General features: G+C 70.8%; 40 protein-coding genes and 2 tRNA genes (2 of these 42 running past the window's edge). 24 read left to right on the top strand and 18 right to left on the bottom strand.

The window, feature by feature from the left end; genetic code table 11:
* A protein-coding gene (locus ABZU75_RS04750) for a BTAD domain-containing putative transcriptional regulator (protein ID WP_355549533.1) crosses the window boundary here: on the top strand, positions 1-1,604 show its 3' end. 1,717 nt of this gene lie to the left of the window's left edge; the window shows 1,604 of its 3,321 coding nt (coding positions 1,718-3,321); its start codon lies off the left edge, out of view; the stop codon is at positions 1,602-1,604.
* Between the two features lie 125 nt (positions 1,605-1,729).
* On the opposite strand, the gene ABZU75_RS04755 is transcribed toward ABZU75_RS04750, so the two are convergent.
* The gene (locus ABZU75_RS04755) at positions 1,730-2,371 is read right to left on the bottom strand and encodes a hemerythrin domain-containing protein (RefSeq protein ID WP_355549535.1); all 642 of its coding nucleotides are present in this window, start codon (positions 2,369-2,371) and stop codon (positions 1,730-1,732) included.
* Positions 2,372-2,694: 323 nt separating this feature from the next.
* Here ABZU75_RS04755 and ABZU75_RS04760 point away from each other — a divergent pair.
* From ABZU75_RS04760 to ABZU75_RS04795, 8 genes are all read left to right on the top strand, one after another.
* A tRNA-Thr gene (locus ABZU75_RS04760) sits at positions 2,695-2,767 on the top strand.
* 201 nt (positions 2,768-2,968) lie between these two features.
* Positions 2,969-3,042, top strand: a tRNA-Met gene (locus ABZU75_RS04765).
* A 79-nt stretch (positions 3,043-3,121) separates the two neighbouring features.
* The gene (rpmG, locus tag ABZU75_RS04770) at positions 3,122-3,286 is read left to right on the top strand and encodes a 50S ribosomal protein L33 (RefSeq protein WP_030921771.1); all 165 of its coding nucleotides are present in this window, start codon (positions 3,122-3,124) and stop codon (positions 3,284-3,286) included.
* Between the two features lie 270 nt (positions 3,287-3,556).
* Complete coding sequence (locus ABZU75_RS04775; protein ID WP_350918025.1) at positions 3,557-4,003, top strand: MaoC family dehydratase N-terminal domain-containing protein; 447 nt, start codon at positions 3,557-3,559, stop codon at positions 4,001-4,003.
* A 1-nt stretch (position 4,004) separates the two neighbouring features.
* Positions 4,005-4,433, top strand: a complete 429-nt coding sequence (locus ABZU75_RS04780; RefSeq protein ID WP_355549539.1) for a MaoC family dehydratase — start codon at positions 4,005-4,007, stop codon at positions 4,431-4,433.
* Between the two features lie 72 nt (positions 4,434-4,505).
* A complete protein-coding gene (locus ABZU75_RS04785; protein ID WP_355549541.1) occupies positions 4,506-5,795 on the top strand; it encodes a hypothetical protein in 1,290 nt (429 codons plus the stop codon).
* Between the two features lie 36 nt (positions 5,796-5,831).
* On the top strand, positions 5,832-6,869 hold the full coding sequence (locus tag ABZU75_RS04790) for a UDP-N-acetylmuramate dehydrogenase (RefSeq protein WP_355549543.1): 1,038 nt from the start codon (positions 5,832-5,834) through the stop codon (positions 6,867-6,869).
* A 331-nt stretch (positions 6,870-7,200) separates the two neighbouring features.
* Entirely contained in the window at positions 7,201-7,770 is a 570-nt protein-coding gene (locus ABZU75_RS04795; protein WP_355549545.1) for a TMEM165/GDT1 family protein, read from the top strand.
* Between the two features lie 31 nt (positions 7,771-7,801).
* Here the strand turns inward: ABZU75_RS04795 and ABZU75_RS04800 are convergent, their stop codons facing one another.
* Positions 7,802-8,038: a glutaredoxin domain-containing protein gene (locus ABZU75_RS04800; protein WP_355549547.1), complete on the bottom strand. Its 237-nt coding sequence runs from the start codon at positions 8,036-8,038 to the stop codon at positions 7,802-7,804.
* 127 nt (positions 8,039-8,165) lie between these two features.
* Between ABZU75_RS04800 and ABZU75_RS04805 the strand changes: the two genes are divergently transcribed.
* The 5 genes from ABZU75_RS04805 to ABZU75_RS04825 are packed head-to-tail and all read left to right on the top strand — an operon-like array spanning position 8,166 to position 15,473.
* Positions 8,166-9,806 (top strand): ABC transporter substrate-binding protein, encoded by a 1,641-nt coding sequence (locus ABZU75_RS04805; RefSeq protein WP_355549549.1) that lies wholly within the window; start codon positions 8,166-8,168, stop codon positions 9,804-9,806.
* Positions 9,803-11,806, top strand: coding sequence for a prolyl oligopeptidase family serine peptidase (locus tag ABZU75_RS04810; RefSeq protein ID WP_355549551.1), 2,004 nt, complete (start codon positions 9,803-9,805; stop codon positions 11,804-11,806). The genes ABZU75_RS04805 and ABZU75_RS04810 overlap by 4 nt, the downstream gene beginning before the upstream one ends.
* On the top strand, positions 11,806-12,768 hold the full coding sequence (locus ABZU75_RS04815; protein ID WP_355549553.1) for an ABC transporter permease: 963 nt from the start codon (positions 11,806-11,808) through the stop codon (positions 12,766-12,768). The genes ABZU75_RS04810 and ABZU75_RS04815 overlap by 1 nt, the downstream gene beginning before the upstream one ends.
* A 55-nt stretch (positions 12,769-12,823) precedes the next feature.
* Positions 12,824-13,663, top strand: a complete 840-nt coding sequence (locus tag ABZU75_RS04820; RefSeq protein WP_355549555.1) for an ABC transporter permease — start codon at positions 12,824-12,826, stop codon at positions 13,661-13,663.
* Between the two features lies 1 nt (position 13,664).
* On the top strand, positions 13,665-15,473 hold the full coding sequence (locus ABZU75_RS04825) for an ABC transporter ATP-binding protein (RefSeq protein WP_355549557.1): 1,809 nt from the start codon (positions 13,665-13,667) through the stop codon (positions 15,471-15,473).
* Between the two features lie 20 nt (positions 15,474-15,493).
* On the opposite strand, the gene ABZU75_RS04830 is transcribed toward ABZU75_RS04825, so the two are convergent.
* The 3 genes from ABZU75_RS04830 to ABZU75_RS04840 form a co-directional block, all read right to left on the bottom strand.
* A complete protein-coding gene (locus ABZU75_RS04830) occupies positions 15,494-16,093 on the bottom strand; it encodes an XRE family transcriptional regulator (RefSeq protein ID WP_355549559.1) in 600 nt (199 codons plus the stop codon).
* A 46-nt stretch (positions 16,094-16,139) separates the two neighbouring features.
* Positions 16,140-18,998 carry an AAA family ATPase gene (locus ABZU75_RS04835; protein WP_355549561.1) on the bottom strand — a complete coding sequence of 953 codons (2,859 nt, stop codon included), beginning with the start codon at positions 18,996-18,998 and terminating at the stop codon, positions 16,140-16,142.
* Positions 18,999-19,120: 122 nt separating this feature from the next.
* Positions 19,121-19,282 (bottom strand): hypothetical protein, encoded by a 162-nt coding sequence (locus ABZU75_RS04840; RefSeq protein WP_355549563.1) that lies wholly within the window; start codon positions 19,280-19,282, stop codon positions 19,121-19,123.
* 488 nt (positions 19,283-19,770) lie between these two features.
* Between ABZU75_RS04840 and deoC the strand changes: the two genes are divergently transcribed.
* From deoC to ABZU75_RS04860, 4 genes are read left to right on the top strand one after another with little or no spacing between them, the layout of a single operon-like run.
* Positions 19,771-20,709, top strand: coding sequence for a deoxyribose-phosphate aldolase (gene deoC, locus ABZU75_RS04845; protein ID WP_355549565.1), 939 nt, complete (start codon positions 19,771-19,773; stop codon positions 20,707-20,709).
* 9 nt (positions 20,710-20,718) lie between these two features.
* Positions 20,719-22,146: an aldehyde dehydrogenase family protein gene (locus ABZU75_RS04850; protein WP_355549567.1), complete on the top strand. Its 1,428-nt coding sequence runs from the start codon at positions 20,719-20,721 to the stop codon at positions 22,144-22,146.
* Entirely contained in the window at positions 22,139-22,336 is a 198-nt protein-coding gene (locus tag ABZU75_RS04855; protein ID WP_355549569.1) for a hypothetical protein, read from the top strand. Before ABZU75_RS04850 ends, ABZU75_RS04855 begins: the two co-directional genes overlap by 8 nt.
* Entirely contained in the window at positions 22,329-23,285 is a 957-nt protein-coding gene (locus ABZU75_RS04860; RefSeq protein ID WP_355549571.1) for an aldehyde dehydrogenase family protein, read from the top strand. Before ABZU75_RS04855 ends, ABZU75_RS04860 begins: the two co-directional genes overlap by 8 nt.
* A gap of 104 nt (positions 23,286-23,389) precedes the next feature.
* Here the strand turns inward: ABZU75_RS04860 and ABZU75_RS04865 are convergent, their stop codons facing one another.
* From ABZU75_RS04865 to ABZU75_RS04885, 5 genes are all read right to left on the bottom strand, one after another.
* Positions 23,390-24,796, bottom strand: coding sequence for an amidase family protein (locus ABZU75_RS04865; RefSeq protein ID WP_355549573.1), 1,407 nt, complete (start codon positions 24,794-24,796; stop codon positions 23,390-23,392).
* A 47-nt stretch (positions 24,797-24,843) separates the two neighbouring features.
* Complete coding sequence (locus tag ABZU75_RS04870) at positions 24,844-25,041, bottom strand: hypothetical protein (protein WP_326635151.1); 198 nt, start codon at positions 25,039-25,041, stop codon at positions 24,844-24,846.
* Positions 25,034-25,885: an SPFH domain-containing protein gene (locus tag ABZU75_RS04875; protein ID WP_355549576.1), complete on the bottom strand. Its 852-nt coding sequence runs from the start codon at positions 25,883-25,885 to the stop codon at positions 25,034-25,036. The genes ABZU75_RS04870 and ABZU75_RS04875 overlap by 8 nt, the downstream gene beginning before the upstream one ends.
* 158 nt (positions 25,886-26,043) lie before the next feature.
* Positions 26,044-28,641 carry an ATP-dependent helicase HrpB gene (hrpB, locus tag ABZU75_RS04880; protein WP_355549578.1) on the bottom strand — a complete coding sequence of 866 codons (2,598 nt, stop codon included), beginning with the start codon at positions 28,639-28,641 and terminating at the stop codon, positions 26,044-26,046.
* Between the two features lie 182 nt (positions 28,642-28,823).
* On the bottom strand, positions 28,824-29,453 hold the full coding sequence (locus ABZU75_RS04885) for a DsbA family protein (RefSeq protein ID WP_355549580.1): 630 nt from the start codon (positions 29,451-29,453) through the stop codon (positions 28,824-28,826).
* A gap of 166 nt (positions 29,454-29,619) precedes the next feature.
* Between ABZU75_RS04885 and ABZU75_RS04890 the strand changes: the two genes are divergently transcribed.
* Both ABZU75_RS04890 and ABZU75_RS04895 read left to right on the top strand, forming a co-directional pair.
* A complete protein-coding gene (locus tag ABZU75_RS04890; protein ID WP_350917961.1) occupies positions 29,620-30,228 on the top strand; it encodes a TetR family transcriptional regulator in 609 nt (202 codons plus the stop codon).
* A gap of 1 nt (position 30,229) precedes the next feature.
* Positions 30,230-31,192, top strand: a complete 963-nt coding sequence (locus ABZU75_RS04895; protein WP_355549583.1) for a hypothetical protein — start codon at positions 30,230-30,232, stop codon at positions 31,190-31,192.
* A gap of 289 nt (positions 31,193-31,481) precedes the next feature.
* Here the strand turns inward: ABZU75_RS04895 and ABZU75_RS04900 are convergent, their stop codons facing one another.
* From ABZU75_RS04900 to ABZU75_RS04930, 7 genes are read right to left on the bottom strand one after another with little or no spacing between them, the layout of a single operon-like run.
* Entirely contained in the window at positions 31,482-31,922 is a 441-nt protein-coding gene (locus tag ABZU75_RS04900; protein WP_355549585.1) for a hypothetical protein, read from the bottom strand.
* Positions 31,923-31,946: 24 nt separating this feature from the next.
* Positions 31,947-33,158 carry an FAD binding domain-containing protein gene (locus ABZU75_RS04905; protein WP_355549587.1) on the bottom strand — a complete coding sequence of 404 codons (1,212 nt, stop codon included), beginning with the start codon at positions 33,156-33,158 and terminating at the stop codon, positions 31,947-31,949.
* The gene (locus ABZU75_RS04910) at positions 33,151-34,182 is read right to left on the bottom strand and encodes an amidohydrolase family protein (protein ID WP_355549589.1); all 1,032 of its coding nucleotides are present in this window, start codon (positions 34,180-34,182) and stop codon (positions 33,151-33,153) included. The genes ABZU75_RS04905 and ABZU75_RS04910 overlap by 8 nt, the downstream gene beginning before the upstream one ends.
* Positions 34,179-34,916, bottom strand: a complete 738-nt coding sequence (locus tag ABZU75_RS04915) for an ABC transporter ATP-binding protein (RefSeq protein WP_355549591.1) — start codon at positions 34,914-34,916, stop codon at positions 34,179-34,181. The genes ABZU75_RS04910 and ABZU75_RS04915 overlap by 4 nt, the downstream gene beginning before the upstream one ends.
* A 29-nt stretch (positions 34,917-34,945) precedes the next feature.
* Positions 34,946-35,773 (bottom strand): ABC transporter permease subunit, encoded by an 828-nt coding sequence (locus tag ABZU75_RS04920; RefSeq protein WP_355549593.1) that lies wholly within the window; start codon positions 35,771-35,773, stop codon positions 34,946-34,948.
* Positions 35,770-36,624, bottom strand: a complete 855-nt coding sequence (locus tag ABZU75_RS04925) for an ABC transporter permease (RefSeq protein ID WP_355549595.1) — start codon at positions 36,622-36,624, stop codon at positions 35,770-35,772. Before ABZU75_RS04925 ends, ABZU75_RS04920 begins: the two co-directional genes overlap by 4 nt.
* Positions 36,621-37,616 carry an ABC transporter substrate-binding protein gene (locus ABZU75_RS04930; RefSeq protein WP_355549597.1) on the bottom strand — a complete coding sequence of 332 codons (996 nt, stop codon included), beginning with the start codon at positions 37,614-37,616 and terminating at the stop codon, positions 36,621-36,623. The genes ABZU75_RS04925 and ABZU75_RS04930 overlap by 4 nt, the downstream gene beginning before the upstream one ends.
* A 207-nt stretch (positions 37,617-37,823) precedes the next feature.
* On the opposite strand from ABZU75_RS04930, the gene ABZU75_RS04935 reads away from it, so the two are divergent.
* Positions 37,824-39,659, top strand: a complete 1,836-nt coding sequence (locus ABZU75_RS04935; protein WP_355549599.1) for a GAF domain-containing protein — start codon at positions 37,824-37,826, stop codon at positions 39,657-39,659.
* 42 nt (positions 39,660-39,701) lie between these two features.
* Here the strand turns inward: ABZU75_RS04935 and ABZU75_RS04940 are convergent, their stop codons facing one another.
* Positions 39,702-40,532 (bottom strand): undecaprenyl-diphosphate phosphatase, encoded by an 831-nt coding sequence (locus tag ABZU75_RS04940; protein WP_355549601.1) that lies wholly within the window; start codon positions 40,530-40,532, stop codon positions 39,702-39,704.
* A gap of 485 nt (positions 40,533-41,017) precedes the next feature.
* On the opposite strand from ABZU75_RS04940, the gene ABZU75_RS04945 reads away from it, so the two are divergent.
* The 3 genes in view from ABZU75_RS04945 to ABZU75_RS04955 are tightly spaced (each overlapping or abutting the next) and all read left to right on the top strand, a layout consistent with a single transcriptional unit that may run on beyond the window.
* Positions 41,018-45,961, top strand: coding sequence for an amino acid adenylation domain-containing protein (locus ABZU75_RS04945; protein ID WP_355549603.1), 4,944 nt, complete (start codon positions 41,018-41,020; stop codon positions 45,959-45,961).
* Positions 45,958-57,504: an amino acid adenylation domain-containing protein gene (locus ABZU75_RS04950; protein WP_355549605.1), complete on the top strand. Its 11,547-nt coding sequence runs from the start codon at positions 45,958-45,960 to the stop codon at positions 57,502-57,504. The genes ABZU75_RS04945 and ABZU75_RS04950 overlap by 4 nt, the downstream gene beginning before the upstream one ends.
* A protein-coding gene (locus tag ABZU75_RS04955; protein ID WP_355549607.1) for an MbtH family NRPS accessory protein crosses the window boundary here: on the top strand, positions 57,501-57,671 show its 5' portion. The gene runs 21 nt beyond the window's last position; only the first 171 of its 192 coding nucleotides appear in the window; its start codon is at positions 57,501-57,503; the stop codon falls past the right edge of the window. The genes ABZU75_RS04950 and ABZU75_RS04955 overlap by 4 nt, the downstream gene beginning before the upstream one ends.

Here is a 57,671-nt window from a genome sequence, read left to right on the forward strand (position 1 = left end):
TGGACGGCTCCGACGAGGACACCGTGCTCGAAGGGCTGGAGGCGGGCGTGCTGACCGGGCTGCTGACCGAGCCCGCGCCGGGCCGGGTGCGCTTCGCGCACGTGCTGGTCAGGGAGACGCTGTTCGAGGACACGCCGAGACTGCGCCGCATGCGCCTGCATGGCAGGGTCGTCGGCGCACTGGAACGGGTCCGGCCGGGAGAGGTCACCGCGCTGGGTCACCACGCGCTCGCCGCGGCCACCGCGGCCTCGGCGGGGCGGGCGGTCTCCTACGCCAGGGCGGCGGCCGAGCAGGCGCGCGGCATGCACTCCTACCGGGAGGCCGGGACGTTCTACCGGGGGGCGCTGGACCTCGCCGAGGACGACGCGCTCCGGCTCGACCTGCTCTGCTCGCTGGTGCAGGTCCAGGCGCACGAGGGCAACGTGCTGGCCGCCAGGGAGAACCGGGAGCGGGCCATCGCCCTCGCGCGGCGGCTGGGCGACGGCCTGAACCGGGCGCTGACCGCCTACGACGCCCCGGTGACCTGGTCGATCCAGCCCAACAGGCAGGTGGACCAGCCGCTCGTCGACGCGCTGGTGCAGGCGCTGGACGGCGCCGACGACGAGAGCCGCTGCCGGCTGCTGACCACGCTCGTCTTCGAGCTGGAAGGGCACGACGACGAGCGCTGTCTGGCCTACAGCGCCGAGGCGGTCGTGATCGCCCGGCGGCTGGGCCGCAGCGACCTCGTCCGCCTGGCCCTGAACGCCCGCTACTTCGTGCTGCTGATCCCGGACCGCCGTGACGAGTTGGAGGTGCTGGGCCGGGAGCTGGTCAGGCTGGGCGACCGCGACGGGCTGCCCGGGTACGCCATGCAGGGGCACCACGCCCTGTCCATGGTCAGCCTGGGCCGCTGCGACCTGGCCGCGGCCAGGCGGCACGCGGACCGCGCCCTGGAGCACTCCACCACCGGCCAGCTCGGACTGGCGCTGAGCGTGCTGTCCATGATCGACACACTGGTCATGCTGGTCAAGGGCGACTTCGAGGGCGCGGAACGGTCCTACCTGGCGATCGGCGAGCGGATGATGGCCGCGGGCGGGGCCGTCGCCCACATCATCGGCGCCATCGGCCGGTTCGTGGTCCGGCTGGCGGGCGGCCTGCCGCAGGACATGGCGGAGCTGCTGACGCTGTACTCCTTCGCTCCCGAGGGGCTGGCGGACATCGTCGTGCGGGCGCTGGTCGCCGAGGGCAGGGTGGACGAGGCACGCGCCTACTGGAGGCCCGACCAGGAGCCCAACCGGGACTACTACTGGCTCCTCTGGCAGGGACTGCGCGGGGAGAGCGCGATCGCGCTGGGCGACCGGGCGGCGGCCGAAGGCTGCTACCGGACGCTGCTGCCCTGGGACGGCGAGCTGGCCGGGATGCACTCCGGGTCGATCACGCTGGGGCCGGTCGCCCTGATCCTGGGCGACCTGGCGGCCTTCCTCGGACACGACGCGAGTACCCACTACAAGCAGGCGGTGCGGGTCGCCGAGCGGGTCGGCTCGCCGCACTGGACGCGCAGGGCGGCGGAGGCACTCGCGGGGAGTGGGGGCCAGACCCCGGCGGGAGGCTCGAACCGAGCGTAGGCGGCCCGCTCGGGGCGGGAGCGGGCACACCGGGTCCGGCGCCGGATCACACACGGATCTGTGACATGATCCGGCTCACGCCGCGTGGGCAGGCGCTCCGGGACGGCATGGGAGTGCGGCCCGGATCAGAGGCCGGCGAGAGGGCCGAAGACGAGCCGCTGACGGCGCCGGTGGCCGCGCCGGAACAGGGAGAGCATCAGCGTCAGCATGGGACCGGCGAGCTTGCGCAGCCGGGCCAGCTCGTCGGGCCTGGCGTACTGCTCGATCCTCGGCAGATCGATCTTGACGTTCCCGCCCTTGCGTACCGCCGTCTCGACCATCTCCCAGTCGGCGACGGACACGTACTTCTTGATGATCGGGAAGAGCAGCCGCTCCTCTTCGGCGATGTGCTCGTCGAGCATGTCGGCCAGCCGGGTGAGGGACTTGGCGAGTGCGGAGGCGTCGCCGGTCGAGGCGAACGCGGCGGCCTGGCTGTTGATCTCGGCCAGCAGCGGGTCGAGGTCGGCGTGGTCGTCACTGAGGTCGCGCAGGTCCAGCTCGACTCCGGCGGACCGTTCGAGGACGGGCCAGAGCACCTCGTCCTCCATCGTGTGGTGATGGTGGATGCCCTGGTTCAGGGTCGTGATGAATTCGGCGATGGCGCGGGCGCGCGCCGGATCGGTCACCTGCCGTCCCTCGGTCAGCTGGGTCATGAGGTCGGCGAGGCGGCGGGTGTCAGCGCGCATGGCGCGGTGGGTGATCTGGAATCCCAGCAGTTCCGGGGTCATCTCGGGGGCTCCTTAGGCGGTGCGGGCGCTTACCCGACCACGATGCGGCAGCCCTCTTATGAGCTACTTGGCGGCTACTTGGTAGTGCGATCGGCCCCGACGCGGCGGACTTGGCGAGGGCGCGCCTCCGCCGCCGCCCGGTGTCCGTCGTGGCGGCCGCCGGGGGCTCCCGGGCGGCGGCCGGATCCGGGGCGCCGGCGGCGGTTTGCGGGGATCCTCTGGGGAGGACGTGTGGTGATCCGGACGGTCCTCGATTGATTTCGCATCCCGCTCCGGAGCCGTGTATGGTTACACCTGTCCGCAAGCGAGAGCGACACGGACAGGCCCCTTTAGCTCAGTCGGCAGAGCGTCTCCATGGTAAGGAGAAGGTCTACGGTTCGATTCCGTAAAGGGGCTCAACAGCCTAAAAGCCCTGACCTCCGGGTTGGGGCTTTCGGCTTGGTCGGCCTTTAGGTCAGCCAGAAAACACTCAAGGTTCCCGACGCGCGAACGGGCATACTGGGGTAACCCAGAAGAGGTCGCCCTGACCTGCACAAGTACGTAGGCACTCTGCGGGTCGGGTATCCTTGCGAGGTCGGTCGATTTCATCGGCCTCAAGGCGGAGTAGCTCAGTCAGGCAGAGCAAACGGCTCATAATCGTTGTGTCGCCGGTTCAAGTCCGGCCTCCGCTACTACCCACCGGGGTCCCCTCCCAAAGAGGGGCTCTGCCGTGGGTTGTCCACTGTCCCGAACGTAGAAAGGCACTCCCAAGTGGCTGCCACCGACGTTAGGCCGAAGATCACGCTGGCCTGCCAGGAGTGCAAGCACCGCAACTACATCACGCGGAAGAACCGGCGCAACGACCCGGATCGGCTTGAGCTGAAGAAGTACTGCCCGAACTGCAAGACGCACCAGGCGCACCGCGAGACTCGCTAGTCCGCGAAGCCTCCCGCTCCGGTGGGAGATGAGTGTCTGATGGGCACGCACATACTCCACGAAAACCGGCGTCCTCAGGCGGGCGCCGGTTTGTCGTATCCGCACAGCTTTTCCGCTCGGCTGTTGACCGCGGCGGACAGGCGGGGCCGTGGTGGCTTCGGGCTACGGTTTCCTGGTGGCCCCGAGGGCACACCCTGGAATCTTGTTCTGTTACTGTCGGCCTGACCCACCGGTCCGGCCTCGCCGGCTCGGTATCCGCAAAGGAGCACGATGGCCTTGAACCGTGACTTCGTCGGGCGGGCGTCCGCGCCCTCCTCGCCGTACGAGGTCAGCCGCGTGAAGATCAAAGAGTTCGCCGCCGCGATCGGCGACGACAACCCGATCTACCGGGACAGGGAGGCCGCCCAGGCGGCCGGGCACCCCGACGTGATCGCCCCGCCGACCTTTCCCATCGTGTTCAGCCTGGCCGGGGGGTCGATCCTGGCCGACCCCGAGCTCGGGCTGAACTTCGCCATGGTGGTCCACGGCGAGCAGCGTTTCGAGTACCGGCGGCCGATCCACGCCGGGGACGAGCTGGTCAGCGTCTCCACCGTGACCGACATCCGCAGCGCCGGCCGCAATGAGCTGATCACCGTCAAGAGCGAGGTCAGCACCGTCGACGGCGAGTCCGTGTGCACGACCTACAACACCATCGTCGAGCGTGGAGGGGCGGGCTGAGATGGCCGCGACTGTCAAGTACGACGAGGTCGAGACGGGTCAGCAGATCCCGCCCGCCGACTACCCGGTGCGCCGCGCCAACCTGGTGATGTACGCCGGGGCGTCCGGTGACTTCAACCCCATCCACTGGAACGAGCGCTTCGCCAAGACCGTCGGGCTGCCGGACGTCATCGCCCACGGCATGTTCACCATGGCCCAGGGCGGACGGTTCGTCACCGACTGGGCGGGCGACCCGGGCGCGGTCGTCGACTACGGGGTGCGCTTCTCCTCCATGGTCGTCGTCCCGGATGACGACCAGGGCGCCGTCATCACGGTGAGCGGGATCATCGAGGAGAAGCTCGAGGACAAGCGCGTGGTGGTCGCCCTGACCGCCAGGTCCAACGACTCCCGGGTCCTGTCCAAGGCCCGCGCGGTGGTCCAGCTGTCGTAGTGGTCGCCGGGCGAGGGCACGCTCGCGGGCCGGGGCCGAATCTTCTCCCGGTCCGTGGGTAGCGTCCCCAGCATGAGCGAAGTACCACCTGAGGTGACCAACCTGGCCGAGCGGTGGGCCAGGGCGCGAGCCGAGCACGACCATGCCATGGCCGACGCGCTCCGCGACGAGATCAGAGCTGAGGGCTGGCTCGTCCAGGACACCGCGGTCGGCTTCGAGCTCATCCCCGTACCCCCCTTCGAGGCGTGGCCCACGCTCCGTTCCCTGCCCGAGGACGCCTCGGCTGCCGGGAGGCGCGAGGGTTCCCCAGCGGCCGGGCGGGACGGTTCCGACACGGGTTCCGGTGCGCGGCCGGGTACCTCCGCGGACACCGGCACCGAAGACGCAGCCCGCGGGCGGGACGGATCCGCCGATGCCGAACAGGTCGCCGAGGCCGCGGATCCGGGGCGTCACCCCGGGCGGCTCGGAGCCCTGGACGCGGAGCGGGTCGCCGAGACCGAGGCGGCACCCCGGCCGAGGCCCGAGGGCTCCGAGCTGGTCGGCCGGTCGGACGATCTCCACGGTCATCCCGAGTGGATGGTCTCCTCCCAGTTGCTCTGGGACGCCAGCCTGTCGGTCTCCCGGCTCGACGAGACCATCGTCGCCCCCGCCGAGGTCGAGGAGCCGAGGGCCGCGCACTCGACGGTGACCGTCGCGCTGCTGGTCGACGGCCGGCCAGAAGAGCTGCGCGAGTGCGTACGCGCCCTGGTCGCCCGTACCGAGGCCAGGATTCTCGCCCTCGACCTGGGGAACCTGGACGGAGCCGGAGCCGTCCTGCAGGAGCTGGTGCGGGAGTTCCCCCATCGGGTGGAGGCATGGCATGTGGCCGAGCTCCCGCACTGGAGGGGCGGCTCCGCCGGGTGGGGGGAGAGCCGTGACAAGCTACTCCGTCTCGACACCTCTGACGTGCACGTTGTCATGGACACCTCGATGATCCTGGAAGGCGACGCCATCACCCCGCTGGTCAAGGCGCTGGACGACGACGTCACCGCGGCGGGCTGGAAGGGCGTGAACCCTCGCGAGGACGGTCAGGAGTGGCTGGAGGCCGAGCCGGGCGAGGTCCGGGCACTGCTCGGCCACCTGATCGCGGTCAGGCGCGACACGGTGCTCGCCGCGGGCGGCTTCCCCACCGAGGCCCGTTACTACCGCAACGCCGACCTGGAGTTCTCGCTCGGGCTCCCCGGCATCCTGGTCGGCCTGGGCAAGGACCTCCCGGTCCATCAGGAGCGGCACCGCGGTCAGGACGACGTCGACCCCGAATATCGCGACAGGGAGTCGCGGCGGACCTACGACCGGGTGCTGAGGCTGCTGCGCTCCCCGTAGGCTGGTCGCGGATTTCTGCCGGGTGTGGGGAAGCGTATGACGGAGCGGGTGGCAGGGGTACGGCTGGCGCCGTACACGACGCTTGGGCTGGGCGGAGCGGCCAGGGCGTTCGTGGAGGCCGGGTCGGCCGAGGAGATCGTCGAGCTGGTGGCCGAGGCCGACCGGGCGGGCGAGCCGGTGCTCGTGCTCGGCGGCGGCAGCAACCTGGTCGTCTCCGACGAGGGGTTCGACGGCCTGGTCGTGCGTGTCGCCTCCCAGGGCGTCGAGATCGACGGGGACCGGGTCACCGCGCAGGCGGGCGAGGACTGGGACTCACTGGTCGAGCGCGTGGGGGCGGAGGGCCGCTCGGGAGTGGAGTGCCTGTCCGGCATCCCCGGGCTGGTCGGGTCCACACCGATCCAGAACGTCGGCGCCTACGGGCAGGACGTCTCCCAGACGATCATCGCTGTCCGGGTCTACGACCGCCGGAGCGGCGAGGTACGGGACCTGACCGCGCGGGAGTGCGGGTTCGCCTACCGGCACAGCGCGTTCAAGGAGGAACTCGGGCGGCACGTCGTGCTCGCGGTGACCTACGAGCTGGCCGGCGACGCGCTGTCCGGTCCGATCGCCTACCGGGAGCTGGCGGTCCGGCTGGGTGTCGCGCTGGGCGATCGGGTACCGCTGGCGCGGGCTCGCGCGGCGGTGCTGGAGCTGCGCGCGGGCAAGGGCATGGTCCTGGACGCGGCCGACCCGGACACCCGCAGTGCGGGGTCGTTCTTCACCAACCCGATCCTGACCGGCGGGCAGGCCGCCGAGCTGGAGCTGCGGGCGCCGGGGTTCCCCCGCTGGGACATGCCGGACGGGGCGGTCAAGGTCCCGGCGGCATGGTTGATCGAGAACGCCGGGTTCCCGAAGGGATACCGGCGCGGCCCGGCACGCATCTCCACCAAGCACACCCTTGCAATGACAAATCCGGAAATGTCGGCCTCGACCGAGGAGCTTCTCGATCTCGCCCGCGAGGTCAGGGACGGGGTCTTCGAGAAATTCGGCGTCACCCTCGTCAACGAGCCCGTGATGGTCGGCACTCGCCTCTGAGCTCCGAGGAGCCGGATTGCCCGGGGGCGACCTGCGAAGGCGCCGGTCTCCGGGGCCGGGGCAGGACCCGGGAATGAGCATCCTGCCCCGGCTGCTATGGTCTGATGGAAACACCCGAAGGGGAGTAGTCCCAATCGCGTGATCGACATACTGGCGCCCCAGGGCGCCCGGTCACGCGGGCCTCGGATTCGGCCGTTCTCTCACGGCTCCGGGGCGGACGAGACCTTCGGCCTGGCAGGCAATCATCGATGCCGCCGGGCCGAAGTCGTGCCCGAAACTCCCCGGGTGCCCCCCTTCAGCCCGGCCGCACGTGCGGGAAGGGCACCCTCCATTGGAAGCGTTCTGGATCAGTCTTGTTGTGATCTTCGTCGCGGAGTTGGGCGACAAGAGCCAGCTCATGGCCATGACCTTCGCCACCCGGTTCAAGCCGTGGCCGGTCCTCGCCGGAATCACCCTGGCCACCGCGGTGGTCCACCTGCTCAGTGTCGGTCTCGGCGGGCTGGCCGGTGACCTTCTCCCCACCACGGCGATCACGATCATCGCCGGAATCGCCTTCCTCGGCTTCGCCCTGTGGACGCTGCGCGGGGACGAGCTGACGGACGAGGAGGCCCAGAAGGCGCAGCGCACCACCCGATCGGCGATCATCGCCGTGACCGTCGCCTTCTTCCTCGCCGAGCTGGGCGACAAGACCATGCTCGCCACCATCACCCTCGCCACCCAGCACGGCTGGTTCGGCACCTGGATCGGCTCGACCGTCGGCATGGTCGCCGCCGACGCCCTGGCCATCCTGGTCGGACGGATGCTCGGCAAGCACCTGCCGGAGAAGATCATCAGGTACGGCGCCGCCGCCGCGTTCGCCGTCTTCGGCGTGATCCTGCTGCTCGAACCCCTGCTGGCCTGATCGTGCTCCTCCCCGACGGAGCGGTGACCGGTCAGGCCAGCCGGGCTTCGATCTCCCGCACGCTGGGATTGACCAGCGCTGATCCGTCGGGGAGGAGCACGGTGGGAATCAGCCAGGAACCACCGCCGAGGTCGGTGATGAGCTCGATCGCGCCGGGCGTCCGGTCGACGTCCACCTCGACGAAGGGGATCTCCGCGCGGGCGAGCGCGGCCTTCAGCCGGTGGCAGTGACCGCACCACGGAGCGCTGTAGACAGTGAGGGAGGACATGTATTCCCTATTCGCAAGGTGGGTTTGACGTGAACGACGACTAGTGAATATTCTCACTCGCCAAGTGGATATTAATGGTAGACACAGCAGCTGAGCGGGCTGGCTGGTCGCACGAAAGTGGGTCCCCGTGACCGAGCTCCCCGACGTCGCCCTCACCCGGCGGTCCCTGCTGAGATCCATCGCCATCGTGAGCGGCCTGGCCGCCGTCCCTGGCCTCGCCGTGGCCTGCGGGTCACCCGAACCGGCGGCCGGGGGCCCGGCTGGGGCGGCGAAGTCCCTTGACGTCCTCAAGGTCGCGCTGCCCTCCTCCCTCGGCTCGCTCGACGCGAGCAAGGAGGCGGGCATCATGAACTACGTCGTCGCGCTCCTGTGCCAGGAGGCGCTCGTCGGGGTAGGGCGCGACGGCAGCCTCCAGCCATCGCTCGCCGAGTCCTGGACCAGGAAGGACGCGACGACCTATGGCTACGCCATCCGCCAGGGCGTGACCTTCTCCGACGGGACGCCGCTGACCGCGGACGACGTCGCGGCCAGCCTCGACCTGCACGCGCGAAAGGGCTCCACCTCGGCCTTCGCGTACGCGTACGCCAATGTGAAGAAGATCGACGTAAGCGGGCCGGCCGAGGTCACGATCACGCTGAAGCGGCCCGACGCCTCGTTCGCCTGGACGCCGTCGCCAGGCACCCTCATGGTCACGAGCAGGAAGTTCATCGAGGTCTCCGGCGACGGCATCGGCACTCCCACCGCGAAGATCCTGGGCACGGGCCCGTACCGGGTGACGGAGTTCGCCCCCGACTCGCACGTGACGCTGGAGCGCAACGACGCCTGGTGGGGAGGCAAGGCCCCGTACCGCCGGATTGAAATCGACTTCGTTCCCGAGGAGTCGACCAGGCTCCTCGCCATGCGCGGCGGGTCCGTCGACGTGGCGCTGAACGTGCCCGCCGAGCAGATCGACCAGTGGAAGGGACTGCCCGGCGTCGAGGTGAAGGCGGCGAGCGACCGCTCCCTCGTCACGCTCGCCTTCAACACCGCCAAGAAGCCGTGGGACGACGTCCACGTCCGCAGGGCGGTCGCCCACGCCGTCGACAGGGAGGGAATCCTCCGCAGCGTGCTGCGCGGTCACGGCAGGGTGGCCACCACGCTCACCGACCCCGCCCAGTGGGGCGGCGTGCTCGGCGAGGCGGAGGTGGAGAACCTGTACGCGAGCATTCCGCAGTACGGGTTCGACCTGGCCAAGGCACGTGCCGAACTGGCCGCCTCCTCGGTGCCCGGCGGCTTCGCCGACGTGCTGACCTACCCGAACAGCGGGCCGCAACTCGGCAGGGCCGCACTGACCCTCGCCGAGAACCTCAAGGGCATCGGCATCACCCTTGAGGTCAAGGAGGTCCCGCTGGAGCAGTGGATCGCCGAGCTCGGCAAGCACGCCTCCGGCGTCTACCTGGGATGGTACTTCGCCACCACGGGCGACCCCGCGGAGTACATCCAGCAGCTCCTGAACGGCGCCGCCACCGGTGTGAACGGCACGAACATCGCCGAGTACGCCAATGCCGAGGTGACCGGGCTGCTCGACGAGGCGAAGACCGGAACCGACGACACGGCACGCGGCAGGCTTCTCGGGGAGGCGCTGGTCAAGGCCGCGGGTGACGTCCCGTACCAGCCGCTCTGGTGGGGAGAGGCGGCGACGGCGTTCGGCCCCGGCGTGGGGACCGGCGAGTTCGGGCCCTACTTCTTCGTTGGCCCCTGGGCCACCGAGATCACCACCCGCTCATGACCGCGGCACTGGAGGCGTACGCCGCACTCGCCGGTCTGCGTGTGCCCGAGGCCGTGGTGCTGGATCCGGAGGGGGCCCGTGTCGCCTGCGTTCTTCCGCGCCCGGACGGCCGTCCCGTCGCACACGTACTCGACCTGTCCGAAGCCGAGAGCGGGAGCCGAGGACCGGTCCCGGTGCCCGTTCCCGTGGCGGGCACGGGGACGGAATGGCACGCGTTGACGCGGTGGCTGCCGGACGGGAGGCTGCTGCTCGCCGCCGGTGACGGCCCTGACCTCGACCACGTCGAGGTCCGTTCACCCGGCGATCCGGTCCCCGCCTGGCGGATCCGGGTGGGAGGGGAGATCGAGGATCTCGTCCCCGGTGGTGACGGTAGCGTGCTCGTGCGGTTCGCCGACCCCGGCAGTGAGCGCGACGGCAGCCACCTCGGCCTCCGGGTCCGCGACGGGACCGATCCCTTCGTCCGCACGCCGGGCGACAGGCGCAGGCGGCTCGCGTGGGCACGGGTGGGCGACGGGGAGCTGCGGCCGGTGCCGCTGCGCGGCCTGACCGTGTGGGACGCCGATTGGCGGGACGGCGTCGTACTGGCCGTCACCTCGGCCGACGAGACGCCCGCCGGGTACTACCGGCCCGCCCTCGACCTGGTCGATCCCGAGAGCGGTGAACCCCGGACCCTGCTGCGCACCTCCTGGCAGCTCAGCCGCCCCCGGCTGGCGCCCGGCGGGCGTACCGCCGTCGTGGTCGAGGGGCTCTCCATCGTCTCCGGGCGGATCATCCGCGTCGACCTTGTCACCGGGGAGGCGACGCCACTGGCCGCCGTCGACGACGTCACCGATCTGGGCTGGCTGGACGAGGACACCCTGTGGTTCACCGGGTGGTCGGGTACCGGCACGCACGGCGGCACCCTGACCGCCGACGGTCGCCCGCTGACCCGCTGGACCTCCTGGGGAACCCTGGGCGGGCGCGACGGGCAACCGTCACTCTCGGTGGATCGCACCGGTGCGCTCGCCGTCGCCGTCTGGGAGACGGCCGAATGCCCCCCAGAGGTGGCGGTCGCCCAGGTGGCCAAGGGCGACTGGCGCCAGGTCACCGATCTCAACGCCGCGCTGGCGCCGCTCGCCGTGCACCAGGAGGAGGTCTCCTGGACCGGCCAGGACGGCCTCGCCGTCCAGGGTCTCCTGCTGCGGAGGTCGCCGATCTCACCCGCCGTCACCGTCGATCCCGCCGTTTCCCCGGACCTCTCGCCTTCCACCGGTCCCGCCGGCCCCACGGGAGGCGGCGGGACCGAGGCGGGACCGTCGCCGCTGGTGGTGATCGTGCATGGAGGGCCGACCTGGCTGTGGTCCACTGCCTTCGCGCCGGCCGAGTCCGGCGGGCTCGCCGCCGCGCTCGCGCACGCGGGGGCGGCCGTACTGCTGCCGAACCCGCGCGGGAGCAGCGGGCGCGGCCAGGAGTACGCGCGCCGGGTCATCGGGCGATTCGGTGAGGACGACCTGGGCGACGTCCTCGCGGGTGTGGACCACCTCGTCGCGGCCGGAGTCGCGGACCCGGGGCGGATGGCGGTCATGGGGCTCAGCTACGGCGGGTACCTGAGCGCGTGGGCGGTGACCCGAACCGGCCGGTTCCGGGCAGCCGTGGTGATGTCCGGGGTGAGCGACTGGCTCAGCTTCGCCACCGCGAGCAACCTCGGTGGCGGCTTCGACCTCCTCTACCACCGAGGGGCCGACCCCGCCACGCCCCAGGGCAGGGAGTTTCTCGCCGCCCGCTCGCCGGTGTGCCACGCGGCCGGAGTCACCACACCGACGCTGATCCTGCACGGCGCCGAGGACCGCACCACCCCCGTCGGGCAGGCGGAGCAGCTCTATCGTGCCTGGTCGGCGGCCGGCGTCCGGACCCAGCTGGTCGTCTACCCTCGGGAGGGCCACGAGCTGACGGAGGGAGCGCACCGCGGGGACGCGGCGGAGCGCGTGGTCGCGTGGCTGACAGGAAACGGGGTGCTCTGATGGCGGGGCGTGACCGGCTTCTCTTCCTGCTGCGCAGGTTCGCGGGCACCGCCGTCGTCGTCGCGCTGCTGTCGGCCGGCATATTCGGTCTGCTCTACCTCGCCCCCGGCTCGGTCCAGCAGACCCTGCTGGGCACCCGCCCCGCCACCCCGGAGACCATCGCGGCGATCCAGGCCCGCTACCACCTCGACGAGCCGCTGCCCGCGCAGTACCTGCGCTGGCTCGGCGGCGTCCTCCACGGCGACCTCGGGACCTCGGTCAGGACCGGGATGCCGGTCGCCGACATGATCGGCCAGCGGCTGCCGCTCACCCTGGCGCTCGTCGGGTACGGCGTGCTGCTCGCCCTGCTCGTGGGGGTTCCGCTGGGCGTGGTCGGGGCGCTGCGGCGGGGCCGGGCCGCCGATCGCCTCGTCGTCACCGCCGGTGTGGTGGGGTTGAGCGCCCCGCCCTTCGCGGTCGGGTTGCTGCTGCTCGTGGTGTTCGCCGCGGGGCTCGGCTGGTTTCCCGTGTACGGGACGGGTGAGGGCCTGGTCGGCCAGGTGTGGCACCTCACCCTGCCCGCGGTCGCGCTGGCCATCGGCGCCGTGGGCATGTTCGTCCGCTTCAGCAGGGCGGCGCTCATCCGCGAGCTCGACCAGGACTACGTGGTCTTCGCCCGCGCGCGTGGCCTGGGCGGCGCGGCCGTCCTCGGATACGCGCTGCGCAACTCGCTGGTCCCCATCCTCACCGCGGCCGGGCTCATCGTGACCGGCATGCTGGCCGGGACCGTGCTGGTCGAGGTGACGTTCGCGCTTCCCGGTCTCGGATCGCTGCTCGTCGACTCGGTCACCTTCAAGGACGTCCCGGCCGTCCAGGCGCTCGGGCTGCTGTTCACCCTGCTCATCGTCGCCGTCAACCTGCTGGTGGACATCGGCTACTCGGTGGCCGACCCCCGGGTCCGGTTCGATGGGAGGACATCGTGATCCCCGCGGGCGGGCACGCCGTCGTGATTCGCTGTATCTCACCTGAGGAGGCACGGTGAGAGGCCGTTTTCCGGCGGTCGCGCGGCGCCGTCCCCAGGTGGCCGTGGCCGGCGCGCTGGCCGTCCTGCTCGCCGTGGCCGTGGCCGCGGTGCTCGCGCCCTGGCTGGTGCCCGGCGCGACCGACCAGGACCTCGTGCTCGGCATCACCGGCCCCGCGCCAGGTCACCCGCTCGGCACCGACGACCTTGGCCGCGACGTGCTGGAACTGCTCGTCGCGGGAGCCCGTACGGCCGTTCCCGGCGCGCTGTGCGTCGCCGCCGGGTCGATGCTGATCGGCAACCTCATCGGGTTGCCCGCCGGATACTTCGGCGGCTGGGCCGACGCGCTGGCCATGCGCTGGGCGGACCTGATGTTCTCCCTGCCCGCCCTGCTGGTGGCGATCGTCGTCGCCGGGGTACTGGGCGGAGGGTACGGCCTGGCGGTCGCCGTGCTCGTCGTGCTGTTCGCCCCCACCGACACGAGGGTGGTGCGCGGGGCCGTGCTCGAACAGCGGCACCGCCCCTACGTCGAGGCGGCACTGCTCAAGAACCTCTCCGCGTGGCGGATCATGACGAGGCAGATCTGGCCCAACATCGCCTCGGTCACGCTGGCCAACGGGTTTCTCAACTTCGCCTACGCCCTGGTGTCCCTGGCCTCGCTGTCCTTCCTCGGCCTGGGGGTGCCCGCGGGCTCGCCCGACTGGGGGCGCACCCTGGCGGACAATCGGGCCCAACTGCTCGTCAACCCCTGGGCAGTGGTCGCCCCCGGCCTCGCCATCATCCTCACGGCCGCCGCGCTGAACATCGTCGGTGACTGGCTCCACGAACGCGTCGATCGCCGGGGAAGGGCACGTTGAGATGAAGGAGTCCACCGGAACCGGGGCGACCGCCGAGCCCGCGATCCGGGTCGAAGGAATCAAGGTCCGGCAGCCCTCCACCGGGCGGACCCTCCTGTCGGAGGTGTCGTTCGAGGTGGCGGCCGGAGAGTCGGTCGCCATCGTGGGGGAGTCGGGTTCGGGCAAGTCCCTCACGGTCCGTGCGATGCTCGGCCTGCTGCCTCAGGGGCTGGAGGCCACCGGGCAGGTGCGCATCGCGGGCGAGCGGGTGGACGACGACCCGCGTGCCCGGCGGCGGCAGCGCGGCGGCGTGGTCTCCCTCCTCATGCAGGACCCGTTCACCCTGCTCAACCCGTTGCGCAGGGCCGGGCGTCAGATCGCCGACGGGTTGCCGAAGGGCGCGGACGCGGCCGTCGAGGTGCCGCGACTGCTGGCGGAGGTGGGCCTGCCGGCGAATGTCGCGGGGCGCTACCCCTTCCAGCTGTCCGGCGGCATGCGCCAGCGAATCGGGCTGGCCGCCGCGCTGGCCGGAGGGCCGCGGGTGCTGGTCGCCGACGAGCCGACGACCGCGCTCGACGCCACCACCCAGCGCGAGGTCCTCTCCCTCATCCGGCGTGTCCAGCGCGAACGGGACATGGCGTTCGTCCTCATCACCCACGACCTGCGCCTGGCCTTCTCCACCTGTGACCGGGTCATGGTGATGTACGCGGGACGGATCATGGAGACCGGCCGTGCGGCGGCCGTGCGGCATGAGCAGTTCCACCCGTACACCAGGGCGCTGCTGGCGGCCGAGCCGCCCGCGGACCGGCGGCTCGCGGTGATCCCCTCGGTGCCGGGGGCCGTCCCCGCGCACGACGTGGCGGCAGGGCGGTGCGGGTTCGCCGACCGGTGCTCGCTGGCCGTGCCGGAGTGCCGCGCGGGAGTGCCGGAGCCACGTCCCGTACGCGTATCGGGGCGCGTCCGCGAAGGGCGGCTGTCGGCGTGCCTGCGGGCGGCCGAGCTGCCCGCGCCGCCCGCGCCGGAACCGGGGGTCGTCCCCAGGCCGCCGGTCGCGGCCGAGCCGGTGCTGGAGGTGCGTGACCTGCACCGGCGGTTCGCCGGGAGCCCGCGCCCGGCGCTGGCGGGCGTGAGCCTGACGGTCGCTCCGGGCGAGGTCGTCGGTGTGGTCGGCGAGTCCGGATCGGGCAAGACCACGCTGGCCCGATGCGTCGCCGGGCTGGAGCGTCCGGACGGGGGTGCGATCCTGCTCGGCGGCGCGGACTGCTCCGACTACGGGCGGATGGGGCGCGCGGCCGTGCGCCAGGCCCGCCGGATCTCACAAATGATCTTCCAGGACCCCTATTCGACGCTCAACCCCGCCCGGACCGTGGGGGCGACCCTGCGGGAGGCGCTGTGGGCCGACGGCCGTCCCGCCGGGCCGGACGACCTCGCCCGGCTCCTGGAGTCGGTCGGCCTGGCCCGCGACATGGCCGGGATGCGCCCGGCTGGGCTGTCCGGCGGTGAGCGGCAGCGGGTGGCGATCGCCCGCGCGGTGGCGGGCGAGCCTCGCCTGCTGATCTGCGACGAGCCGGTGTCGGCGCTCGACGTCTCGGTCCAGGCCCAGGTACTGGGTCTCCTCGCCGAGCTGCGGGAACGACTGTCCATGGCGATGCTGTTCATCACCCACGACCTGGCCGTGGTCCGCCAGATCGCCGATCGGCTCTACGTGCTGGAGTCGGGCACGTGCGTGGAGACCGGCCTCGCCGACCGGGTGCTCGACGCGCCCGAGCATCCCTACACCCGGACGCTGCTGGCCAGCGTCCCCGACGGCTCCGGCGACTGGCTGGACTGACCGGCTCACACGCTCCATCGTCAGTCCTCGGAGAACGAGATCAGGGTCAGGACGCGGCAGGCGGCGGAGCCGGTGGCGTAGACGTGGTCGGACTCGGCGGCGAAGCGCACGGCGTCGCCTGCGGCGATGGTGACCGACCACTCCTCGGTCTCGACGGTCACCTCGCCGGAGACGACGTAGGCGTGTTCCACCGAGCCGCGGCCGTGGGAGCTCTTGGCACTGCGGGTGCCCGGCGGGATGTGGCCCTCGGCCAGTTCGAAGCGGCGCCGGTCGGGGGCCGCGAACAAGGCGCGGACCGTCGTGTCCCCGGCGGGGAGGACGAGTCCCTCGTCGTGGCGGATCACCTCCGGGCCGGTCAGGTGGACCCGGGTCAGCTCGCCGAAGGTCAGTTCCAGGGAGGCCGCGAGCCGCGACAGCACCTCGACCGTGGGGTTGGCCACGCCGCGCTCGACCTGGGAGATGAGCGCCTTGCTCACGCCGGTCAGCTCGGCCAGCTCGCGAACGCTGAACCCTCGGGCCAGGCGGGTGCGGCGCAGGTTGGCGGCGATCGCTCCGCGCACCCCCGAAGACTCAGGGGGAGCGGGTGTCATGCCGACGGCGATGCCATTCTCGCGCTGCACGTCTGTCTCCTCTTCCCGATCCGATCGGTATCCATGATGCAGGAGGTCAGCCGATCAGGGCGAGGCGGTGGGCGGCAGCGGCCGCCTCGCCCCGGGTGGAGACGCCCAGCTTGCCGAGGATGTTGGAGACATGGACGCTCACGGTCTTGGCCGAGATGAACAACTCGGCGGCGATCTCGCGGTTGGACCGTCCCTGGGCGACCAGCCGGAGCACCTCCAGTTCGCGCGGGGTCAGCAGCTGCTCCCCGCTCCCCGTCCGGTCGGTGAGGGAGATCCCCACCCGGCGGGCGAGCGAGGAGATCTCGCCCGCCAGTGGCCGGGCGGAGATCGCCACGGCGATCGGATGGGCGGTGCGCAGCCGGTCGGCGGCACCGTCGCGATCGCCTGCACCGGCCGCCGCCCGTCCGGCGTGCAGCAGTGACCTCGCCTGCGGGAGGGGACGGCCCAGTCGTTCCCAGACCGTGGCCGCGGCGTCGTGGTCGCGGGCGACACCGAGCCGGTAGGCCTCGGAGACGGGGCTGTCCACGGTCATCGCGGCCGCCGCCTCCTCGACGCGGGCGCGCAGTGCCGCCACCCGTTCGGGGGCGAACGCCCCGATCGTCTCGCAGACCCCTCCGAGCAGGTCGAGCATCCGCCAGCCCAGCATGGGCTTGCTCATGATCCGTGCCTCCCGGGCCACCCGCTCGGCGACCTCCAGCGCGGCCAGCGGCTCCCCGTCGAGCATGTGCAGGCCGATCAGGAGCCGGGAGTTGGTGGTCAGCTCCTGGGTGAACTCCTCCGAGGCGGCGTCGAAGGCGCCCACCTCGTTCAGGACGGACCTGAGCACGTCCGTCTCGCCCCGGGCGAGCGCCACGTCGGCGCGGATCCGCCGCAGGTGGTGGCGGGTACGCAGGATGGGGTCCATGCCCAGGGCCTGCTCGGCCAGCTGGGCCGCCTCCTCGAACCTGCCCAGCGCGTCCAGCGCCTCGGCCCGGTTGTTGGCGATGAACGTGCCCTGGACCCGGTAGAGGCCGTACTTCCTGGCCAGTCGCTCCCCTTCGAGCGCCAGCTCGATCGCCTCGGTGGAGCGGCCCATGTTGTTCAGCGCGTCCACGTTGTTGGCGAGGGCGCGCAGCACGCTGCCGCCGGAGCCGACGCGCTCGCCGATCGCCTGCGCTCTCGCGTTGAGCCGGGCCATGGCGTCGATGCGTCCCGCGATCGAGTCGCCCAGCGCGAGGTTGAGCAGCAGCTCGGCCTCCAGGGGCTCCTCGCCGTACTCGCGCACGATCCGCAGCGCCTCCTCGGTGAGCGCCGTCCCCTCGTCCAGCTCGCCGCTGAACATCAGGTACGAACCCAGCTTGGACAGCACCTCGGCGCGGTCCAGCCCCGGTTCGGGGACCAGCCGCTCGGCGTAGCGGAGATCGTCGAGCACCCCCGGCTTCCGTTTGGCCTTCTTGAACTGCGACCTCCGTACCAGCAGGTCCGCCACCCGCGCGGGCTCGGTCCGCTCGTCGAGCTCGTCCAGTGCGGCCTTGACGAACTTGCTGCCCCTGTCGACCTCCCCGCACGCGCTCGCGGCCTCCGAGGCGCGCTCCAGGACCGTGGTGTGGTCGACACCGATGCGTTCGGCGGCGTCGGGGACCTTGCTCCACAGCGTGAGCACCCGCTCAAGCAGCTGCATCATCTCCTTGTAGGCGAAGGTCTTCGCGGCCTTGCCCGCGGCCTCCCAGGCGGAGATGAGGGCCCAGAGGTCGTTTCTGGCGGCGTGCCAGTGGTGGGCGATCTCGATGGCGGCCCGGCCGGGCGGGACGAGCGCGCGGTCGTTGCCGATCTCCTCGGCGAATCGGGCGTGCAGCCGTACGTGCTCACCCGGCAGGAGCTCGTCGTGCACGGCCTCGCGGATCAGCGCGTGCCGGAAGACATAGGCGTGGCCGTCGGTGACCTGCAGCACGTTGGCCGCGATCGCGGTGCGCAGCGCGTCATCGAGGTCGACGTCGGACAGGCCGCTGACCGCGGCGAGCAGGGCGTGGCCCACCCGGATGCCGCCGGCCGCGGCGATGCGCAGCACCCGCTGGGTCTCCTCGGGGAGCCGCTCGACGGAGCCGATGATCAGGTCGTGCAGGGAGTCGGGGAAGGTGCAGTCGCCGCCGCACTCCATCAGCGCCTCGACGAAGAGCGGGATGCCCTCGCTGCGCTGGAAAACCCTGTTCACCTGGGCGAGCTCGGGTGCGGTGCCGAGGATGCCGGCCATCTGGGCCGCCACCTCCGGCAGGGTGAGCCGGGGCAGGTCCATCCGGAGGACCCCGTCCAGCCGGCCGAGCTCGGCGAGCACCGGCCTGAGCGGGTGCTGGCGGTGGAGCTCGTCGGAGCGGTAGGTGAGGACCATCAGCACGGGTGCGGCGCGAAGGTTCCGGCTGAGGAAGGCGATCAGGTCGCGGCTGGAGCTGTCGGCCCAGTGGACGTCCTCGATGAGGAGGATCACCGGCCGGCTCTCGGCGAGCCGTTCCAGCAGGGTGAGAACCTGCTCGAAGAGCCGAGCCCGGGCGGTGTCGCTCTCCGTGTCGCCGCTCGGCTCGCCGAACTCGGGCAGTAGCCGGGCCAGGTCGCGTGCCCCTCCCTCGGGGAGCAGCGCCGCGACCTCCTCGGCGCCGCACTCGCGGACGAGCTGGCGGATCGCCGCGGTGAACGGCGCGTAGGCGAGGCCCTCGGTCGACAGCTCCACGCAGCCCCCGTTAAGCACGTGGGCGCTGTCGGCCGAGGCCCGTTCCGCGAAACACCCGATCAGCCGTGACTTGCCGACGCCGGCCTCGCCGCCGAGCAGCACCGTCGTCGCCGCGTTCTTCCGTGTCTGTTCGAATGCCTCGGTCAGATCCGCAAGCTCCGCCTCCCGTCCTACAAAGACGGGGCTTACCGCCCGACCCACCATGTCTGCCAGCATGTCATGCCTTACAGGTAGCACTCTCCTTATTTTTCGCTCGGTGAAATCGATCTTCTACGGGGGCAGAGAGGCCCGGCCGGACAGGGGGCGGCCGGGCTCTCGGGACGTGGTCATGCCGGAATGATCTTGCCGAGGAGGCCCCTGCGACGCTTGCCGCCCGAGCGGGCCTTCCTGGCCTGCTGAGCCTCGCGGGCGAGGCGGTGGCTGTCGGCCTGCTCGCGGAGCTCGGCGGCCCTCTGGGTGATCATCTGGAGCTGAAGCTCGGGACCCATGGGGGTTCCTTCCTGGTGTGGCGCTTTCCTTACACACTCAAGATTCGCCCTAAGGCCCCCGGTTCCACATCGGGAGGATGTCCTATATCCGGGCCGCTCCGCGCCCCACCCCATACCTAGAGTCTGTTTCGGCCACCGCGGATCGCGCCTGCCACCTCGCCCGGTAGGCCCTGAGTGTCCCGGCCGGAGAAGGCCGCCGAGCGGCGCCGATCCGAGCCTGGCCTCCCTCACCCTGCTCGCGTTCGCCGTGGGCGTACTCGCCGGGGAGGTGGTTCCAGGTGCTGTCCGGCAATCCGGTGGAGTGATCCACCGGTGGGGAGGCTCCGGATTTCCGGCCGCCTCATCCGCGAACGGTGCCGTGTCGCCGGGCCCCCGCACGACACGGAGAGCCCGGACCCGGCGGATGTTGACGAAAACCGACGGGAGGGCTGTGCAAGGTCCAGTTTGGAACTAATCACACCAGTGGGCATCCTGGAGAGGTGTCAACTATGACTACCTCGCTCGCGGACGTGGCCACGTCCAACGCCACGCTGCGAACCTTCCTGCACGGCCTGCCCGGCGTCGACCGCGTGGGCGCCGACCAGCGCGCCGCGATGCTCGGCACCCGATCCATCAAGACGACCGCCAAGGCCCAGGCCATCGATCTCGCCATCGGCATGGTGGACCTGACGACCCTGGAGGGAGCCGACACCCCGGGTAAGGTCCGCGCGATGTGCGCCAAGGCCCTCCACCCCGACCCGGCCGACCCCTCGGTACCCAGGGTGGCCGCGGTGTGCGTCTATCCCGACCTGGTCGCCGAAGCCGCGACGGCGCTGAAGGGCACCGGTGTCAAGGTGGCCAGCGTCGCGACCGCCTTCCCCAGCGGACGCTCCTCGCTCGACGTCAAGGTCGCCGACACCGTCTTCGCGGTGGCGGCCGGAGCCGACGAGATCGACATGGTCATCGACAGGGGCGCGTTCCTGGCGGGTGACTACGTCAAGGTCTTCGAGGAGATCGTCGCGATCAAGGCCGCCTGCGGCGCCGCTCACCTGAAGGTGATCCTGGAGACCGGAGAGCTGTCCACGTACGACAACGTGCGCCGCGCGTCCTGGCTGGCCATGCTGGCCGGGGGCGACTTCATCAAGACCTCCACCGGAAAGGTGCAGCCTGCCGCGACCCTTCCGGTGACGCTGATCATGCTGGAGGCGGTCCGCGACTTCCTGGCCGTGACCGGCCGGAAGGTCGGGGTGAAGCCCGCGGGCGGCATCCGGACCACCAAGGACGCGATCAAGATGCTCGTCCTGATCAACGAGACCGTCGGCGAGGGCTGGCTCAGCCCCGACTGGTTCCGGCTCGGCGCCTCCACACTCCTCAACGACCTGCTGATGCAGCGCCAGAAGATGGCCACCGGCAGGTACGCGGGTCCCGACTACTTCACCCTCGACTAAGGCGTTCACATGTTTGAGTACGCACCGGCGCCCGAGTCGCGTGACGTCGTCGACATCAGGCCGTCCTACGGCCTGTTCATCGACGGTGAGTGGGTCGACTCCCAGGGCGGGGATCTTCACAAGACCGTCAACCCGGCGTCCGAGGAGGTCCTGGCGGAGGTCGCCTGGGCGACGGAGGCCGATGTCGATCGGGCGGTCTCGGCCGCCCGCAAGGCGTTCGGCGTCTGGTCGGCGCTGCCCGGCTCGGAAAGGGCCAAGTACCTCTTCAGGATCGCGCGGATCATCCAGGAGCGCTCGCGCGAGCTGGCCGTCCTGGAGTCCCTGGACAACGGCAAGCCCATCCGCGAGTCCCGCGACGTGGACCTGCCCCTGGTGGCGGCCCACTTCTTCTACTACGCAGGGTGGGCGGACAAGCTGGGATACGCCGGGTACGGCCCCGGTCCGCGCCCGCTCGGGGTGGCCGGCCAGGTCATCCCGTGGAACTTCCCGCTGCTCATGCTCGCATGGAAGATCGCCCCTGCCCTGGCCTGCGGTAACACCGTGGTCCTCAAGCCCGCCGAGACCACCCCGCTGACCGCGCTGCTGTTCGCGGAGATCTGCGCGCAGGCCGACCTGCCGCCCGGCGTGGTCAACATCGTGACCGGTGCCGGACAGACCGGCGCCGCCCTGGTCAACCACCCCGACGTCGACAAGGTGGCCTTCACCGGCTCCACCGAGGTCGGCCGCCAGATCGCCAGGTCGGTCGCGGGCTCCGGTAAGAAGGTCACCCTGGAGCTCGGCGGCAAGGCCGCGAACATCGTGTTCGAGGACGCCGCGCTGGACCAGGCGGTCGAGGGCATCGTCAACGGGATCTTCTTCAACCAGGGCCACGTCTGCTGTGCGGGCTCCCGGCTGCTGGTGCAGGAGTCGATCGAGACGGAACTGCTCGACGCGCTGAAGCGGCGGCTCGGCACGCTCAGGCTGGGCGACCCGCTGGACAAGAACACCGACATCGGCGCGATCAACTCCGCGGCCCAGCTCGCCAGGATCCGCGAGCTGTCGGACCTGGGGGAGGCGGAGGGCGCCGAGCGCTGGTCCCCGGCCTGCTCGCTGCCCGACAAGGGGTTCTGGTTCCCGCCGACCATCTTCACCGGTGTCGCCCAGTCACACCGGATCGCCCGCGAGGAGGTCTTCGGCCCCGTGCTGTCCGTGCTGACCTTCCGCACCCCGGCCGAGGCGGTGGAGAAGGCCAACAACACCCCGTTCGGCCTCTCGGCGGGCGTGTGGACGGAGAAGGGTTCGCGCATCCTGTGGATGGCGAGCAGGCTCCGCGCCGGCGTCGTCTGGGCCAACACCTTCAACCGGTTCGACCCCACCTCGCCGTTCGGCGGCTACAAGGAGTCGGGATACGGGCGAGAGGGCGGACGGCACGGGCTGGAGGCGTACCTCGATGTGTGAGCATCAGCGCCTCAGGCGCCGTCGCCGCCGTGCCCAGAGCGCCCGGGGGTACGGCTTCGCCCGCGCCGGGCGGCCGGTGCTGCGCGGCTGGTTCGCCCACCGGTGCGGCGTGAGCCGCTGCGGTCAGGTCTTCGTGCCGGCCCGGCTGGCGCAGCAGGAGAGCTCGTGGAGAGGGCTGGGAAATGAGTAAGGCGGAGAAGCCGGGCCGGGCGCGGGCGACCAAGCAGGCCCCGGAGCAGACCACTGATCAGGCCCCGGGGCGGGCCACGGACCCCGGGGACGGACGTCAGCCCGCACGGCTCGCCGTGCGCAAGACGTACAAGCTGTACATCGGCGGGGCGTTCCCGCGCTCCGAGAGCGGAAGGTCCTACGCGGTGACCTCCTCCAGCGGCGACTTCCTCGCCAACGCCGCCAAGGCCTCCCGCAAGGACGCCCGCGACGCGGTGACGGCCGCGCGCAAGGCCTTCGGCGGCTGGTCGGGTGCCACCGCGTACAACCGGGGACAGGTCCTCTACCGCGTCGCCGAGATGCTGGAGAGTCGCCGGGCCCAGTTCATCGCCGAGCTGGCCGAGTCCGGGACGAAGAACGCGCGGGAGGTCGTGGACGCGAGCGTCGACCGGCTGGTCTGGTACGCCGGATGGTCGGACAAGATCGCCGCGGTCGCCGGGTCCGCCAACCCCGTCGCCGGTCCCTACTTCAACATCTCCTCGCCGGAGCCGACCGGCGTGGTCGCGGTGGTCGCCCCCGACAAGCCGCTGCTCGGGCTCGTCTCGGTGATCGCCCCGGTGATCGTCACGGGCAACACCTGCGTGGTGATCGCGAGCGAGCGCGCCCCGCTGCCCGCGATCACCCTGGCCGAGGTGCTCGCCACCTCGGACCTGCCCGGTGGGGTGGTCAACATCCTCACCGGCTCCGTCGCCGAGATCGCTCCCCATCTGGCCGCGCACATGGACGTCAACGCCCTCGACCTGGCCGGGGTCACCGACAGGGCCGTGGCGGTCGCGTGCGAGGAGGCGGCGGCGGAGAACCTCAAGCGGGTCCTCCGTCCCGCCGAGACCGACTGGTTCGCAGACCCGGGCACCGGGCGGATGACCGCCTTCCTGGAGACCAAGACGGTCTGGCACCCCACCGGCGTCTGACCCGTACGGGGCCGCCCGCGCGGGGTCTCTCCCGCAGGCGGCCCCGGCGCCGCGCCGGCCGGTTGCCCGGCGCGCCGGTAGGCGGCGGCCAGACGGAAAGCCGATCAGGCGGGCAGGGCGTGGCGGGTCCAGGGGCGGGCGGTCTCCAGCTGGCCGGCCAGGGCCAGGAGCTGCGCCTCACCCCCCGGGGCGGCGACGAGCTGGACGCCGATCGGCATGCCGCTGGAGTGCCGACCGTACGGGACGGTCATGGCGGGCCAGCCGGCCATGTTCCAGGCCGCGGTGGCGGGCGCGTACGTCAGGTTGGCGCGGGCGTTCGCCAGGAGCCCGCGCCGGCCCCAGCGCTCGGCGGCCGGTGGCAGGGCGGCGAGCGTCGGCGTGACGAGCACGTCGGCGTTGCCGAACCACTGGTCGGCGCCGTACGCGCGCCAGCGGTCACGGCCCGCCGTACCGTCCGCCCCGAACCTGGCGAGCAGCCGTCCGGCTCTCGCCAGGGCCCTGGTGCGCCGTTCGAGACGGCGCGGGTCGAGGCCGGCCACGTCGCCCCTGGCGCACCCGAACCAGGTGGCGACAGCGGCCGCACCGACCTCGAAGGGCATCCGCTGGGGGTGCTCCACCACGGTGTGCCCCGCCGCGCCCAGGACCTCCGCCGCCCCGGTCACCGCCCGCTGGAACTCGGCGTCCACCGAGAGCCCGGAGGGCAGCGGCATCGGCGCGACCGAGATCCGCAGCCTCAGCGGTTCCGACAGGGTCAGCCCGCCCGGGTAGTCGTCGATGGCGCTGTCCACGCCGAGTGTCTCGCTCTCGCCGGGCGTCGCCAGTGACATGTCATCCGCCATGACGGCCAGGGCCAGGGCGAGATCGGCCACGGTCGTGGCCAGCGGGCCGTTCTCCGACATCCCGTACCAGTCGTGCTCGGGTGGCGGGACCACCCCGTGACCCGGCTTGATCGAGACCAGGCCGCAGCAGGCGGCCGGGATGCGCAGCGAGCCCAGCCCGTCGTTGCCGTGGGCCAGCGGGACCATGCCCGCCGCCACGGCGGCGGCGCTCCCGCCCGACGACCCGCCGGGGGTGCGCCCGAGGTCCCACGGGTTGCGCGTCACGCCGTACACGCTGTCGGAGAATCCGACCAGGCAGAGCTCCGGTACGTTGGTGATGCCGACGACCACCGCGCCCGCGGCCCTGAGCCTGGCCACCACGGGATGGTCCTCGTCCGCGGGCGTGTCCGGCGTCGCCGCGGAACCGTTGCGGGACGCCTCGCCCCTGATCGGCACATTGTCCTTGATCGCGATCGGCACCCCGGCGAGCGGCAGCCCGGACAGGTCCGCCCGCTCCTGTAGTGCCCGTGCCTCGGCCAGCGCCCGCTCGGCGAGGACCGTGCGGAACGCCCCGACGCGCCCGTCACGCTCGGCGATGGCGTCGAGGTGCTCCTCGACGACCATGGGCGCGGTGACCTTCCCCCGTCGCACGGCCTCCGCGATCTCCACTGCGGAACTTCCCACCCACGACATGAACCGAGTGTGGTCCGGCGAGTCCGTCAGGGGAAGCGTCCCACGTCTCAATCAGATGACTTGTCCGGCTCATCGGTGTTATTCCGCTCGCCCCGCCGGGGCTCGCGACCCGCCGCCTTGAGTGCCAGGCGGAGCGCGTACTCCAGCTGGGCGTTGACACTTCGCAGGTCGTCGGCCGCCCACTTGGCGATCACCTCGTAGACGGCCGGGTCGAGTCTCAGCAGGATCTTCTTGCGCTCAGCCATAGAGGCTGCCGGCGTTGACCACCGGCTGCGTCGCCTTGTCACCGCAGAGGACGACCAGCAGGTTGGAGACCATCTGCGCCTTGCGCTCCTCGTCGAGTTCCACCACCTCATCCTCCCGCAACTTGGTCAGCGCGAGCTGGACCATGCCGACCGCGCCGGCGACGATGTGGGTGCGCGCCGCGACCACCTGGGCGGCCTGCTGCCGGACCAGCATCGCCTGGGCGATCTCCGGAGCGTAGGCGAGGTGGGTGATCCGCGCCTCCAGCACCTCCACCCCGGCGAGCTGGGTGCGGTCGCTCAGCTCGGTGGTGAGCTCGGCGGCCACCTCGGCGCCGTCGCGCAGGCTGGTGCGGCCCTCCTCGTGGGCGTCGTACGGGTGGCTGGTGGCCAGGTGCCTGACGGCGGCCTCGGACTGGATCGCCACGTACTGCTCGTAGTCGTCCACGGAGAACGTCGCCTTGGCGGTGTCGGCGACCTTGTAGACGACGACGGCGGCGATCTCCACGGGGTTGCCGTCGGCGTCGTTCACCTTGAGCTTGGTCGTCTCGAAGTTGCGCACCCGGAGGGTGACGCGCTCCTTGCTGGTGAACGGCAGCACCCACTGGAACCCGGCCTGGTTCACCGTCCCGATGTAGCGGCCGAAGAACTGCACGACCTTCGCCTCGTTCGGGTTGATCACCGTGAACCCGGTGGCCATGATCGCCGCGACGATCCCCCACCCGATCGCCGCGGCGATCAGCTGCGTTTCCCCCGCCGTCCACCCGGCCCAGGCCAGGACGGCCCCGAGCGCCAGGAGCCCGATCAGGACACCGAATCCGCCGATCCGGAAAGCACGTCGTTCCATGTACGCCACCTTTGCTATCGAAGTGATATCACTACGATAGCTCACAAAGGCCGGCCGCGCGCCGGGTGAGATGAGGTTTCCGGCCTCGCCGCCGGGCGTGCCGGGCGTGGCTCCCGGGCCGGCAGGGGAGGTGGGCGGAGCCCGGAGTCAGCGCCGTGTCAGCGCCGTGGGTTGGTGCGGCGGGTGGCGGTGGCCGACATGGGATCGTCCGGCCAGGGATGCCGGGGATAGCGGCCGCGGAGCTCGGCGCGGACCGCGCGGTAGCCCTCGCGCCAGAACGAGGCCAGGTCGGCGGTGACCGCGGCCGGACGGCCCGCGGGGGAGAGCAGGTGGATCACCAGCGGGACTCCCGCGACGCGCGGGGTCTCGGCCCAGCCGAACAGCTCCTGCAGCTTGGCCGCCAGTACCGGCTGCTCGCCCGAGTAGTCGATCCTGATCCGCGACCCGCTCGGCACCTCGACCCGTTCCGGGGCCGTCTCCGCCAGCCGGGCGTTCCACGGGACCAGGCGGTGCAGCGCGGAGACCACGTCGAGGCGCTCCAGGTCGGACCGGCGGCGGGCCCGCGACAGCTCGGGCTCCAGCCAGCGGTCGGCCGCCTCGATCAGCGCGTCGTCGTCCGTCGCGGGCCAGGGGTCGCCGAGCGTGCGCCGGCAGAAGGCCAGGCGCTCGCGCAGGGCCACGGCCTCGGGCGTCCAGCGCAGGATCGACAGACCTTCGGCGCGCAGACCCTCCAGGACGGCGGGTCGTACGTCGGCGCCGCGGAGCGCGCTGTCGGCCAGCTCGATCGCGCCCAGCCGTTCCACCCGGCGAGCCGACACATCGCCACGCCGCTCTCCCGGCGGTACGCGCCAGATGATCTCCTCGTCGGAGCCGTACAGGGGAGCCGCGGCGAGCCTGGCGATCTCCTCGTCGATCACCACCGCCTGCCTGATCCTGGCGGACGCCACCCCGGCGGGCCGGTCCGCGACCGCGACGGCCAGCCACTCCGCCGTCCCCAGCCGCGACCCGCGTGGCAACTCGGCGGCCGTTCCCGAGGCCATCAGGTACGACCCGCCCCGCCGCCGCGCCACCCGCTCGGGGTAGGCCAGCGCCACGACGATCCCGGCCACGGCATCGTCGTCCCAGGCCGTCTCGTCTTTCTTCGCCGTCCTGCCGCCCCGGGGCGTGACGTCGGCGGACAGTGGTCGTCCCTGACGCCGGTCGGGGCCGGGGACGGCGCGAGCCAGGCGCCCGGCCTCCTGACGCCACCGGGCGGAGAAGCCGTCCCCGCCCCGGCGCGCGGCGCGCCAGACCGCCACCAGGTCGTCACCCGCGTCCCGGGGCAACTGCTCCGACAGCAGCGCCACGACCTCGGCGACCCGGGACCTCGCGTTGTTCCCGGTGCCGGTCCCGGGGCCGGTCAGGGGATCGGTCCCGGCATCGATCAGGGCCCGTGCCAGGCGCGGATGGACCCCGGCCCCGGCCATCCGCCGTCCCCGCTCGGTCACCCGGCCCATGGTGAGACCCGGCGTGCCAGGGGAGTCCAGGGCGCCCAGGGCGTGCAGGGTGCGGCGGGCGGCGTCCATCGCGGCGGCCGGGGGCGGGTCGAGCAGGGCCAGGCCGGTGGCGGCGGGGTCGCCCCAGCAGGCGGCCTGGAGGGCGAAGCCGGTCAGGTCGGCGAGCGCGATCTCGGGCCGCGCGTGCTCGGGCAGCCGCTCGTGCTCGGCCCGCGACCAGCAGCGGTAGACCACGCCCGGTGCCTCGCGGCCCGCCCGCCCCGCCCGCTGGGTGGCCGAGGCCCGGGACGCGCGGACCGTGGTGAGCGAGCCGAGGCCGCGGGCGTGGTCGGTACGGGGCTCCCTGGCCAGGCCGGAGTCGACCACCACCCGTACGCCGGGCACGGTCAGGCTCGACTCGGCGACCGAGGTGGCGAGAACCACCCTGCGCCCCTCACCCGGGGAGAGAACCGCGTCCTGGACCCGGGCCGGGGCCTGGCCGTGCACCTGGAGGACGTCGACGCCGGGAAGCATCGCGGCCACCCGGCCGATCTCGCCGACGCCCGGCAGGAAGCAGAGCACGTCCCCCTCGTGCTCGGCCAGCGCACGCCGTACGACGGCTGCGACATGGGCCAGGAACGCCGGGTCCACCCGCATGCCGTGGGGCGGCGCGACCTTCCCTGAGGGCGGGGCCCAGACGGGCGTGACGGGATGCGCGGTGCCGGCCGCGTGCACGATCGGCGCGGGGTCGCCCGAGCCGAGGAGGCGGGCCCAGGGGGCGGCGTCGGCGGTGGCGGAGGTGGCGACGATCCGCAGGTCGGGGCGGAGCGTGGCGCGGACGTCGAGCAGGAAGGCCAGCGCGGTGTCGGCATCCAGGTGGCGCTCGTGGCACTCGTCCAGCAGGACCGTGTCCACGCCTTCGAGGTCGGGGTCGCGCTGGAGTCGCTGGAGGAGGACCCCCGTGGTGACGACCTCGACGACGGTCCTCGCACCGGCCCTGCGCTCGCCGCGGACGGAGAACCCGACCTCCGCGCCCACCTCCGACTCCAGCAGCCATGCCATCCGCCTGGCCGCCGCCCGTACCGCCATCCGCCTCGGCTCGGCCACGATCACCCGCTTCGCCGCCGGGCCGTCGAGGAGCCCGGCCAGCGCGAGCGGGACGAGCGTGGTCTTGCCGGTGCCCGGGGGCGCGGTGAGCACGGCGACGCCCCGCTCACCCAGCGCCGCGAGCAACTCGGGCAGGGCATGGCGGACGGGCAGGCCGGACCAGTCGGAACGCACCCGTCCAGTGTCCACGAGCCCGTCCCGCCACGAGACGCGCCCCCGGCACGCGCTGTCGCCTTCCGCCGGCGAAGTCAGCCGGGCGGGGCATGTCCCGCCGCCGGTGTGATCCACAACACGGGGGCGAAGAGGCGCGTGAGGGCGAGCGGCCAAGCGCACACCACGGGGGCCGGCATGATCTGTCAGCTCGGGTCGTCGAGCCGGGGCTCCTCGTGCGAGACGCCCTTGAGCTCGTGAAAGCCCGGCGTCCCCGCCACCAGCAGCGTCCCGTCCCACAGGCGGCCCGCCCGCTCTCCCGTGGGAATCCGGGAGATCACCGGGCCGAAGAACGCCACGCGCTCGCCACCGGTGGCGGGGCCGGTGGCGGCGACCACCGGGGTGCCGACGTGTTCGCCGATCAGGCCGATGCCCTCGGCATGGGAGGTCCGCACCGCCTCGTCGTAGGCCGTCGACATCCCGGCTCCGGCCAGCTCCGCCGGCAGTCCCGCGGCGGCCAGGGCGGCGTCGAGAGCACCGGCCCAGTCCGCCCCACGTGCGCGCCCGGCGGTCCACATCGCGGTGTACAGCCTGCCGAGCGCCTGCTGCCCGTACTCCTGTCGTACGGCGGCGCAGACGCGCACGGGCACCCACAGGTAGCCCTCGGTGTCGCCCTCCGGATCCTCGTCACGGCCCTCGTTGAGCACCGACAGGCTCATCACGTGCCAGCGCACCTCGACCGGCCGTACCTTCTCCACCTCCACCAGCCATCGTGAGGTGATCCAGGTGTACGGGCAGGAGGGGTCGAACCAGAAGTCCGCGATCGTCTTGTCCATCCTGCCCGTCCTTCCCGGCTCTCCGATCATCATCCCCGGTCGTGCCCGGGCAGCGTGCCACCTTCACCGGATCGCGCGTCACAACCGACCCGCACGGCCTTTCCCGCCCGCCATAAAAAGCGAACCAGGTTTGCTTTTGAACCTGGTTCAGTTTTATTGTGCTCGTATGGCGGGACTGCGGGAGCGGAAGAAGGAGCAGACGCAACGGCGGATCGCCGCGGTGGCGCTGCGGCTGTTCGCCGAGCGCGGCTTCGACGCGGTGACCGTCAACGAGATCGCCGAGGCCGCCGAGGTGGCGAAGGTGACGCTGTTCAAGTACTTCCCGACCAAGGAGTCGCTCGTCCTGCGGGGCGTGGGGCAGGAGGACCTGGCGGGGATCGTCACCGCGCGGCCCGCCGGGCAGTCGCCGCTGGAGGCCCTGCGGGCGCACTACCGCGCGTTCGCCGCCGAGCCGGCGACGGCCGTGGACAGGGACGCCCTGATCACCCAGATGCGGGTGATCTTCGCCAGTCCCGCGCTCAGCAGCGGTGCGAACGACCTGCTCCACGGGCAGCGCCAGGCGCTGGCGCTGGCGCTGGCCGAAGAGCACGACGAGTTGACGGCCGCTCTGATGGCCGCCCAGATCACCGCCTCCGTGCTGACCCTGCAGGAGAGGTTCTTCCGCCTCCTGGTCTCCGGCGCCTCGCCGGAAGAGGCGGGCCACGACCTGTGCGGAGACGTCGAACTCGCCTTCGACCTGCTGGAGTACGGCATCAACCGACAAGGGAGACAGTGACGTGCGCGCGCGAGGAATCAACTACGACACCGGGTTCCTTCCCGGTCGCGACAACAGCCGCAAGGTGTTCGACCCCGACGCCGTCCGGCATGACATGGGCGTCATCGCCGATGAGCTGCACTGCGACGCCGTACGGATCTCCGGTGGCGATCCCGCGCGGCTGAGCGTCGCCGCCGAGCACGCCGCCGCCGCGGGGCTGGAGATCTGGTTCGCCCCCTTCCCCGTCGACCTCCCGCCCGAGGCGATGCTCTCGACCTTCGCCGACTGCGCGGAGCGGGCCGAGGTCGTGCGAGGCGGCGGGGCCGAGGTGGTGTTCGTGACCGGATGCGAGATCAGCGGGTTCGGCGCCGGGTTCATCCCCGGTGCCACGTACCGCGATCGCCTGCAGACGATAAGCACCGCCGACATGGAGTGGTGGACCTCGCTCGGCCCCGTCCTGGAGCGGCTCAACGGTTTCCTGGCCGAGAGCGCGGACGTTGTCAGGACCCGTTTCGGCGGGCCCGTCACCTACGCGGCGGCCCCGTGGGAGTTCGTCGACTGGGCCCCGTTCGACATCATCGGCGCCGACGCCTACCGGGCCGCCTACAACGCCGCCACCTTCCAGGAGGAGCTGCGCGACAAGTTCCAGCACGGCAAACCGGTCGCGGTGACCGAGTTCGGCACCTGCGCCTACCTGGGGGCGGGCGAGCGCGGTGGCATGGCCTGGCAGCCGCCGGAGGGCGCCGTACGGGACGAGGGCGAGCAGGTGCGCTACTTCACCGAACTGCTGGACGTCTTCGAGAAGGAGGGGGTGGACACCGCTCTCTGGTTCACCTTCGCGGGCTTCAGCCACATCGGGGACAGGGACATCGCCTCCTACGGCGTGGTCAGGATGCTCGACGAGAGGCGCTGGGCACCGAAGGAGGTGTTCCACACGATGGCGGCCAGATACGCCCGCGACCGAGCCGTCCGGCGAGATTCATGAGTCACCGGGGGGCAGGGAGGGGGCGGACGGTCTGAGCCGCCGGCGCCCCGCTCATTCAGCGCCGCGAGCAACTCGGGCAGGGCATGGCGGACGGGCAGGCCGGACCAGTCGGAACGCACCCGTCCAATGTCCACGAGCCCGCCTCCGCACGAGACGGGCCCTCGCGTGAGCGACAACCCGGGCGCCTGGACCGAGCCTCGCCGGGCATCGGTCCTGAGGTCAATGCAACAGGTAGCCGATGAGCGGGCCGATCATGACGCTTTGGCGCCGCCGGGGTCCCTGGGGGTCCTCAGCCTGCTAGTGGCAGCGGCGAGTTGGCCGAGTCGAGGTGCTCGACAGTGGTGAAGACGAGAACGTCGTCGCCGGCGTTCTCGATGTCGTGCAGGAGGAACTCTCCATCGCCGAAGGTGAAGTGTCGGGTCTCGCCGGCGTCGTAGGACACCTCGCGGGTAGTGCCGTCAGCGGTGTGCTGGCGGCTGCGGCCTGCGTTGACGGCGGTCCAGAAGTAGTCGAGGACGTGCCGGTGCGCGTGCCACCGCTCCCCGGGTTCGAGGCGGATCTCCCACACGCGGACGCGGCCGTTCTCGCTGAGTAGCCGCGACCCGACGTGCGGGTCGTAGGCGTGGGTCTCGAACTCCTCGCGAAGCGCGTCGGACCAACCCTCGAAGTCCGTGGCGACGACGGTGCCCGCCAAGGGGGCGTCGGTCAGGAATGCCGGCGTGGTGGTCATTGGGGTTCCTCTCGTACGTCGTGGTCACTGGCCCGGGCCGTAGAGGCCGAATCGCAGGTCAGGATCGCCGGGCACCCAGGTGCAGTCGACCTGCGAGCGGGTGCCCATCTCTTTGACCCGGCGCAGCAGGCGCTGGCCGAGCTCGAGCTGGCCCGGCTCCCATTTCGCCAGAGCGGCGGGGATGGCGCCGTCGGCCTCGCTCAGGGCGTCGTACAGGGCCCAGGCGTTCGCGGCGGCCTTCGCCGTACCGGCCGCGGCGTGCGGGCGCGCGGCGCTGGCCGCGTCGCCGATCAGCGCCACCCGGCCGACGGCCATGTGCTCGGCGCCGACGTCGTAGACCGCCTGGAGGTAGGGCTGCTCGGTGCGCCGCACCACCTCGGCCGCGGCGGGCGCCAGCACCGTGTCGGCCACCTCACGCATCTCCTCGACGAACCGGTCCTGCACCTGGCCCGGGTGCACCGACACCTTGCCGAGGAAGCCGCGTTTGTCGGTCATCAGCTCCTCAAGGTCGGCGCCCTCGGCGACGTTGCGGTACCAGACGTAGTTGAGCAGTCGGTTCCCCACCGTCAGCCCGCCCTCGTCCGAGGGGATCGGGTAGATGTTGATGTGGGTGTACGGCACCACGTTGAAGCTGATCGAGTCGTGCAGGAGCTCGAAGGTCTCGGGCGAGACCTCGGACTCCTGCACGGTGCCGCGCCAGCCGACGTAGCCGGAGTACTCCAGGACGCTGCCGGGTGAGATCCGGCTGCGGCTCGCGGAACCGATCCCGTCCGCGAACACCACGAGCTCCGCTCGCTCACGGCGCCCGGAAGCGAAACGGACCTCGACGCTGTCGCCGTCCTGGTCGAAGCCGGCGGCGTACTCCCCGAGGTGGTACCGCTCAGTGCCGAAGTCGGCCAGCAGGGCCCGGTAGAACGTGCCCCAGGAGGTGTACCGCCACGGCGTGGGGTCGCGGTGCAGTACCTCGTTGCCGGCGCCGAGGTACTGGACGTACTGAGTCGCGGTGCTGACCTGCTCGGGGTGCTGCTCGCTGCACTCGGCGAACCAGCGCAGCGTGTCGGGCTGCAGCACGATGCCCCCGCCCCGGCCGTCCAGGCTGGTCGGCGTGCGCTCGAAGACGGTCACGTCGAAGCCCAGGCGACGCAGCAGCAGCGCGGACGTGAGGCCGCCGATCGAGCCGCCGACGACCAGTGCCCGCCGGCCGGAGTAGTGGGAGTGGCCGTTCGTTTCATGCATTGTCGTCGCTCCCGAGCTCGGGCAGGCCGAGGAAGCGGCGGGCGGCGGCCTCCATGGCCTCGGCGCCGATACCTTCCGAGACCGGCAGGTCCTGTGGGCGGTCCACGCCCATGTCGAAGGGGTAGTCGCTGCCGCACAACAGCCGGTCCGGGCCCGCCTTGGAGCGCAGCAGCCGCAGCGCCGGTCCGTCGTGGGTGAGCGTGTCGAACCACAGGTCGCGGAAGCCCTCGTGCGGCGTTCGGCCGGTGCCGGCGCCGACGTCCGCGCGTTGCTCCCAGCCGTGTCGCCACCGGCCCAGGAGCGCGGGCGCGCATCCTCCGCCGTGAACGAAGCAGATGCGCAGCGACGGAAGCGTTTCCGTGACTCCGCCGAGCACACAGGAGGCGACGGCCGTCGCCGTCTCGGTGGGGTTCCCGATCAGATTGGCGAGGTAGTACGACCCCCACTCCGGCCGCGGCAGCTGCATGGGGTGTACCAGAACGGCCAGGTCCAGCTCGGCGGCGATGCGGGCGACCTCGTGAAGCGGGCCTTCGTCGAAGGAGGTGGCGCCGACCAGCGGGGGAACCGCGACGCCGCGGACGACCGCCGACGCGGCGATCGCCTTCATCTCGGCCCGGGCCGCAGTCGGGTCGTGCAGGGAGACCAGGCCCAGGCCGAACAACCGGCCGTGGCTGTCATGGCACAGGCGGGTCAGGGCCTCGTTGAAGCGGCCGACGTATTCGCCCACTCCGGGGTCCGGGACCACGGGGAACGCGAACGGCGGGGCAGACAGCACCCGGGCGCCCAGCCCGGCGCGGTCGGTCTCGGCGAGCACCCGGTCGGGGTCGCTCATCGCCGACGCCGCGATGCACAAAGGGATGTCGCCGAGGTACAGCTCTTCGCCTCGCGCGTTCAGCGGCGGGACCGGCGAGCCCGGCGGAAGGTCGAACAGCTCCTGGGGCAGCCAGTGCGCGTGGACGTCGATGACGCCCCGCCGCACCGCGGGGGCCGCAGCGCGGGATCGGCCGGTGTCGAGGGTCGTCACGCCGCCGCCTCCAGCGCCTCGAAGCGGGCGAGCACCTCGGCTTGGAGCATGGCGACGGCCGGGTCGGAGGCGCGGCGTGGACGGGGGAGGTCCACCTCGATGGTCTCGTGGATCCGGCCGCCCGGCGCCAGGACGACGATCCGGTCGGAGAGCTGGACCGCTTCGGTGACGTCGTGGGTGACGAACATGACCGTGCGCTGTGACTCGAGCCAGATGCGCTCCAGGTGTTCACGCAGGGAGCGTGAGGTCATCGCGTCGAGGTGGCTGAACGGCTCGTCCATGAGCAGGATGTCCGGCTCGACGGAGAAGGCCCGGGCGATGCCGATCCGTTGCTGCTGACCGCCGGAGAGCTGGGCCGGGTAGCGGTCGCCGAGGTGGCCGAGGCCGACGAGGTCGAGGTAGTGCTGGGCGCGCTGCTCCCAGCCGGAGCGGTCGCGCTGGACGAACCTGAGGTTCTGCGTGACGGTGCGCCAGGGCAGCAGCCGCGGGTCCTGGAACACGTAGCCGACCTTGGCGTCGTGGTCACCGGCGCGTAGGCGGACCGAGCCGCCGCTGAGGCTCTCGATTCCGGAGACGATGTTGAGCAGCGTCGTCTTGCCGCTGCCGGAGGGCCCGACGACGGAGACGAAGGTCTCGCCGCTGATGGACAGGTCGATCCCGTCGAGCACGCGCGTCTGCCTGCCCTGACGGTTCTGGTATTCCTTCACCAGGCCGTCGATTTCGATGGAGGCCATGAGTTTCCTTTCGAGAAGGGATGCGCTGCTCAGGCGGTGCGCCAGCGGGTGACGAAGCGTTCGATCGGGCCAAGGATGATCTGGTCGGCGAGGACCAGGAAGACGATGAAGATGACGACCCAGGCGAGGAAGCCGTCGAGCTGGTTGGCGTCGTACCAGTAGCGGGAGCGCCAGCCGACGCCGGAGGTCGAGCCGAACCACTCCGCAAGGAGCAGGCCGTTCCAGGCGCTCATGATCGCAAAGCGCACCGCCGCGACCGTCGAGCCGGCGACCGCCGGAGCCACGATGTGACGAAGGACCTGGGGCCGGCCGACACCGAACGAGCGGGCCATGAGCACGAGGTCGGGGGGCACGGCCCGGACCGCCTTGGCGATGTTCACGACGACGAAGGGCAGGGCCGAGAGGAAGACCGTCGTGACTGGAGTGAGCCAGCCGAAGCCGAACCACATCGTGGTCAGGAGTGCCCAGATTATCGCCGGGGCGGCGAGCGCGGCCATGGTCAGGTCGGCCAGGGCGTACTCGGCGAACCGGGACAGACCCATCAGCACGCCCACGGCCGTTCCGACGATGAGCGCCGCGACGAGGCCCAGGGTGAAGCGGTTCATGCTCACGGCCAGGTTGGCCGACAGGTGACCGCCGGCCGCCTCGCCGACCAGCCGGCCGAATGCCTCGCCGATCGAGGGGACGCGGTGTCCGTACTCGGCCGCGAGTTGCCAGACGGCGAGCATGGAGAGCAGCGAGGTGGCGAGCGCGATCACGGAGGACGACGCTGAGCGTCCGCGTCGCGACCACAGGGATGCCGCCCGGTCGGCCGGCAAGGGACGCGGTGTCGCCTCCGGCGCGGTTGCGGTGGTCATGTGAGTTCCTTCCTCCAGGCGAACACCCGGGTCTCGACCCGGGCAAGACCGCGCTCGATCAGCACCATCGCGATGACGAACAACATGGTCCAGGCGAGCATGTCGGCGACCTTGAACTCCTGGTAGGCGCGCCGGATCATGAAGCCGACTCCGTTGTTGGCGCCGAAGACCTCGGTGAGGGCCTCGACCTTCCAGGCCATGGCGAAGGCGTAGCGGACGCCCGCGAACACGAAGGCCGTGATGGCGGGCAGGTAGACGTGGCGCACCACGTCGACGGGCCGCCGATCGAAGGCCCGGCACATGCGGAGCAGCCCGCCGTCGACCGAACGGACGCCCTCGGCGACGTTGATCGCGATGAACGGGACGGCCACCAGGGCCGACACCACGATCGGCCCGGTGGCGCCCACGCCGAAGATGACCAGCCCGAAGACGGCGTAGGCGAGGCCGGGGACGTTGCCGAGCACGAACAGCGGCATCGAGAAGTATGTCGACATGAACCGGCTGCGGCCCATGACAAACCCGATCGGCAGACCGACGGCCAGCGCCAGCGCGAAGCCGATCCCGATCTTCACGATGCTCGCGGCGAAGTTGCTGAACGCCTCACCGGACACGATGAAGTCGGCGACGCGTCCGAAGACCTTGAACGGGGTGGGGAGGATGTTGTCATCGGTGATCCACGCGACCACGGCCCAGGTGGCGAGTGCCCCCAGCAGTGCGACCAGCGAGACGAGCCACCGCGAGGAGCCTCCGGCTCCGTCGGGTCGTGGACGCCGGCCGCGGATCCGCGCGTTCGGCGAGCTCTGGCCAGGCCGGATGATGGGCGGTTCGGTGGTAGCGGTCGGCGAAGTCACCGGCGGTCTCCTGCCGTGGGGAGGAATTTCGGGTTTTGCGCGTCGCCCTCGATGACACCGGTCTCGCGCATGAGGTCGAAGATCTTGCTCTCGTCGTCGGCCCACTGCTTGTCGAAACGGATGTCCTGGACCACCCAGTCGTGTTCGGCCACGTAGCTCTTCATGAACTCCACGTAGCGGGGGGACTCGACGGCGAAGTGCTGCGGGTAGCGTTCGATGATCTCGTCGCGGTGCGCGCGCCACTCCTTGAGACCGCGCGACCACAGGTCCAAGAAGGCTTCGACCTCCCGGGGGTGCTCCTCGACCCAGTCCTTGCGGGCGACGAACACGTTGCCCATGGGACCGTCGTGGCCGGGTGCCTCCAGGTCGGCGAACAGCTCGGCAGACGACTTGCCGTCGTACAACGCGCGGACGCCGCCTTCGCGCAGCTCGCGTGCGGAGAGGTCGGGATAACAGATGCAGGCATCGATCTCGCCGCGGGCGAGCAGGTTGGAGAGGTTCTGGATGTCGGCGACGACGATCTTGAAGTCGGACTTCTCTCCAGCGATGGTGAGCCCATGCATCTTCTCCATCAGCGCGTGCCACACCAGGGTCCCGGAGACCGAGGTGAACACGCCGAGCCGCTTGCCCTTGAGGTCTACGAGGGACTTCGCCGGGTCGTCGGTGCGTACCAACAGCCGGCTCCGCTCGGAGTTGTAGCGCCCAATGATCACCGTGTCCTGCTCGGTCTCCGCCTCAAGTCCCGGCACTTCGAAGGACGCCGAGGAGATGATGTCGGCGTGGCCGCCGGCGAAGAGCCCGAACTCGTCCCAGGTCGCCGAGGTTTCGAGGGAGATGCCGGTCTCCTTCTCGAAGTCCTCGATGATCCCCTCGTCGTGCAGGTAGTCCCAGATCGGGTCGGGGGCGAAGGTGAACCGAATGACACCATCGCGTGCCGCCCGGGAGGAGGCGGGACCGCCCAGACCCGCACCGCAGGCCGTCGAAACGAACATGACGCCGGCCATCAGGAGAGCTGCCAGTGCTCGGGTTCTGTATCTGTTCAACCGCACGGCTTCCCTACTCTGCTGTCGTGGCGCCGTGTGACGGCGGTCACCGGCCAGAACAACCATGCTCCAGCGGAAGCCACCTCCTCAATGTTCCAGCGTTCACACCTACGGGCTTTATAGTGTGAGTTCGAACACGAGGGAGGCGCCTCGATCATGGGACCACATCATGATGAACTGCGGCGCTGGCTGGCCGGGATCGCCGACATCGGCGCCGCCGTCAGCCGCCAGGAGCCACTCGGCGACCTCCTGAACCGGGTGGCCCGGACCGCGTGCTCACTCATGGGCTACGACTTCTGCGGCGTCTTCCTGCCCAACCCCGCGGGCACCGCGCTCGTCATCCGCGGCTACCACGGGCTCTCCCCCGAGTACGTCGACCTGGTCAACGCCGAACGCCCGATTCTGCTCAGCGCCGGACGGGAGGGCGAAGCACCCACCAGCCGGGCGTTCCGCACCGGCGACATCGTTGCCCTGGAGGACATCGGCCTCGAACCACAGTTCGGCCCATGGGGCGGCGTCGCCCAGGAACAGGGCTACCGAGCACTGGTGTCCGTGCCGCTGCGCCGTGCCGGCACGGTTGTCGGCACCTTGAACTGCTACCGCCGGCAGCCCCACCACTTCGACGGCGCCGAACGCGAGCTCGTCGGCACCCTCGCGACCCAGGTTGCCATCGCACTGGTGACCGCCCAGCTGCAGGCCCGGGAGCGGGCGACCATCGGCGAGCTACGCGAGCTCAACAGCTCCCTCTCCAAGCAGCACGCCATGCTTCGCCGCGCGGAGGAGATCCACGTCGAGCTCACTGCGATCGCCCTGCGCGGCGAGGGAATCGGCGGTGTCGTCACCGCGCTCGCGGACCTGCTCGGCTCCGACGTTCTCGCCGACGACGTCCACGGATCGGTACTGGCACGTAGCGACGGCCGACCGCTTGAGACCGACGCACCGCCACCGGCAGCTCTGGACCTCACCGACGGGTCGTTGGTGGAAACGATGCTGGAGGGCGAGACCTTTGTCGTATCGGCGGTCCTGCTCGACGGCGAGGTCGTGGGACGGATCTGGGTCCGCCGGCCGCTGGCCTCCTTTACCGGACTCGACATCCGCGCCACCGAGCACGCATCGGTCGTCGCGGCCCTCGAACTGCTCCGGGAACGCACCGCCGCGGACGTCGAGGGACGCCTGCGCGGCTCCCTGGTCGCCGACCTGCTCTCCGACGAGTCCCTCGACGTCGCCGCCGTCATCGAACGGGCACGCCGCATGGGCCACGACCTCACCGGCCCGCACACCCTCAGCGCCATCGCGGTACGCGAGATCGACGGCGCCGCCGGACTCCCGGCCGCTGAACGCGCGCTCGCGACCACCACTCGCCTCCTCGCGGGTATGGACCCGCTCCCGCTCGCCGCCGCGCACCGGGGCCTGGTCGTCGTGCTCTGGCCCGACCAGATCGCATGGCGAGACGGCACGACGGATACGCCGCGCGAGGCGACCGAGCGGCTGGCCGACGCGCTCGCCAAAGCCCGCTCGGTGAAACAGGTGACCGCCGCCGTGGCGGCTCCGACGCCGACCCTGCCGGGACTTCGGACCGCCTTTCGGACGGCGCGAGGGGCACTGGAACTGGCCGCTGAGTCGTCGGACCCGGTCATCCTCCATCTCGCCGAGCTGACCGTCGACAACCTGCTGCTCCAGGTCAGCGACACCGACGGGCTACGCCAGTTCGCCCGGAGGGTGCTCGGACCGGTGCTCGACTACGACCGCGAGCGCTCGACCGACCTGGTGACCACCCTGCACGTCCTCTTGGAGAACGACATGGACAGGAAGGCGGCGGCCAGGGAATTGCACATTCACCCGAACACCGTGCTCCAGCGTATGCACCGAATCGAGGACCTGACCGCTCTGAAGCTCTCACGTCCGCGCGACCTTCTCGAGATCACGACCTCGTTGTCGGTCGCCCGAATCGCCGGCATGCGAGAGCCGCGTCTTGGCGGGTCCGGGAAGTGACGTGTCACAGTGGCGGGACCGCGCCGGATTCACACCGGGACTCTAGGCCGACGGGTCGAGGATCCCGGTGCTCACCAGGGCGATGATGAGGACGCCGAGGGCGATCCGGTAGATCACGAAGCTGGTGAAGCGGTGGGTGCTGATGTACTTCAGGAACCATGAGACGGCCAGGTAGCCCACAACGAAGGAGATCACGGTGGCCAGGATCGTGGGCCCCCAGTCGGGGGCGCTGCCATCGCCGATCTTGAACAGCTCCAGGAAGCCCGAGCCGAGCACGGCCGGGATGGCCAGCAGGAAGGAGTACTTCGCGGCCTCCTCCCTGCGGTAGTCCAGCAGCAGCCCGGCGCTGATCGTGCCGCCGGAGCGGGAGACGCCGGGAACCAGGGCGAGCGACTGGGCGAAGCCGTAGATCAGGGCATGGGTGAAGCTGAGGTGCCGCTCCAGGGTGAGCTTGTTGCGGGCGGTGTGGTCGGCGAACCACAGCACCAGCCCGAAGACGATCAGGGTCGTGCCGATCAGGCGCAGGTCGCGGAAGACGCTCTCGATGGAGTCCTTGAAGAGCAGGCCGAGCACCACGATCGGAATGGTGCCCACGATGACGTACCAGCCCATCCGGGCGGAGTGGTGGCCGCGCAGGTCGGGTGTCCACAGGGACCGCGTCCAGGTGGAGATGATCTCCCAGATCTCCTTGCGGAAGTAGATCAGCACCGCGGCCTCGGTGCCGAGCTGGATGACCGCGGTGAACGCGGCTCCGGGGTCCTGCCAGCCGAAGAACGCCGAGACGACCCGGATGTGGGCGCTGGAGGAGATCGGTAGAAACTCCGTCAGTCCCTGAATCAGTCCGAGGACCACGGCTTCGAACCAGCTGATCACTTGAGCGCCTTTCGTACCAGCACGTGCGTAGCGTACGCGAGGCTAGCGCAGCGGCGGGCCGACTGTGACCCGGTCAATGGGCTGGGATGTGTCATCGGTCGCGAACCGGCCCCGGCCGCCGCCGGAGGGGCCGGCATGGTGACCGCGGAATATCGGAGCGGCACTCTGGACATTTTGGGCAGTCGTAAAACCTAGTGCCACTTAAGCCGTTGCCAAGTTGGACACAAGAGGAGTTCACATACTCCGACCTAAGGAGTTTGCCTAACGAAACGGCGTCATATGGCACCGCAGTCCCTCGTACCACTTAAGCCGTTGCCAAGTTGGACACAAGAGGAGTTCACATACTCCGACCTAAGGAGTTTGCCTAACGAAACGGCGTCATATGGCACCGCAGTCCCTCGTACCACTTAAGCCGTTGCCAAGTTGGACACAAGGCGGGTTCACATACTCTGACTTAAGTAGTTTGCCTAACGAAACGGCGTCATATGGCACCGCAGTCCCCCCCGACCGTCCTGCACCTGTTTCGCGAGCGCGTGCGATCCGCGCCCCAGGCGATTGCGCTGGTCACGTCGGACGGAGTCCGCACCTACCAGGCTCTGGATGCCCTATCGACCCGGATAGCGGATCGGATCAACGGGATCGGGAAGGTTCCCGGGTCTCTCGTCGGCGTTCTCGCGGATCGTTCCGCGGTCCTCGTCGCGGCCCAACTCGCCGTGTTGAAGACGGGCTCCGCCTTCGTGCCACTCGATCCGTCGGCTCCGGCCGACCGCCTCCGCGCCATGCTGGCGGACGCCCGGGTCACCGCCGTGGTGACCGGCAGGGAGTGGTCGGCGCGACTGACGCACCCCGACGTTCCTCCCCTGATCATCGTCGAGGATCTGGAAGGCGAGGATCTGGAAGGCGAGGAGATCCCCTGGACGGACCCCGGCAGGCTTGCCTACACCATTTACACCTCCGGCTCGACCGGACGCCCGAAGGGCGTCCTGGTACCGCACCGGGGTCTGCTCAACCTGGTGCGATGGCACCATGAGGTTTTCGGTACCACGGCGGAAGATCGGACCGCGCTCATCGCCGGCCCGGCCTTCGACGCCAGCGTCTGGGAGATCTGGACCTACCTGACGGCAGGGGCGAGCATCGCGATACCGGACGCGGACACTCGGGATTCCCTCACCTCCTTGCGCGACTGGATCGTGGCGCAGCGGATCACCGCGTGCTTCTTCCCCACCCCCATCGCCGAAGCGCTCCTCGGCCTCGACTGGCCGCCGACGACGAAGCTCCGGATCATGTTCACCGGCGGAGACCGCCTTACTCGCTATCCGCCCCCGGGGCTGCCCTTCCGTTTGGTGAACATCTACGGGCCGACGGAATGTTCGATCATCGCCACCGCGGGAGAGGTGCCCGGTCACGGCGAGAACACCGGCGCGCCCTCGATCGGCGAGGCCATTAACGGCACGGACGTCTACCTACTCGATGAGCGCCTCGAACCGGTGACGCCCGGCGAGACCGGCGAGATCTACATCGGCGGAGCCGGAGTGGCCAGGGGCTACCTGGGGCGTCCCGAGCTGACGGCCGAGTGTTTCGTGCCGGATCCGTTCGGCGGATCGGCCGGCGCACGGCTCTATCGGACGGGTGACTTCGCCAGGATCCGGCCCGGTGGCCGGCTCGATTTCGTCGGGCGTGTCGACGACCAGGTGCAGCTCCGGGGCTACCGGGTCGAGCTGGGCGAGGTAGAGGCGGTGCTCAGCCGGCATCCTCACGTGCAGTCCGCCACGGTGCTCGTCCACCAGGACCAGCTTGTCGCCTATGTCGTCATGGGCAGTGGTGCGGCCGAGGAACTGCGGGCGTTTCTCGCCGCCAGGCTCCCCGAGTACATGGTTCCCGCGCGCTTCGTCTCGCTGGCGGAGATGCCGCTCACCCCCAACGGGAAGGTCGATCGCCGCGCACTGCCCGCGGCCCGGGGCGCCGGCGCGGTCCGTGACACGACGTCACCCCGGACGCCCACGGAAGCGGTCGTCGCCGGGGTGTGGAGGCGTGTCCTCGGTCTGGAGCGGGTCGGCGTCCACGAAGACTTCTTCGCGCTGGGAGGCCAATCGCTCGCCGCGATGCGGATGGCCGTTCAGTTGGAGGACGCCCTGCGCCGACAGGTCCAGTCGAGAATCTTCTTCGAGCACCCCACGGTCGCGGCCGTCGCCCGCGAGATCGACGGTGGTGGGGAGGAACCCCCGCCGGCTCTCGTCCCCGGCTCGACGAGTGAGTGGTCGCCGCTCTCGCCCGCACAGCAGCGGCTGTGGTTCATCGATCGGCTGGTTCCCGGCAGCGCCCTCTACAACGTGCCGATCTCTTACACGATTGACGGCGACCTCGACGCCGCCGCACTCGAACGCGCGGTGAACGAGATCGTCAGGCGGCACGAGCCCCTGCGTACCCGCTATGACGAGCGGGCGGGCGTGCCCGTTCAGCACGTGGCCACGTGGCGGCCCGTTCCTTTCGTCACCGCCGACCTGCGCGGGCTCCCGAGTGAGGCGCGCGCCGAACTCGTCGACGCCGACGCCCGGACCCCCTTCGACCTACGTACCGGCCCGCTGCTCCGGGCGCTGCTCCTGTGGCTGGACGACGACCGCCGCGAGCTCCTGCTGACCGTGCACCACATCGCGTTCGACGGCTGGTCGGCGAGCGTCTTCCTCGCCGAGCTCGGTGAGTTCTACGAGGCCTTCGCGGCTGGGCGTCCCCCGGAACCGCCCGCGCTCACCACACGCTACGCCGACCTCGTGGCCTGGTCGTCCAGGCGGCTTCAGCGCGTCGCCGAGGAGCAGCTGGCGTTCTGGGGCAAGCGTCTGGAGCGACTGCCCGATCCTCTGGAGCTGCCCTCTGACCGGCCTCGTTCCCCGGCCAGGAGCTATCGCGGCGCGAAGCTCCGTCACGCCCTGCCCGCCGAACTCGTCTCCGCCCTGGAATCGGTGGGCGCGGAGGCGCGGGCCAGCCTGTTCATGGTGATGTTCGCCGCCTTTCAGGCACTGCTCCGCCGGTACACGGGCCAGGAGGACATCGTGGTGGGGGTGCCGGTCGCGGGGCGGGACCACCCGGAGGCGGAACAGCTGATCGGCTTCTTCACGAACACGCTTCCTCTCAGGACGGACCTGTCAGGGGACCCCTCGTTCGTCGATCTGCTCCGTGAGGTGAGGCGGACCGCTCTCGACGCGTCGGCGAACGCGGACGTCCCCTTCGAGCGGATCGTCGAGAGCCTCGACCTCGGCGGAAGCGTCGCCCACAACCCGCTCGTCCAGGTCCTGTTCGTGATGCAGGAAGCGGTGCCCGCCGTGCACGCGGCGGGGATCCGAGTCGCGATGAACGGGGAGATCGACAACGGCTGCGCCAAGTTCGACCTTCTGACGTTCGTCGACTTCCCGCCGGACGGTCCCGTCCTGACCGCGGAGTACGCCACCGAGTTGTTCGACGCCGAGACGATGGAGCGGTTCCTCGCGCATTACGAGAAGTTGCTCTGGGGGGTCGTGGAGGATCCGCTCCGCCGGATCTCCGAGCTTCCGCCGGCGACGATGGCAGAGCCGCTGCGCGGCCCCCGTTCGGAGCCTGTCGGCCGCTGCCTGCACACACTGGTCGAGGAGCAGGCGGCGAGAACGCCGGAGGCCGTCGCGGTCGAGTTCGAGGGCGCCTGCCTGACCTATGCCGAGCTCGACCGGCGTGCCAACCAGCTCGCCCACCACCTGAGACGGGCAGGGGTCGGTGCCGACGTGCCCGTCGCGCTCCGGGTCGATCGCTCGTTCGAACTCGCTGTCGCCGTTCTGGGGATACTCAAGGCAGGCGGGGCGTACGTGCCGCTTGACCCCTCGTACCCGGCGTCCAGGATCGAGCAGGTTCTTTCCCAGGTCGGGGCGCCGGTCCTGGTCGCGGAACGCCACCTACTCGACGGCCTGCCCGCCGCAGGCCACCGTACCGTCTGCCTTGAGGCGGACCGGGCCGAGATCGACCGGATGCCGACGAGCGCCCCGCCGGCCGAGGTGACCCCTGACCACCTCGCGTACGTGCTCTTCACCTCGGGCTCCACCGGCCGTCCCAAGGGCGTCGCGATGCCCCATCGCCCCATCGTCAACCTCCTGCGGTGGCAGCGATCGGCCGGTGGACTCGGCGGCGCGGCCCGCACCCTGCAGTTCACCGCGATGGGCTTTGATGTCTCCTGCCAGGAGATCTTCACGACCTGGGCGGGGGGCGGAACCCTGGTGATGGTCCGTGACGAGGTGCGGCATGATGCCGCGGCACTGGCCTCCTTCGTCGAGATGGCCGGGATCGAGCGGCTCTTCCTGCCGTTCGTCGCGCTCCAGCATCTCGCGCAGGCCGGAGTCGTCCCCTCACGGCTGCGTGACATCGTCACCGCGGGCGAGCAACTGCGGATCACCCCACAGATCGCACGCCTCATGACCGCGCTGCCCGGCGCCGCCCTGCACAACCACTACGGCCCGACGGAAAGCCATGTCGTCACGGCTCACACGTTGCGGGGTGACCCTTCCGACTGGCCCGACCTGCCTCCCATCGGGCAGCCCGTCGCGAACGTGACGGTCAGGATCCTCGACCGCCACGGCCGCCCGCTACCTGCGGGCGTGCCCGGCGAACTCCATCTCGGCGGAGTCTGCCTGGCCAGGGGTTACTATCGGCGACCCGATCTGACGGCGGACCGGTTCGTGCCGGACGACGTGACGGCCGGGCAGCGGATGTACCGCACCGGCGACCTGGCCCGCCTCGGCAGGAACGGGACGATCGAGTTTCTCGGGCGGGCCGACGACCAGGTCAAGATCCGCGGATACCGTGTCGAGCCGGGCGAGGTCGAGGCCGCTCTGTGCCGGCACCCCGCCGTACGGTCCGCCATCGTGATCGCCGGTGAACCGGACAGCCGTACGGCGGCCCGGAGCCTTACCGCCTACGTTGTGGGCGAGCCCGCGGACTATCGGACCTTCCTTGAGGCGAGGCTGCCCGAGTACATGGTGCCGAGCGCGTTCGTCCTGCTGGACGCGGTGCCGACGACCCCCTCGGGGAAGGTGGACCGTCGCGGGCTCCCCGCCTGCACACCGCGGAGCGAATCGCTCGCCGCTCCGGGGACAGCGCTGGAGACGGTCATCGCCATGACCTGGAGCGAGGTTCTCGGGGTGGAGAAGGTGGGGCTCCACGACGACTTCTTCAGGTTGGGCGGTCACTCCCTCGTCGCCACGCGCGTGACCTCGGCCCTTCGCGAGGCGCTGGACGTCCACATCCCGCTGAAGACCCTGTTCGAGAGATCCACCGTCGCCGCGCTGGCGAGGGCGCTGCTCGGCGAACACGGCTCCGGTCTAGAAGAGGCGGCTGAGCTGTTCCTGCTGGTCGCCTTCTCCGCCGACGACGACATGCAAGCACTTTTACGAGAGAACGGGGATATCGGTTGAACGGGGATCGGTTGTCACCGCGCCGGCGCGAGCTGCTGGAGGCACTGAGAAGGAAGCGGCGGCTACCGGCCGCCGGCGGCAGGGTCTCGCGGCGCGAACCATCGGAGCGGGTGCCGATGTCGTTCTCCCAGCAGCGGCTCTGGTACCTGGACCGGATGCTCCCTGGCGCGAGCCTGTACCTGCTGCCCGTCGCCTACCGGCTCCGGGGGGCGCTCGACCACGAGGCCCTGGTCCAGGCGCTGAACGAGCTGGTCGCCCGGCACGAGAGCCTGCGGACGACCTTCGCCATGGACGGTGCGGAGCCGGTGCAGCTCATCGCGGAGAACCTGCGCCTGGACCTGCCCGTCGTCGACTGTGACGGCGAGGCCGAGCTGTGGGCACGGCTGGCGGCACTGGCCGTGGAGCCGATGGACCTGGGCCGTGGGCCGCTGCTGCGCGGGCGGCTGATGCGGTGCGGTTCCGAAGAGCACGTCCTGCTGCTGACCTTCCACCACGCCGTCGCCGACGCCTGGTCACTTGAGGTGTTCAACCGCGAGCTGGGCGAGCTGTACGCGGCTCACCGTGCCCGGCGGCCGGTGGAACTGCCCGAGCCGCCCATCCAGTATCCGGATTTCGCGGTCTGGCAGCGGGAGTGGCTGGCCGGGCCCGAGTACGACGCTCAACTCTCCTACTGGCGGCAGGCCCTCGAAGGCGCGCCCCGCGTGCTGGAGCTCCTTCCCGACCGGCCGCGCCCGCCGGCGCAGTCGTTCAAGGGCAAGTCGCTGCCGTTCCGCGTCGAGGGTCCGGCGGAGGAGTTCCACGCCCTCTGCCGCAGCCTCGGCGCCACCCCGGCCATGGTGCTGCTGGCCGCCTTCCAGGTCCTGCTGGCCCGCTACACCGGACACACCGACATCGTCGTCGGCACCCCGATCGCCAACCGCGACCGTGCGGAGCTGGAAGGTCTCATCGGGTTTCTCACCAACACCGTCGTGATCCGTACGGATGTCTCGGGAAACCCCTCCTTCGCGGCGGTCGTGGAGCGCGTGCGCGAGGCGATGCTGGATGCGCACGCCAACCAGGGGCTGCCCTTCGAGAAGCTGGTCGAGGAGCTGCGTCCGGAACGCCACCTCAGCCGCAGCCCGCTCTTCCAGATGATGTTCCTCTACCAGCAGGGAGCCGACTCCCGTCCGGATCTGGACGGGCTGACCGTCACCTCCGTCCAGGTGCCCTGCGAGACGTCGAAGTTCGACCTGACACTGGCCCTACGGGACGATGATGACGGTATCGAGGGGATCGTCGAGTACAGCACCGATCTGTTCGACGAGGACTCGATCCGCCGTCTCATCCGTCATTTCCGCACGCTCGTGGCCGGTGCTGTGGCCGACGCGACGACGCCGGTGCGGGAGCTGCCGATCCTGTCGTCCACGGAGCGCGAGCAGATCCTCGTCGAGTGGAACCGGACCCACCAGCCGCTGGGAGACGACCTCGTCCACCAGGTGTTCACCGCGCGCGCCCGTTTCGCCCCGGACGACGTGGCCGTCGTGGACGGGAACGGAGAGCTGACCTACCGGGAGCTCGACGCCGCTTCCGACGAGTGGGCACGGGCCCTCCAGGCGCTGGGAGTCGGCCGTGGCAGCCTGGTCGGAATCTGCCTGGAACGCTCCGCCGAGTTCGCCGTCGCCTTCCTCGCCGTGCTCAAGGCGGGTGGGGCGTACGTACCGCTGGATCCCGCACAGCCGAGGGACCGGCTGGCCTTCATACTCGACGACACGCAGGCGGGTCTCCTGCTGACCTCGGGACGGCTCGCCGACCGCTTCGCGGGCTCGTCGGCCCTGGTGGCCGAGGTGGAGACGCTCGGTGCCCCCGGGACGCCCCCGCTGAAGGAGAGCGGGACCGGCCCCGACGACCTGGCCTACGTCATCTACACCTCCGGCTCGACCGGACGGCCCAAGGGCGTGATGGTCACGCATCGCGGCATCGCCAACTACGCGGCCTGGGCCTGCCACGAGTACGACCCCACCGGCGGCGCGCCGGTTCACTCCTCCGTCGGGTTCGACCTGACCGTCACGAGCCTGCTGGTGCCGCTGCTCGCCGGTGGCACGGTGCACCTGCTGCCCGAGGGCGCGGGGGCGGAAGGGCTCGGCGAGGCACTGCGTACCAGGCGGGCACCGTACGGCCTCGCCAAGATCACCCCTGCTCACCTGGAGATCGTGGCACACCAGCTCTCGCCACACGAGGCCGAGGGGAGGACCAGGCGTTTCGTGATCGGCGGAGAGAGCCTGCTCGCCGAGAACATCGCGTTCTGGCGCCGACACGCTCCGGGCACCCGCCTGATCAACGAGTACGGTCCGACGGAGACCACGGTCGGATGTGCCACGTACGAGGTCTGGGAGCAGACGCCGACCACCGGGGCGGTCCCGATCGGCCGTCCCATCGCCAATACCGAGCTGTACGTCCTCGACCCCCTGCTGAACCCGGTCCCCGTCGGGGTGGCCGGTGAACTCTACGTCGGTGGGGCGGGCGTCGCCCGAGGCTACCTGAACCGTCCGGGGCTGACCGCGGAGCGGTTCCTGCCCAACCCGTTCTCGACGCCGGGCGGCGAGCGCATGTACCGGACGGGAGACATCGTCCGCTACCGCGCGGACGGCAACCTGGAATACCTCGGCAGGGAGGACACCCAGGTGAAGCTGCGCGGGTTCCGTGTCGAGCTCGGCGAGGTCGAGGCCGCGATGACGCGCCTGCCGGCCGTCGCCGACGTGGCGGTGACGCTCAGCGAGGACACCCCCGGCGACAGACGCCTCGTCGCCTACGTCGTGAAGTCCGGCGACGGCGACGGTGACGGTGACCAGGGCGGTGTCGGCGCGCTGCGCGAGGCGCTCGGAGCCGAACTGCCCGACTACATGGTCCCCTCCGCGTTCGTCTTTCTGGACGCGCTGCCGCTGACGGCGAACGGCAAGGTCGACAGGGCCGCGCTGCCCGCCCCGCCGTCCAGGCCGGTCATCGTGGCCGCGCGGGGCGGCGACGTGGAGGACACCGTCGCGGGCGTGTGGAAAACGCTGCTCGGCCTGGAGGATGTCGGGGTTCACGACAACTTCTTCGAGGTCGGCGGTCACTCACTGCTGCTGCTCGCCGTGCATGGGAGGCTCGTGGAGCTGTTCGGCGACCGGCTCACCGTCACCGACCTGTTCCGCCATCCCACGATCCGCTCGCTGGCCGACTTCCTCACCGCCGGAGAATCCCCCGGAACCACCGCGGTGGCGGAGGTCACCGCGCCTACCGGTGGTGCCATCGCCATCGTCGGGCTTGCCTGCCGTTTCCCCGGAGCCCGCACGCCGGAGGAGTTCTGGAGGAACATCGGCAACGGGGTGGAGGCCGTCCGGCCCTTCTCCGACGAGGAGATCCTTTCCGACGGTGGCGATCCCGCCCTGCTCGGCGACCCCGCCTACGTCAAGGCCGGCACCGTGCTCGACGACATCGACAGGTTCGACGCGGCGTTCTTCGACTTCACCCCGCGTGAGGCGGAGATCCTCGACCCGCAGCACCGCCTGTTTCTGGAATGCTCCTGGGAGGCGCTGGAGTACGCGGGGTACGACTCCCAACGGTACTCCGGGCGGATCGGGGTGTTCGCCGGGTCCGGGCGGAGCACCTACCTGACCGACAACCTCCTCACCGCCCCCGAGGTCGTCCGGGCGGTCGGCGAGTATCAGCTGACGCTTGGCAACGACAAGGACTTCCTGCCCACGCGCGTCTCCTACAAGCTCAACCTGCGCGGTCCGAGCGTCAACGTGAACACGGCCTGCTCGACCTCGCTGGTGGCGGTCCACCTCGCGGGAATGAGCCTGCTGTCGGGAGAGTGCGACCTCGCGCTGGCCGGCGGGGCGAGCGTCGCCGCGGCGCAGCGTCGCGGTTACCTCTACCAGGTGGGCGGCATCGGATCGCCTGACGGCCACTGCCGCCCGTTCGACGCGGACGCGCAGGGCACGATCGGATCCAGCGGTGTCGGAGTGGTGGTGCTCAAGCGGCTTGAGGACGCGATCGCCGATGGCGACGTCATTCACGCGGTCATCCGCGGTTCCGCCGTGAACAACGACGGCGCACGCAAGGTGGGCTATGTCGCGCCCTCCGTCGACGGGCAGGCGGAGGCGATCGAGCGGGCGCTGGCCGCGGCCGGCGTCTCCTCGGGCACGATCGACTACATCGAGACGCACGGTACGGCAACGCCGCTCGGTGACCCGATCGAGGTCGCTGCCCTGGCCCAGGTCTACGGGCGGGACGAGGGGGCCTCTCGGCCCTGTGCCCTCGGCTCGGTGAAGTCCAACATCGGCCACACCGACGCGGCCGCGGGCGTCGCGGGACTGATCAAGACGGTCATGGCGCTCAAGGACGGCACACTGCCCGCGAGCCTCAACTTCAGCGCGCCCAACCCCAAAATCGACTTCGGCGGCACGCGCTTCTACGTCAACACCGAATCGCGTGCCTGGCCCACCGGTGACGGCCCCCGCCGGGCCGCGGTCAGCTCGTTCGGAATGGGCGGCACGAACGCCCACGTCATCCTTGAGGAGGCGCCGCGGATCCCGCCCAGGGACACCGCCGACGACCCGGAGCTTCTCGTCCTGTCCGCCAGGACGCCCTCCGCTCTCGACGCCGTGACCGAACGGCTCGGCGACCACCTGCGCGACCACCCCGAGGTGAGCCTCGCGAGCGCGGCCACGACGCTGCGGCTGGGACGGCGCGAGCTGAGCCACCGGCGGACGCTCGTCTCCATCGATCGCAAGGCCGCTGTCGAGGCCCTGACCTCGAAGGATTCGCGCGGGCTACGTTCTGGAGCGGGCCAGACGCGAGAGCGTGGCGTGGCGTTCGTCTTTCCCGGGCAGGGATCGCAGTACCCGGCCATGGGCGCGGGGCTGTACCGGCGGGGGGGCGTGTTCCGCGCGACCGTCGACCTCTGCTCCGAGATCCTGCGTCCGCACCTCGGCCTGGACCTGCGCGACGTCCTCTACGCCGGTGACGGCTCGACGCTGCGGCAGACCTGGCTGACCCAGCCCGCCCTGTTCGTCACCGAGTACGCTCTCGCCCGCCACCTGATGGAGTGGGGGGTGCGGCCCGACGCCATGGCGGGACACAGCATCGGCGAATATGTCGCCGCCTGCCTGTCCGGGGTCTTCTCCGTCGAGGACGCGCTGAGACTGGTCACCGCGAGGGGCCGCCTGGTCCAGGACCTCCCCTCGGGAGCCATGCTCGCCGTGCCCCTGCCCGAGACGGAGGTGCGCTGGCTGCTGGACGAGGAGCTGTCGCTGGCCGCGGTCAACGGGCCCGTGCTCTGCGTGGTGGCGGGCCCGCATTCGGCCGTCGCCGCGCTCGAGGAGCGGCTGTCGCGGCGCGGCGTCACCTGCCGGCAGCTGCGGACCTCCCACGCGTTCCACTCCTCGATGCTGGACCCCGTCCTGGACGCCTTCGCCGCCGAGGTGGGCCGGGTGTCCCTCCAGCCGCCCCGGCTCCCCTACCTGTCGAACGTCACCGGATCGTGGGTCACCGCCGAGGAGGCGACCGACCCGGCCTTCTGGGTACGGCACCTGCGGGAAACCGTACGGTTCGCCGACTGTGCCCGGATCCTCCTGGAGGAAGGCCATGCCGTCGCCGAGGTGGGACCCGGCCGTACGCTCGCTGCGTTCCTGCGGCACCGGGATGGCGGCCAGGCGGACCGGCAGGAGGGCGGTCAGGCGCGTGGCCAGGCGAACGTCGTCGTCACGCTGATGCGGCATCCCGTAGACGACGCGGACGACTTCGCCCACATGCTCGACGGGGTGGGCCGGCTCTGGCTCGCCGGCGTGCCGATCGACTGGACCCGTTTCCCCGCAGGCGGCCCGCGGGTGCCCCTGCCGACCTACCCGTTCGAGCGGAAGAGGCACTGGGTCCAGGGGCGGGGCATGCCCGTCGCGGTGGAGGAGCAACCCGTTGGTGACGTCTCCCCTCCTTTCCCGCCGGAGCTCGCGCCCGGTGACGCGACGCGGACGCGCATCGCCGCGGTATGGGAGGAACTCCTCGGCATCGCCCCGGTCGGGGTCCACGACGACTTCTTCGAACTGGGCGGCCACTCACTGACGGCCACGCAGCTCGTGGCCAGACTCCGCTCGGTCTTCGGTGTGGAGGTCCCGATCGAGGCGGTGTTCGAGCACCCGACCGTGGCCGGTCTGGCCGCGGTGCTCCCGGAGTCCCGGCCCCTTACCGGGGCACGTCCTGAAGAGACCTTCGAGGAACCTCCCGGTGAGACGTCGGGGAAACCTGTGGAAGAGCCGGACGGGAGCCCCGTGCCGCTCTCCTTCGCGCAGCGACGCATCTGGTTCCTGGACCAGATGCACCCCGACCAGAGCGCGTACACGATCGCCATCGCGCTGGAACTGGAGGGCGAGCTGGACGAGCGCGCCCTGCGCGCCGCCGTACAGGAGATCGTGCACCGGCACGAGGCGCTCCGTACCACCTTCCCCGCGCCCGACGGGGAACCGATCCAGTTGATCACGGCGCCCGGCCCGGTCGAGTTGCCGGTGATCGAGGTTCCCGATGTCACGACTGCCGGACAAGCCGCCTGTGAGATGGCGCGGAGCCGGTTCGACCTGGCAGCGGGACCCGTGTTCCGAGCCGCCCTGCTGCGGACAGGACGGACGCACCACGTCCTCTCGCTGTACATGCACCACATCGCCTCCGACGGGTGGTCGCTGGGGATCATCGCCAGGGAGCTGGGCGTCCTCTACAACGCGTTCGCCGCGAACCGCGAATCGCCGCTGGGCGACCTTCCCCTACGCTACGGCGACTACACGCTGTGGCAGCGTGAACGGCTGCGCGATGTCCTGGAACCTGATCTCGCCTACTGGAGACGGCAGCTGGCGGACGCGCCGCCGGCGCTGGAACTGCCGATGGACAACCCCCGGCCGCCGCTGCAGACCTTCGAGGGCGCGGTCTCCACACGGCTGCTCCCCGTGGATCTGGCGGACCGGCTGCGCGGGCTCAGCAAGGACCACGGACTGACCCTCTACATGACGCTGCTCGGCGCGCTGCAGGCACTTCTGTACCGCTACACCGGGCAGTCCGACATCTGTGTCGGCTCGCCGGTGGCCGGGCGCACCCGGTCCGAGCAGGAGGAGCTGGTCGGGTGTTTCCTGAACACGCTCGTACTGCGCACCCGGCTCGACGGCCGGTTGTCGTTCGGCGATCTCCTTCCCCGGGTACGCGAGACGGCCCTGAACGCGTACGCGCACCAGGACGTCCCGTTCGAGCGGTTGGTCGACGAGCTCAACCTGCCCAGGGACCCCAGCAGGAACCCCCTCTTCCAGGTCATGTTCAACCTGATGAACCTGCCCTCGGACGAGCTGCGGATGGACGGGCTGCGGGTCCGCAGACTGCCCCTCGACGCGAGGGCCGCCCAGGTCGATCTGGCGCTCTACGTGTACGAGGTGAACGGCGGGCTTGACTGCCGCCTGGAGTACAACACCGACCTCTTCGAGGAGAGGACCGCCGAGCGCATGCTCGGCCACTTCGAGGCACTGCTGGAGGCGTTCGCCGCGGATCCCTCGATCCGGCTCGCCGACGTCGAGTTCCTGACCCCGGCCGAACGCCACGAGCAGCTCGTCGACTGGAACGGCCCGGTGGACGATCGGGTGCCCGCCTGCCGTATCCACGAGCTCGTCGAACGGCAGGCCGACCGTACCCCCGAGGCGGTCGCGGTCACCTTCGACGGTCTCTCGCTGACCTACCGCCGACTCGACCGGCGGGCGAACCGGCTGGCCCACCGTCTCCGCGCACTCGGCGTCGGCCCCGATGTGCTGGTGGGGGTGGCCGTCGAACGCTCGCAGACGATGATGGTGGCGCTGCTGGCCGTGCTCAAGGCCGGCGGGGCGTACGTGCCGCTCGACCCGATGTACCCGCGTGACCGCCAGAGGTACATCCTGGAGCACTCGGGAGCCGCGGTCCTGATCACCCAGCAGGAACTCCTGGACGGCTACGAGGGGTACGGCGGGCAGCTGGTGCTGCTGGACGCCGACGTCGAGCAGGAGAGCGCCGACAGGCCCGAGGTGAAGGCTCCCGCGTCGAGTCTCGCCTACGTCCTCTACACCTCGGGATCGACCGGCCGCCCCAAGGGCGTGGCCGTCCCGCACTCGGCCGTCGTCAACTTCCTGCACTCCATGGGCCGCGAGCCGGGGCTGAAACCGTCGGACACGCTCGTGGCCGTGACGACGTTCGCCTTCGACATCTCGGTCCTGGAGATGTTCCTCCCGCTCTCCGTCGGTGCCCGAGTGGTGATCGCGAGCCGCGACGAGGCCTATGACGCGACGCGCCTGGCCGCCCTGATGGCCGCGGAGAACGCGACGTTCCTGCAGGCCACACCCGCCACCTGGCATCTGCTGGTGTCGTCGGGATGGCAGGGGGCACCCGGGCTCAAGGCCCTGGCCGGAGGGGAGGCACTGCCTTCCGCGCTGGCCTCCGACGTGCTCGACCGGACCGGCGAGCTGTGGAACATGTACGGCCCGACGGAGACGACGATCTGGTCGACCATGGCGCGGGTCCGCGGGGACGGCGGCCCCATCACGATCGGCCACCCGATCGCGAACACACAGGTCTACGTGCTCGACCGCACGATGCGGCTCGTTCCCGCCGGCGCCGTCGGTGAACTCCACATCGGCGGGGAGGGAGTGGCCCGAGGTTACCTCGGACAGCCCGACGTCACCGCCGACCGGTTCGTCCCCGACCCCTACGGACCCGTTCCCGGGGCGCGGCTCTACCGCACCGGGGACCTGGCCCGATACCGGCCGGATGGCACCGTCGAGTTCCTCGGCCGCAATGACGCCCAGGTGAAGGTGCGTGGCTACCGGATCGAGCTGGGTGAGATCGAAACCCACCTGCTGGCGCACCCCGCGGTGCGCGACGCGGTGGTGGTCGTCCGGGAGGACGACGGCGCCAAGGAGATCGTCGCCTATCTCCGGCCGCACCCCGGGCAGGATCCGGTCGGGCCCGGCGAATGGCGGGCCTACCTGCGCCAGAACCTGCCCGATTACATGGTGCCCACGGCGTTCGTGACGATGGAGACCTTCCCGCTCACCCCGAACGGCAAGGTGGACCGGCTGGCCCTGCCCGCTCCCGATCACAGCCGTTCTGCCGGCGGAGCCGGCTATGTCGCCCCGAGAACGCCGCTGGAGGTGACTCTGGTCACGCAATGGTCACAGGTGCTGGGTGTGGAGCGGCTCGGGATCGACGACAACTTCTTCGACCTGGGCGGAGACTCCTTCAAAGCCGTCCGCGCGGTCAGGGGCAACGGCCTTTCCGCGGGCGTGCTGGACCTTTTCAAGAACCCGACGGTCCGCGCGTTCGCCGAGCACGCCGGAGGGCGGAGCACGCGGCTGTTCCACGAGCTGACGCCGCCCCGGCCCGCGGGGGAGTCCGTCCTGACGCTCGTCTGCCTGCCGTTCGCCGGTGCGGGTGCCGTCACCTACCAGCCGCTCGCCGCGGCCACCCCGTCGAACATCTCCCTGTACGCCCTGGAGCCACCGGGGCACGACATCAACCGGCCGGACGAACCGCTGCTCCCGATGGGCGAGCTTGTGGACCGCTGCGTCGAGGAGATCAAGAAGCGGATCACCGGCCCGATCGTCCTCTACGGGCACTGCATGGGCGGCGCGATGACGGTCGCGCTGGCCGACCGGCTGGAGGCGGAGGGGATCGACCTCGTCCGGGTCTTCGTCGGCGGCCACTTCCCGGCACCACGCCTTCCGGGAAAGCTGGTCGATCTGCTCCACAGGTTGTTCCCGATGGAGCGCCGGACCTCCAAGCGTGCCGCGCTGGACTTCCTGCGCGCGATGGGATTCTTCGCCGACGTCCTCGACGAGAAGGAGAAGGCGTTCCTGATGCGGGTGTTCCTCAGGGACACGCAGGAGGGGGAGGACTACTACACCGCTCGGTACCGGGACGGCGGGCGCCGCAAACTCGCGGCGCCGATCGTCTCCGTGATCGGGGCCGCCGACCGGGCCACCGAGTTGTACGAGGAACGGTTCAGGGAGTGGGGGGAATTCTCGGACTCCGTGTCCCTGGAGGTCATCGAGGGCGCCGGCCACTACTTCCAGAAACATCAGGCAGCCGAGCTCGCGGACATCATCACCTCCTACCAGGGGCGGCAGCCCGACGACCGGACCGGGAACGAACAGGCCGGGGCTGACCACGAGGGGAACGACCGGGTCGGCATCCCGCCGGGGCGGACTTCACCGGCGAGCCTGCGGACGTTCTTCCTCGTCGCGGCGGGGCAGCTCCTCTCGGTCATCGGCACGGGGCTGACCACGTTCGCCATGGGCCTGTGGGTCTACCAGCGGTCCGGGTCGATCTCGCTGTTCGCGCTCACCGCCGTCCTGGCACTCCTTCCCGCCGTTGTGCTGGCACCGGTCGCGGGAACGCTGGCGGACCGCTGGGACCGGCGAAAGATCATGATCTTCGCCGACACCTTCGCCGCCTTGGGGACCCTCGGCCTCGGCACCCTGCTCATGTTCGGCCGTCTCGAACTTTGGCACATCTATACCGCCGTCATCATCGGCGCCTGCGCCAACGCGTTCCAGCAACCGGCCTACATGGCCGCTGTCACCCAGCTCGTGCCCAAGCGGTACTACGGGAGGGCGAACGGTGTCACCCAGATCGGCGGAGCCGTCGGCACGACCCTGGCTCCCCTCCTCGGTGGCGCGCTCGCCGCGGCCATCGGGTTGCCGGGCATCATCCTCATCGACCTGAGCACGTTCCTGATCGCGGTCACCATCACCCTCGCCGTCCGGTTTCCCGACACGCTCTTCCTCAAGCGGGAGGAGTCGTTCGGGAAGGAGCTCCTCGGCGGCTGGAGTTACATCTCACGGCGGCACGGTCTCATGGCCGTCATCGCCTTCACCGCCGTGCTGAACTTCATGTTCGGGATGGTCGAGCTGCTGGTGACCCCCCTCACGCTGTCACTGGGCGACCCGTCCGTCCTCGGCGTGGTCCTTGCCGCGAGCGGCGTCGGACTGCTGGTGGGCAGCGCTCTCATGAGCGTGACGGGCGGCCTGCCCCGCCGTACCACCGGTATCATCGGGAGCTTCGTCCTGATCGGGATGTCGATGATCCTCATCGGACTCTGGCCGCATCCGCTCTTCCCGGCTCTCGGCCTGTTCGGCATGGGTCTGGCCACCGCCGTGCTCAACGCGCACTGGCTCTCCATCGTCCAGGCCAAGGTCGGGCTCGAACTCCAGGGCCGCGTGATCGCGACCACTCTGATGTTCAGCTGGATGATGGTGCCCGCCGGGTTCCTGTCGGCGGGACCGCTTGTGGAACACGTCTTCGAGCCGCTCGCCGCCGACCCGGGGCGAGGCATCGCACTTCTCATGATCACCGCGGGCATCTGCGCGGCGCTGCTCGGTCTCGCCGCCTACCGCTACCGGCCGGTCCGTCTCCTTGAGGACGACCTGCCGGACGCCATTCCCGACGCGACGATCGCCACCGACAAGGACGTACTCCAGAAACTGGCCGATCGCCAGCTCATCACCGAAGAAAGGGCCACCCGATGACCACCGACCTCTACACCGTTGTGGTGAACCACGAGGAGCAGTACTCCATCTGGGCCGCCGGCCGGGCGATTCCCAACGGCTGGCGCGAGGTGGGAAAGACCGGTTCCAAGGAGGACTGCCTGGCCCACATCCAGGCGGAGTGGACCGACATGCGCCCGCTGAGCCTC

The organism is Streptosporangium sp. NPDC005286 (assembly GCF_040607515.1).
GTDB lineage: Bacteria > Actinomycetota > Actinomycetes > Streptosporangiales > Streptosporangiaceae > Streptosporangium.

Coding starts and splice junctions, on each gene's coding strand:
- ABZU75_RS04850 (WP_355549567.1), top strand. CDS start 20,719: ATGTTTGAGTACGCACCGGCGCCCGAGTCGCGTGACGTCGTCGACATC.
- ABZU75_RS04920 (WP_355549593.1), bottom strand. CDS start 35,773: ATGACCACCGCAACCGCGCCGGAGGCGACACCGCGTCCCTTGCCGGCC.
- ABZU75_RS04790 (WP_355549543.1), top strand. CDS start 5,832: ATGACGGAGCGGGTGGCAGGGGTACGGCTGGCGCCGTACACGACGCTT.
- ABZU75_RS04835 (WP_355549561.1), bottom strand. CDS start 18,998: ATGGTGGGTCGGGCGGTAAGCCCCGTCTTTGTAGGACGGGAGGCGGAG.
- ABZU75_RS04810 (WP_355549551.1), top strand. CDS start 9,803: ATGACCGCGGCACTGGAGGCGTACGCCGCACTCGCCGGTCTGCGTGTG.
- ABZU75_RS04855 (WP_355549569.1), top strand. CDS start 22,139: ATGTGTGAGCATCAGCGCCTCAGGCGCCGTCGCCGCCGTGCCCAGAGC.
- ABZU75_RS04775 (WP_350918025.1), top strand. CDS start 3,557: ATGGCCTTGAACCGTGACTTCGTCGGGCGGGCGTCCGCGCCCTCCTCG.
- ABZU75_RS04815 (WP_355549553.1), top strand. CDS start 11,806: ATGGCGGGGCGTGACCGGCTTCTCTTCCTGCTGCGCAGGTTCGCGGGC.
- ABZU75_RS04755 (WP_355549535.1), bottom strand. CDS start 2,371: ATGACCCCGGAACTGCTGGGATTCCAGATCACCCACCGCGCCATGCGC.
- ABZU75_RS04800 (WP_355549547.1), bottom strand. CDS start 8,038: ATGTCCTCCCTCACTGTCTACAGCGCTCCGTGGTGCGGTCACTGCCAC.
- ABZU75_RS04890 (WP_350917961.1), top strand. CDS start 29,620: ATGGCGGGACTGCGGGAGCGGAAGAAGGAGCAGACGCAACGGCGGATC.
- ABZU75_RS04885 (WP_355549580.1), bottom strand. CDS start 29,453: ATGGACAAGACGATCGCGGACTTCTGGTTCGACCCCTCCTGCCCGTAC.
- ABZU75_RS04905 (WP_355549587.1), bottom strand. CDS start 33,158: ATGCATGAAACGAACGGCCACTCCCACTACTCCGGCCGGCGGGCACTG.
- ABZU75_RS04840 (WP_355549563.1), bottom strand. CDS start 19,282: ATGGGTCCCGAGCTTCAGCTCCAGATGATCACCCAGAGGGCCGCCGAG.
- ABZU75_RS04785 (WP_355549541.1), top strand. CDS start 4,506: ATGAGCGAAGTACCACCTGAGGTGACCAACCTGGCCGAGCGGTGGGCC.
- ABZU75_RS04870 (WP_326635151.1), bottom strand. CDS start 25,041: ATGGCTGAGCGCAAGAAGATCCTGCTGAGACTCGACCCGGCCGTCTAC.
- deoC (WP_355549565.1), top strand. CDS start 19,771: ATGACTACCTCGCTCGCGGACGTGGCCACGTCCAACGCCACGCTGCGA.
- ABZU75_RS04935 (WP_355549599.1), top strand. CDS start 37,824: ATGGGACCACATCATGATGAACTGCGGCGCTGGCTGGCCGGGATCGCC.
- ABZU75_RS04915 (WP_355549591.1), bottom strand. CDS start 34,916: ATGGCCTCCATCGAAATCGACGGCCTGGTGAAGGAATACCAGAACCGT.
- ABZU75_RS04945 (WP_355549603.1), top strand. CDS start 41,018: ATGGCACCGCAGTCCCCCCCGACCGTCCTGCACCTGTTTCGCGAGCGC.
- ABZU75_RS04930 (WP_355549597.1), bottom strand. CDS start 37,616: ATGTTCGTTTCGACGGCCTGCGGTGCGGGTCTGGGCGGTCCCGCCTCC.
- ABZU75_RS04780 (WP_355549539.1), top strand. CDS start 4,005: ATGGCCGCGACTGTCAAGTACGACGAGGTCGAGACGGGTCAGCAGATC.
- ABZU75_RS04860 (WP_355549571.1), top strand. CDS start 22,329: ATGAGTAAGGCGGAGAAGCCGGGCCGGGCGCGGGCGACCAAGCAGGCC.
- ABZU75_RS04900 (WP_355549585.1), bottom strand. CDS start 31,922: ATGACCACCACGCCGGCATTCCTGACCGACGCCCCCTTGGCGGGCACC.
- ABZU75_RS04875 (WP_355549576.1), bottom strand. CDS start 25,885: ATGGAACGACGTGCTTTCCGGATCGGCGGATTCGGTGTCCTGATCGGG.
- ABZU75_RS04865 (WP_355549573.1), bottom strand. CDS start 24,796: ATGTCGTGGGTGGGAAGTTCCGCAGTGGAGATCGCGGAGGCCGTGCGA.
- ABZU75_RS04825 (WP_355549557.1), top strand. CDS start 13,665: ATGAAGGAGTCCACCGGAACCGGGGCGACCGCCGAGCCCGCGATCCGG.